Source organism: Priestia endophytica (assembly GCF_026790145.1).
Taxonomy (GTDB): Bacteria; Bacillota; Bacilli; order Bacillales; family Bacillaceae_H; genus Bacillus_I; species Bacillus_I endophytica_A.
This window is the reverse complement of sequence record NZ_JALAMS010000003.1, coordinates 57672-115342: the sequence shown is the minus strand read 5'-3', so window position 1 is coordinate 115342 and position 57671 is coordinate 57672. Positions and strand designations below refer to the sequence as shown.

The window sequence follows — 57671 nt, the reverse complement described above, 5'->3', positions numbered from 1 at the left end:
TGATAGCTATATGAAAGAACGAAACGAGGAGACCATCAAAATTCAATATAAAGAGAATGGAGAAATAAAAGGAATCTTCTCGTTTGAGACCCCTCCTTCCAACTTAAAAAAGAAATGCAATCGAAAACAAGGATACGATCGTGCACTGCAATTTTTGGAGAAAGTTCTTCCTTCTTATCAAACGGTTCTTCATTTTGGTGGAGTCAGTTATAATACTGATGAATCTTGGGTGCTTGTAACCTTTTATCTTACCTCTAATATTCCTTTTGAATATGGGGGAATGATTAATGTTAGTGTTTGTCGAAAAACTTTACAAATTGTCTATTATATGGGCCCTGAGATTGAAGTTGATAAGCTTCTTTCTCTACAAGGAGAAACACCACTTATCTCTGCTACAAAAGCCAAAGACACCCTTCTATCCCTTCTTGAAGTAGAGGCTGTTTGGAAAGAGGATGAAGAAAAAGATTGCTTTATATTGCATTATCAAACAAACCTATTAGAACCTAACTTTCATTCACGTATGAACGCAAAAACAGGAGATCTTTTGGATTAAAAAAAGGCAGCTTTTTATAAGCTGCCTTTCCTAATTATTTTACCCAACCAAGCATCATTTCACGAATGAGTTTGCTTGCTGTATTTGCTGTTTGTTCTGAATTATCATAGATTGGAGCAACTTCTACTAGATCTCCTCCAACAACATTGACGTTAGAACGTGCAATTTCATGAATTGAAGCAAGAAGCTCTTTTGAAGTAATCCCGCCTGCGTCAACCGTTCCCGTTCCAGGAGCATGTGCTGGATCTAATACATCAATATCAATCGTCACATAAACAGGACGTCCTACTAGTTTTGGCAAGATTTCTTTTAAAGGCTCTAAAACTTCAAATTTTGAAATATGCATCCCATTGTCTTTAGCCCACTGGAATTCTTCTTTCATACCTGAGCGGATTCCAAATGAATAGACATTTTCAGGTCCAATATGCTCAGCAATTTTACGAATTGGGGTTGAATGTGATAAAGGCTCTCCTTCATATTCAACACGTAAATCCGTATGTGCATCCATATGAATGATTGCAAGATTTGGATATTTCTTTGCCATTGCTTTCATAACAGGCCATGATACAAGATGTTCTCCTCCCATACCAAGTGGGAATTTTTCATCTTTAAGAAGATCATCTACATATTCTTCAATCATATCAATGCTGCGCTGTGCATTTCCGAACGGAAGTGGAATATCTCCTGCATCAAAGTACGCTACATCTTCTAATTCACGATCAAGGTATGGGCTATATTCTTCAAGTCCAATTGAAACTTCACGGATACGTGTTGGACCAAAACGAGAACCTGGGCGGTAGCTTACTGTCCAATCCATTGGCATTCCGTAAAGAACAACTTTACTTTCTTCATAACTTTTATGACTTCCGATAAACACATTACCAGAATAGGCTTCATCAAAACGCATTATACTGACTCCCTTCAAACAATAGGAAGCCATGAGAGTCCCCATGGCTTTTTCTTATTTTAGTAGATCTGCTACGAATTTAGGTAGAGCGAACGCTGCTTTATGCAGTTCCTTTGTGTAATATTTCGTTTCAATTTCATGGAAGCGTTCTTCACTCACTTCTAAAGGATCGTACTTTTTAGAACCAAGTGTGAATGTCCAAAGACCGCTTGGATATGTTGGAATGTTAGCTGTATAAAGACGCGTGATTGGGAAAATTTCCGCTACGTCACGTTGCGCATTTGCAATAAGGTCTGCTTTAAACCAAGGGTTGTCTGTTTGGGCAACAAAGATACCATCTTCTTTTAGCGCTTTATAAATCCCCGCATAGAAACCTTTCGTAAATAAGTTTACAGCAGGACCAACTGGCTCTGTTGAATCAACCATAATAACGTCATATGCATTTTCACTTTTCGCGATGTGCATGAAGCCGTCACCAACTTGAACATCTACACGTGGGTCTTCTAATTGACCTGCGATTGTTGGTAAATATTTTTTAGAGTACTCGATTACTTTTCCATCAATATCAACAAGTGTTGCTTTTTTCACGCTTGGATGTTTTAAAATTTCGCGGATAACGCCACCGTCTCCTCCACCAACAACAAGTACATGCTCTGGATTTGGGTGTGTGAAAAGTGGTACATGTGCGACCATTTCATGATATACAAACTCATCTTTCTCTGTTGTCATAACCATATCATCAAGAAGAAGCATGTTACCAAACTCTTCCGTTTCTACCATGTCTAACTTTTGAAATTCTGTTTGTTCTGTGTGAAGCGTTTTATTAATTTTTGCTGTAATACCAAAATTCTCTGTTTGTTTCTCTGTAAACCAAAGACTCATTATACTTCATCCCTTCTATATCAAATATCCTCTTGTCCACATTAACATTTAGTAGTGTATTCGCAAAATCGAAAAGTACACGTAAAATATGTACGAATTGTTCTTCAGATAAGGAGCTTGTTAACCTTATGTTAAGGCATACTCGCAAGTTTCCCACCTTAGTATAGATTAATCTCGTAAAAAAGCAAGCGTTTTTTGCATGATCTTATTCTATGAAAATTCTTCTAAAATTCAAGGCTATTTTGATGTTTAAAACTCCGCTTTTTTTTCAATACTGTTTTATGTATGAAGAAAACGGAGGTGAATACTTTGGAGCTAAATGCAAGCAAGTATCAGCAGAAGCTCAAGAAAATGGGGCGTCGAGCTATTGCCTTAAGCATTATCCTATTAATCTTATTTTGTATCTCTCTCGGCGTCATGTGGATGATAGCAAAAATTCAAGGAGCTCCTCCTCTATCTGTACCTCAAACGACTATTCTTTATAATGCTGATAAATCTCTATTAGAAGAAATGCATCATGGCCAAAAAAGATATTGGGTTCCAATTGAAAACATTTCTCCTCATGTCATTCAAGCAACTATATCTGTTGAAGATCAGAATTTTTATAATCATCATGGATTTGATCCCAAACGGATTGCAGGGGCTGCTGTTGCCGACTTAAAAGCAATGGCAAAAGTTCAGGGAGCGAGTACTATTACACAGCAATATGCGCGTAACTTGTTTCTTGAACATGATAAAACATGGATTCGGAAATTGCGGGAAGCATGGTATACAGTCCGGTTAGAAACGAACTATGACAAAGACCGTATTTTAGAAGGATATTTAAACACAATCTACTACGGCCATGGGGTATATGGTATAGAAGCAGCTTCTCGGTACTATTTTAATAAGAATGCTTCAAAACTCACGCGTAGTGAAGCTTCTATTCTTGCAGGAATCCCAAAGGGACCAAGCTACTACTCGCCTTTCAATAACCTAGAGAATGCCAAAGAAAGACAGAAAATCATCTTAGCCGCTATGCAAAAAGAAGGTTTCATTACACAAGAAGAAGAGAAGAAGGCTTTTGCTACTAAGCTTTCCTTTCATGAAATAAAAGAGGAAGAAAAGCAAGATATTGCTCCTTATTTTGTTGATGAAGTAAAAAAACAAGTAAAGGAAAAGCTTCATTTAACAAATGAACGTGAACTTCATGGGCTTCGAATTTATACTACTTTAAATCCAAAGCTTCAAAAGCTAGCTGAAAAGAAAGTGGAAAAAACAATTGACCCTGACTCTTCCATTCAAACAGGATTTATTGCTATGGATCCTAAAACAGGTGCTGTAAAAGCATTAATTGGTGGAAAAGATTACGAAGAAAGCCCTTTTAACCGTGCAACTCAAGCAGTGAGACAGCCTGGCTCAACAATGAAAGTACCGCTCTATTACGCAGCTATTGAACATGGACTCACTCCTTCTACATTATTTAAAAGTGAGCCAACCGTTTTTACATTTGGAAAAGGAACAAAAGAAACGAAATACAAACCAAGCAATTACCATGATTACTATGCAAATGATAATATTACACTTTCACAAGCCATCGCTCTTTCCGATAACATTTATGCGGTAAAAACAATGCAGTATATCGGAGCGGATCAGCTTGTTCAAACTTCAAAAGAAATGGGCATTAAAAGCAACATTAAACCTGTTCCTTCCCTCGCCCTCGGCACCTCTCCTGTTCGTCTAAGTGAGATGGTTAATGCATATGGAATGATTGAGAATGGAGGACGAGAAATTGAACCGACCTTTGTAACTAAAGTGGAATCTTATGATGGAAAAGTACTTTATGAAGCACCAAAAGAGCACAAACAAGTACTTGATGAAGATGCTGCATATGTGACCACACATCTCATGACAGGTATGTTTGATGAACGTTTAAATGATTATACAACTGTGACAGGGAATTCCATTAACGAAAAAACAACGCATATCTATGGCGGGAAATCCGGAACAACACAAACAGATAGCTGGATGATTGGATTTTCTCCAAGCCTTGTAGCAGGTGTATGGACTGGCTATGACAAAGACCAAACAATGGACAAAGTGACAGAAAGAAGCTATGCCAAAAACATTTGGGTTTCGTTTATGGAAGAAGCTCATAAAGGAAAAACAGTTCAAGCCTTCTCACCATCTAAAGGGGTTGTAGGCGTTCTGGTGAATCCAGACAACGGAAAGCTTGCTACTAAAGACTGTCCAAATACGAGGCTTACTTATTATGTTAAGGGCACAGAGCCAACGGAGTACTGTGATGAACATATGGAACATACCGAAGAGGAGAAGCAAGAAAAAAAAGAAAAGAAAGAGGAAGATGGATTTTGGAAGAAAGTCCTTCCTTGGGCATAAAAAAGACGTGGAGCTTAAGCTCCACGTCTTTTTTATGCTTCTAGTAGCGCTTTTTTCAGTTCTGGTTCTGAAGCATTCCAAAGTGCTTCATTATGCCCTTTTAAAAATTCACGCAGTAAGTGTTTTGATTTTTCGTCCATATGATCGACAATAATATGGTGTTTCATTGATTTATCCATACGATTTACATGTTCTGGAAGAGACTTATATCCACGGCGTGCTTCACGGTTAACCGTCATCTCACAAGCTGTTACTCCTGCATAATAAGGAGACTCTGGTTTTCTTCCAATCGTTACCCAAACAAGCCAATAAAACTTATCTCCTGCTGGCACTTCTTCACGGTTTGGTAAAAACTTAATTCCTTTTTCAACGACACTACGAGCATGCATTGCACCGATGTCTACAAAAACCTCTTCATCTTCAAGATCAATGAAAACAGGTGAAACATTATCTAAACTAAGAGCTCCAACACCAAATCCTCCATGACCATCTGTTGGGTCACTTTTAATGATATTAAATGCTGCTTTTTTCTTTTTCGGTTGTTGATCCATTTTAAAACTTCCTCCTATCTTGTATACGGTTGTTTTTAAAAAAAGAACGGACTTAATATACGTGTAAATGTGTGCATTACGCTTGGAATCCCTTGATTGTAAATCGGTGTAATCACGTATTGATCAAGAGGTGTAATCACAATAATTAAAAATAGCAAAATTCCATATGATTCATACTGTTTCATCTTGATTCGAATATTTGTTGGGGCTAAATCCTCTAATATTCTATATCCATCAAGAGGAGGAAAAGGCAACAAATTAAAAATGAAAAGAAGAATATTCAGCATGATAAATAAGTTAAGAAATTCATACAAATACTGATTGTTTGATGCTACTTGCGCATTAACCAGAGCATAATAACAAATTGTCCCAATAAAAGCCAAAACAAGGTTGCTTAATGGACCTGCAATGGATACAAGAACACCCGCAAGTCTTGGACGCTTAAAGTTCCGTGGATTAACAGGAACAGGCCTCGCCCATCCAAACCCTGCAATAATAAGCAGAAGTGTTCCGAATGGATCTAGATGGGAAATGGGTGATAGCGTTAACCTTCCTTCATTCTTCGCTGTTGGATCACCAAATAGATTGGCTACAAAGGCATGCGAGAATTCATGAATTGTAAAAGCTATAATAAGAGTGATTACAACAAAAGGCATTTGTTGTAATGGAAATGCTAAAAACTGTTCCACATCATTTCTCCTCTACACCATATTTAAAATTTCAACTTCTTGCCCTTAGTATACTATATTAGAGTCTCCTCTTCATGCAAATGGAAAGGTATGATTTTTCTTTCTAATTAGGAAAGAAAGAGCTACACTAAAGAATGATATCTATTTTAAGGAGGAACTAATATGCCATATGTAACAGTAAAAATGTTAGAAGGTCGCACAGATGAGCAAAAACGTGCTCTTGTTGAGAAAGTAACGGAGGCTGTTGTAGAAACAACAGGTGCTTCTAAAGAGAAAGTAGCCGTTATTATTGAAGAAATGAGTAAAAACAACTATGGTGTTGCAGGAAAGCGTATGAGTGATCAATAAAAAAAGAGGCTCTATTTAGGAGCCTCTTTTATAGTGGAGAATGAATCGTCTCACGAAGAGACGAGATATAGCTATATGCATCATTAACCTCTTCTTGTGTATAACGCTGTTTGCTTTTTAATGTGAATACTTTTTCCGCTACTTCTTCAGGTGGTAACGTTTCAAAGTAAAGAACGGTTGAAACAAGTTCAAGAAATCTTGAGCTTTGTTCATTCATGCTTTTCACACAATCATTTAAGAAAGGAAAATCTAAATCCTGGTGATGCTCTAGAAATATTTCCCCCTCTTGAGTTAGCTCATAGCGGTACTGCATATAACCGCCTTTGTTTTCTTTTACTTCTGTCAAAAATCCTAAATTACAAAGCTCTTCAACTCGAAGCGTCAATTCTTCTGAATATGGTCCAAAAAAATGAAAGTTGTATTTCTCATAAAACGGATAGTCTAGCTTCTTTGCAATAAAAATCATTTTCTGCAGCTTTTTTCGCCCAATAATTTCCCCTGCAGATAAAAACACTTTAATAATTTTTGCATGATCCTTCAACAAGGCCCCTTCAACTCCTATACTTCAAAAAATTTCACTGGAAGCTTGTCTCTCGTAGCTTTAACGCTCTCTATTTTTAGTCTATTTAATAGAGTATCACGTTCATTTTTGCTCGTCACCCTAGCAAAATCTTAGAAATGTAACGTAAAACTTAAGATTATGCCCTTTTATCTCATTTCTTCAAACAAGAGCTTACGAATTTGCTCCTTGACTTTTCGTTTTGAGGATAGTTGGTCAATTGCATCCTGAGGGAAATAGAGCTTATGATCTGTTCTCTTCTTCCCTGAAATAGCTTCAACAATTTCAGACTGACGAGAAAGCTCACGTAATTCCCCACTCGGCATTAATAAATGGATTGGTAGACGCTCTTCTTCTTCACCAGGACGGTAAAAATCATATGGAAGATCACTGGATGAATCAATTACTAAATAATAATCTGGATCTATCCCTGCTTTTTTGAAAAGCTGTGTCAGTTCCATCCACATCTTCATTTTCACCTGTGAATTTGGATTGAATTCAATGTACTTGAATAAGTTGCGGTTAAGAAAACGACGGCAAAGATCTGACAAAATAGCATCTTCTTCTTCTTGCCATGTTTGAAAATAAAACATAATAATGGATTCATCTAACTTTACATAATCCTCAACAGTGACTTTTCCTTCAAAAATAGAATAAAAGTGACGCGGAGGTTGCTTGAATTCATAGTTCTTTTCATATAAATGTTTAGCTCGGTGGAGAATTTTCGTTAAAATTACTTCAGCACTTCTTGTTACAGGGTGGAAATAGATTTGCCAATACATTTGATAACGGCTCATAATATAGTCCTCAACGGCATGCATTCCACTATGTTTAATCACAACCTGATCTTCCCTTGGACGCATAACACGAAGGATTCGTTCCATGTCAAAGTGACCATAACTAACTCCTGTAAAATAGGCATCACGCTGCAAATAATCCATCCGGTCCGCATCAATTTGGCTTGAAATTAAACTAACAACAAGTTTATTTCGATATGTCTTAGCAATTACTTCCGCTACATCTTTTGGGAATCTATTTCCCATTCGGCGTAGAACTGCGTTAACTTCTGTATCTCCTAGAATAATTGCTTGGGTAAAATCCTCATGATCGAGATGAAAAACTTTTTCAAAAGAGTGCGAGAAAGGACCATGACCTAAATCGTGCAAAAGAGCAGCACAAAGACTTACTAGGCGTTCATTATTATCCCACTCTTCCCTATCTTGAAAAACATCATCTACAATTCGGCGAATAATTTCATATACTCCTAGAGAGTGATTAAAACGGCTATGCTCGGCTCCATGAAACGTCATATAAGTAGTTCCAAGCTGGCGAATCCGCCGAAGTCGCTGAAACTCTGCCGTACCAATTAAATCCCAGATCAGTTTATCTCGAACATGAACATAACGATGAACTGGATCTTTAAATACTTTTTCTTCACTTAGTTTTCCACTTGGATATGTCGTCATCTAGTTACCTCTCTATTTTTAAGCTTCTGTTATGTTAATCCCATTCGACAAAAGGTTGTTAATTCCTATATTGACTCTAAAACTTTCAATTTTAAGATGAGAGAGGAAAAAGAATGAACCTAAACGTGAAAAATCACCCTTGTGAAACAAACAAAGGCGATTTTTATTTCTTCATCTTCTTTTCAACTTTATGAATCAGCTCATCTTCACTCAAAGCTGCAACAGGACGATTATTTACAAATGCAAAAGATTTCTTTCGACCTGGGCCACAGTAGGACTGGCACCCTATTTTAATCTCTGCATTAGGATCTACTTTTTTAAGCTTTGGTACTAACGTTTTTATATCTGTTGCTTGGCAATCATCACAAATGCGAAATTCATTTGCCATTGTTATACCTTCCCTTCTTCACCATACCATTAAACCTAAAGGGTATTTTACCGCTAAATATAGCCCATTGCAAGTCCTACTTGTGCTTAACAAGTGTCGGTAAAATTCCCTCTCTACTCCTATAAAAATCCTATTATCTTTCTGCAAGTTTGGTATAAAGTACATTCTTTCTGTCAAACATATAACTAACAACATAATTCTTACAGCAAATAAAAGAAAGAAACTAAGGGAGTTGGTTTTACAATGAAAGAGCGTCAAGATGCATGGACAGAAGAAAATGATTTATTGCTAGCAGAAACAGTGCTTCGTCATGTTCGCGAAGGAAGTACACAGTTGAATGCTTTTGAAGAAGTAGGAGATGAATTAAACCGTACATCAGCAGCGTGTGGTTTCCGCTGGAATGCCGTTGTACGTCATCGCTATGAGAAAGCTCTATCACTAGCTAAAAAGCAGCGCAAACAGCGCCAGCGTGTTCTTGGTCAAGAACAGGGTAAAAAGAGATTACTTTATAACCCGCCTGTACCAACGTTAGAAGATATTAGTGAAACAGTATCTACTGATACTTACCAAGAATACGAGTTAATGCCATATGAACAAGAAGATAATCAGCATGAAGTGGAAAGAGAAATGGAAACTAAAAGTATTCAGCAACCTATCAGTTCTCCTCGTGAAGAAGGTAGCGAGATTCATGAAGTTATCCAATTTTTGAGAAACCTAGAAGGTCGCCAAAGCAACTCACAAGCTTACCGAGCAGAAAATGAGCGCTTAAAACGTGAAAACGAGAAGCTTACACAAGAAAATCTTATGCTAAAATCAAAAGTTGCGAAGCTTGAACAAGATACAACTACTATTCAAGAAGACTACGAAACATTAATGAAAATTATGAACCGTGCTCGCCAGTTTGTTCTTTTTGAAGATGATGATCGTCAAGCTACAAAATTTAAAATGGATCGCAATGGTAATCTTGAGAAAATGGCTGAATAATGAATCCCTTTATCACATTCCCAAGGAGAGTGAACGCATCTTATTTCAAAGACGTTCATTCTCTTTTTGGTTTAAGCAAGAAGCGAATAAAACTGTGCTATAATAACGATGTTAAAGCTAGTTAAAGGAGCACATATTATGAATCAAGCCGTAGAGTTATTATCACAGCCAACATGGCGTATTATTGATCAAACAAGTTTAGGTCCTGCTTTTGATGCTCGCCAATCGTTTGCCATGGACGACATGCTTTGCACAGTTGTTGGTTCATTCTCATCCCCACCTACAATGAGATCATGGGTTCATCATCAAACAATCGTTCTTGGTATTCAAGATACACGCCTGCCATATTTGAAAGATGGGCTTTCTTATCTCCATGACCAAGGGTTCAAAACCATTGTCCGTAATTCTGGTGGCCTTGCGGTCGTGTTAGATGAAGAAGTACTAAACATCTCTCTCCTTTTCCCAGAAGCAAAAATTGATATTGATCGTGGATATGATGCAATGTGGGAACTTATTAAATATATTTTTAAAGATTATAACGTTGAGATTGAAGCAAAAGAAATTGTTGGCTCATACTGTCCTGGCAGCTATGATCTAAGCATTAACGGAAAAAAGTTTGCAGGAATTTCACAGCGTCGGATTCGAAAAGGAATTGCTGTGCAAATCTATCTTTGCGTTGATGGAAGTGGTTCAGAGCGCGCCAAACTTATTCAGCAGTTTTATGACAGAGCCCTTAAAAAAGAAGAAACTAAATTTACGTATCCAACGATTAAACCAGAAACAATGGCTTCTCTTACAGAACTATTAGGAGAAAGAATGACAGTGAACGATGTAATGTATAAAGTTCTAAGTACGTTGAAATCTCTCGGTAGCAAACTAATAACAAGGGAACTTTCTGAAGAAGAACAGGCTCTGTTCCAACAAAATCTACAGCGTATTTATGATCGAAACGAAAAAGCATTTCGATAAAAAAGAAGCTCCTTTATGAAAAGGAGCTTCTTTGCTTCTATTACAGTGCTTGAGCTGAAGTAATAATAGCTAATTTGTACACATCTTCCTCACTGCATCCGCGTGAAAGATCGTTTACTGGTTTATTTAACCCTTGAAGAATTGGTCCAACTGCTTCAAAGTTACCTAAACGTTGAGCAATTTTGTATCCAATGTTTCCTGCTTCAAGACTTGGGAATACAAATACGTTTGCATCACCTTTTAAAACAGAATCTGGAGCTTTCTTTGCCGCTACTTCTGGAACGAAAGCAGCATCAAATTGGAATTCTCCATCTAACACAAGTGTTGGGTTTTTCTCTTTCGCAATTGTCACAGCATCTGCTACTTTCTCTGTTTCAGGAGATTTTGCTGATCCTTTCGTTGAGAAGCTTAACATTGCTACTTGTGGTGTAATACCAAACATGTCTGCAGTGTTTGCACTTTCAATTGCAATCTCAGCTAAATCTTGGCTGTCTGGAGCAATGTTGATCGCGCAGTCAGCAAATACGTAGCGCTCTTCACCACGAACCATGATAAATACGCCAGATGTCTTTTTCACACCTTGTTTTGTTTTGATGATTTGAAGCGCTGGACGAACTGTATCTGCTGTTGAGTGCGCAGCACCACTTACAAGACCATCTGCTTTGTCCATATGAACAAGCATTGTCCCAAAGTAGTTTTCATCTAGAAGAATTTTACGTGCATCCTCTTCTGTTGCTTTTCCATTACGGCGCTCTACGAATGAAGCAACCATTTCTTCAAACCCTTCGTAGTTTTGAGGATCATAGACTGTTACTCCTTCTAAAGATGCGTTGATCTCGCCTGCTTTCTTTGCAACCTCTTCTTGGCTTCCAATCACAATTGGAGTTACAAGACCATCTGCAGCAAGACGGCTTACCGCTCCTAGTACACGCTCATCTAGTCCTTCTGGAAATACGATACGAATATTTTGACCTTTTACTTTGTCTTTTAATGATGAGAATAAATCACTCACACTAAAATCCTCCTTTAATAGAAATCATTTTTATTTATGTAACATTCCCTCTTTTACTAGGATAGCTCTTTTAAAGTTAAATGCAAAGGAATCTGGCAAAACAATGTCGAATTAGTAAAGTTGTTTTAATTTCGAATATTCAAAATTAATGTTTCTCTTTACTATCATAGACCAATCTGAATGCTTGTATGTTTCCCCCTGTTTCTTTTTTTAACCCTTATTTCACAAAATATTCACCGAATTTATAGGTGTTCAATTCAGAAATATCGGTTAGACTGTGCTATAGTTGGGATAGATGCTAAAAACCCATATATAGGAGTGAAAACATTATGGTAGAACCAGCTCAAACACTAGATGGTTGGTATAGTCTTCATGACTTACGCGCAATGGACTGGGCAGCTTGGAAGATGCTAACGAGCGATGAACGTCAAGCAGCTCTTCATGAATTTCAGGGGCTCATGGAAAAATGGAACAACGTACAAAAAGCAGAGCAAGGAAGCCACGTTGTATACAAAGTAATCGGGCAAAAAGCAGACATTATGTTTATGTTCCTGCGCCCTACAATGGCTGAACTAAATGATATTGAAACAGAGTTTAATAAAACGAAATTAGCTGAGTTTCTAATTCCAACATATTCGTACGTTTCAGTTGTTGAACTTGGCTCATATATGGCTAAAGAAGGAGAAGATCCTTATGAGAACCCACATATTCGTTCTCGTCTATATCCTATCCTTCCTCAAACAGATTATATTTGCTTCTATCCAATGGACAAGCGCCGTCAAGGTGATGACAACTGGTATCGTCTTGAAATGGACGAGCGTAGCAAATTAATGTATAGCCACGGTATGATTGGCCGTCAATATGCTGGAAAAGTAAAACAGATTATCACAGGTTCTGTTGGATTTGATGATTACGAGTGGGGAGTTACTCTATTCGCCGATGATGTTTTGCAATTTAAAAAGTTAATTTACGAAATGCGTTTTGATGAAGTAAGTTCTCGTTACGGAGAGTTTGGTAGCTTCTTTGTTGGGCATCGTCTAACAGAAGAAGGAGTTTCTCCATTTTTCTACGTATAAAATATATGCATAAAAAGCTGAAGAAGGGGCCTTCCTTTCTTCAGCTTTTTCTCGTTGCCATTCTTCAAAAGTCATCATATCCCCCCGCTCGCCTACATAATAATGAAATAGCGGCTAAAGAGAATGATATTTAGCTCTGTAAAACCAGCATATATTCGGGCTTATAAGCCTTCTGAAAGGCTTGAAACCTAAAAGCTTATACATTTTCTTTAAGGAGGAATTGGATAATGGCTAAATCAAAATCGTCGAATCAACCTGAGCAAGGAGGGCAAGGATATGGTGCATATCCACCATACTATGCTCCTTACTATGGATTTCCCTATGACCAGTATGGGTTTGCTCCACCTTCTATAAGGCAGGCATCTGGGCAAATGTCTAGCAATGGAGGGCAAAGTCAACAAGGACAACAAGGGCAACAAGGGCAAATGGGGCAAGGGCAAATGGGGCAAGGCATGGGGATACCGATGATGCCACAAGGACAAATGGGGCAAGACATGCAAGGTGCACCAGGTCAAAATGTTCCAGGTATGCTACCTCTTCAAGAATCTTATATTGAAAATATATTACGCCTTAACAGAGGAAAAGTAGCTACTGTTTATATGACTTTCGAAAATAATAGAGATAAAACATTTAAAGGTGTAGTTGAAGCTGCAGGGCGTGACCACATTATTCTAAGCGATCCTCGTACAGGGATGCGCTATATCCTTCTTATGGTTTATCTTGATTACATTACATTTGATGAAGAAATTGAATACCAATATCCATATTTAAATTCCACTTCACTTAGCACTTATTCTTCACGCTAAAAAAAACCCTGCTTCTTAAGCAGGGTTCTTTTTATAAAAGTTTAGCAGCTGCAATTACGATTAGAAGCCACGCAACAATGAACGCCACTCCTCCAATTGGTGTAATGGCTCCAAGGATACCGATACCGCTTAATGTTAAGATATATAAGCTTCCTGAGAAGAAAATAATCCCAACTAACATTACCCAACCTGAGGAAGAAATTAGGCTAGACTGTGGAAATAAGTTGGCTAGAAAAGCTACAACGAAAAGACCAAAAGCATGGAACATATGGTACTGTACCCCTGTTTTCCACACTTCTAGATATTTTTCTGAAACGCGGCCTTCTAACCCATGTGCTCCAAACGCACCTAATCCAACAGCAAGCATTGCATTAATAGCTCCCAATATTAAAAATATCTTCATTTTTCTCGCCCCTATGTAGTAAAAAGTATTTGATTTCTACAGTTCTTAAAAGTCAAAAAGACTGTCTCCATTAGATCCATCATTCTCTTCCACTTTGTTTGGTGGATTTGTTGGAGAACCTTGTTGGTAATTAGAAAATGTTTGGATACTTGAAACAGGAGAAGTCTCTGCTTTCTTAGAGATAGACGGAGAAGAAGACTGTTCACCAATAGCAAGTTCACAAAGCGTTTTTATCGCAATTAAATGATCTCGAACTTTGCCACTCTCTCCTGCCGAGTTTTTCTCTTTGGCTTCCGTTACTTCTGTCTGTAATTTATTTAACACATGCTGTATGGAAATATCGGCCATTGTTACACCTCATTTTTAGTTTGCTTATCCTTTTCTATTGTATCAAAACATTCTTTTCTCCTCTATACTCTTCCTTATTCTCTATTTTCAATTTGCCAATCAATCGGTTCTTGGTTTGTTTCCTTTAAGAACTCATTTGTTTGTGAGAAATGATGGCTCCCAAAGAATCCTCTGTTTGCAGAAAGTGGGCTTGGATGAGGTCCTTCTAGAATTAGATGATGATCTTTTATAAGTGCTTTTTTCTGTCTTGCATTGTTTCCCCATAATAAGAAAACCATTGGCTTCTCACGTTCAGAGAGCTTTTCGATAATCTTGTTTGTGAAGGTCTCCCATCCTTTTCCTTTATGAGAGTTTGGTTTTCCTTCTCTTACCGTTAAGACCGTGTTTAACATAAGGACTCCTTGTTCAGCCCATTTTACTAAGTAACCGTTGTTTGGAATATAGCAGCCAACATCCTGCTTTAGTTCTTTGTAAATATTCACAAGGGATGGTGGTGTTTTCACTCCAGGTTGAACAGAGAAGCTTAATCCATGGGCTTGGCCAGGACCATGGTAAGGATCTTGCCCTAATATCACAACCTTTGTATCTTTATAAGCTGTGTAGTGAAGAGCATTATAGATATCATACATATCTGGATATATCGTTTGTGTTTTGTATTCCTCAACTAGAAACTCACGAAGTTCCTTATAATAAGTTTTTTCAAATTCCTCTGCTAATATCTCTTGCCAATCATTTTTCAAAATGGTCATTTTAACACCTCTCAATAAATTTTTTAAAAATAAAGACAACTGGTAACTTCCTGTTCTTGACTTTAAGCTCTCTTCGCTACCGTATCTCTATCTTTTTACACATAAACTTTACTTTGTCTTATCAAGATTAAGTACAAAATACTTTTAAAGTAAAAGAAAACATGGAATAATAGGTACAAGCCATTAATGAAAGAATACTGTTTTTATAACTCTATTCTTTTTAAAATTATTACATATTTCATACGTAATTCAAAATAAAGTGAGGTTAGAGATGCGATGACAACGAGTTCAAATCCGAAATCAATTATTGTAATCTTTGGAGCTACTGGTGATTTAGCAAAACGCAAGCTATTCCCTTCTATTTACCGCTTATATCGCAACGGGAAAATATCTGAAGACTTTGCTGTTGTAGGCGTGGCAAGAAGACCATGGTCAAATGATACATTTCGTGACAATGTAAAAGAATCTGTTAAAGGGTTAAATGGCAAAGACATTGAGGAGTTTTCTTCTCACTTTTATTATCAACCATTTGATGTAACAGACCTAGAATCCTATCAGAAGTTAAACAGCTTATTAACAGACCTTGATGAGCAATATCATACTGAAGGCAACCGAATTTTCTATTTAGCAATGGCACCAGAGTTTTTCGGCCCAATTGCAGAAAATTTAAAATCTGAAGGTGTTACAAATACAAATGGATGGTCAAGACTTGTTATTGAGAAACCTTTTGGTCATGATTATCAGTCAGCTGAAGTATTAAACAACCAAATTCGTCACGCTTTTAGCGAAGATCAAATCTATCGTATTGATCACTACCTTGGAAAAGATATGGTTCAAAACATTGAGGTTATTCGTTTTGCTAATGCTTTATTTGAACCGATGTGGAATAACCAATATATTTCAAATATTCAAATTACATCGAGTGAGACACTTGGTGTTGAAGATCGTGGACGCTATTACGAGACGTCTGGTGCCCTTCGTGACATGGTTCAGAACCATATGCTGCAAATGGTGGCACTGCTTGCGATGGAACCACCAATTAATTTAACAACAGAAGAAATTCGTAGTGAAAAAGTCAAAGTACTACGCGGACTTCGCCAAATTTCTGCGGAGAATTTAAATGACTATGTTGTACGCGGACAATACGGAGCTGGTGTTGTTGAAGAGGATAACGTAAAAGGCTATCGAGAAGAAAACGCAGTTGACGAACAATCAAATACAGAAACATTTGTCGCAGCTAAGCTCATGATTGATAACTTCCGCTGGGCTGGAGTGCCATTCTATATTCGTACAGGTAAACGTATGAGAGAAAAATCAACAAAAATTGTTGTTCAATTTAAAGATCTACCAATGAATCTTTATAAGAATAAAGGAAAAAGCATTCATCCAAACTTACTTGTTATTCATATTCAACCAGATGAAGGTATTACACTTCATTTAAATGCACGCAAAGAAAGTGGTGCTGATCCTTCAACTTCTACACCAATTGAACTTGATTACTGCAATAACTGCGGAGACAAAATCAATACACCGGAAGCTTATGAGCGTCTTTTATATGATTGCATGAATGGAGATGCAACAAACTTCACTCATTGGGAAGAAGTGGCCCTTTCTTGGAAATTTGTTGACAATATTTCAGCAGCATGGGCGAATGAAAAAGCAACAAACTTCCCAAACTATGAATCAGGATCAATGGGACCAAAAGAAGCAGACGCTCTTTTAGCAGAGAATGGTTTCCACTGGTGGGATATTAACTCGCATAAAGGTTTTTAATTACTAGCATAGAAAGTGAGAGGAGTTTCTCAATGAAGTTTTATGATGTGACAATGTCGATTCGTGAAAGTATGATGGTTTATAAGGATAAAGCAGAAAAAAAGCCAGTTTTTAATACGAGTACGAACGGTCATGTAACAGAAACGAAAATAACAATGGATGCCCATACAGGTACCCATATAGACTCTCCTCTCCATATGATTAATGAGGGAGATACGTTTGAAACAATCCCTCTTGACCGTTTTATCACAAAATGCAAAGTCCTTGATTTAACAACTGTTGAAGATGGAATTACGGCACGTCATCTCGAGCCTTTTGAGATTAAACAAAATGACTTTCTTGTTTTAAAAACAATTAATTCTTTTCATGAGAAAGATGAATTTGATCATGAATTTATCTACTTAAAAGAAGATGGTGCGAAGTATCTGATTGATAAAGGTATTAAAGGTGTTGCTACAGATGGTCTTGGCATTGAACGTAGCCAACCAGATCATAGTACACATCGCTCTCTCTTTAAAGAGAAAATCGTTATTATGGAAGGCTTCTCTTTAAAAGATGTACCACAAGGAGAATATTTGATGATTGCTGCGCCTATTAAAGTAACCGGCATTGAAGCAGCTCCTTCTCGTGTTTTCCTTGTTGAGGGAATGGAAGATATCGATATCCAATTTGCATAAAAAAAGACGCTCAAGCTTGAGCGTCTTTTTTTATGTTTATTTTTCTAACCATTCTGTATGGAAAATACCGTCTTTATCAATACGTTGATACGTATGTGCACCGAAATAATCACGCTGCGCTTGAAGTAAGTTTGCTGGTAATGTTTCTGTGCGGTAGCTATCATAGTAAGCTAGTGCACTAGAGAATCCTGGTACAGGAATTCCGTGTTTTACAGCAAGAGAAATTACTTCACGTAACGCTGATTGGTAGCCTTCAACAATCTCTTTGAAATATGGATCAAGAAGTAAGTTTGTTAGAGCTGATTCACGATCATATGCATCTTTAATTTTTTGTAGGAATTGTGCGCGAATGATACAACCACCACGGAAGATCATAGCGATATCTCCGTAGCTTAAGTTCCAATCGTACTCTTCAGATGCTGAACGCATTTGTGCGAATCCTTGAGCATATGAACAAATCTTACTCATATAAAGAGCTTTACGGATAGCTTCTACAAATTCAGCTTTATCACCTTCAAATGCTGAAGCTTCTGGTCCGCTTAGTACTTTACTTGCTTTCACACGCTCTTCTTTCATTGCAGAAAGGAAACGTGAAAATACAGATTCTGTGATAATCGGAAGTGGTACACCTAGGTCAAGAGAGCTTTGGCTTGTCCATTTTCCTGTTCCTTTTTGACCTGCTGTATCTAAAATCACGTCAACAAGTGGTTTACCTGTTTCTTCATCAACTTTTGTGAAGATATCAGCAGTAATTTCGATAAGGTAGCTGTCAAGCTCACCTTTATTCCATTCAGAGAATACTTCATGTAACTCTTGTGCTTCTAGACCTAAAAGATTTTTCATAATGAAATATGCTTCACAAATCAGCTGCATATCGCCATACTCAATTCCATTATGAACCATTTTCACGTAGTGACCTGCTCCATTTGGTCCAATATATGTGCAGCAAGAATCGCCATCAACTTTTGCTGAAATAGCTTCTAGAATAGGCTCTACAAGCTCGTACGCTTCTTTTTGTCCACCAGGCATGATAGATGGTCCTTTAAGCGCTCCTTCTTCCCCACCTGAAACTCCTGTTCCAATAAAGTGGATACCTTCTTTTTCAAGCTCTTCATTACGACGAATTGTATCTTTAAAGAATGTATTTCCGCCGTCGATTAAAATATCTTCTTTATCTAAATAAGGTTTTAATGATTCAATTGTTGCATCTGTTGCTGGTCCTGCTTTAACCATTAACAAGATTTTACGTGGTTTTTCAAGAGAGTTAACAAACTCTTCTACGCTATATGTACCAACGAAATTTTTACCTTCTGCTTCATTTTTTAAAAACTCTTCTGTTTTCTCTGGAGAACGGTTAAAAACAGAAACTGAATACCCGCGACTTTCAATGTTAAGAGCAAGGTTTTTACCCATAACAGCCAAGCCAATAACACCAATTTGTTGTTTTGACATACTTTCTCTTCCCTTCTGTAATTAAAATATAGAGTGAATTTGCCCTAGCACATTTTGCATAGGCAAAACGTTATTTTAAAAGCGCCCATCCTGAAGCTTTTAAAACATTTTCGTTTTGTTGAACATACCACAATAAAAGTTCACTTTTCAAGCAGGATAAACTAGCTTGTAAAGATTGCCTATTATAACATGTGCCATGATACTTCTATTGTACACATTTTTCAGAAAAATTTCTTCTTTTCTTCCTCTATATGAAAGATTATTTTATTTTTTTTAGCAAAAATAGATCTTAAAAACATAGTTTTGATTTCTCTTTACACAGAACCTTTTATTTTCTTGTATACTGTTTGTAAAAGCTTCGATAAATGAGGGGAAATTTATGAGTATAAAACAACACGATCCGTTCCAATCTAATTTTGACTCACTAGATGAATTTGCTGACCATATTAGTGATGTATTAAAGTGTCCTATTACAATTGAAGATGCGAACCATCGACTTTTAGCTTACAGCACACATCAAGATGAGATTGACCCTGCTCGTATTTCTACAATCATCGGTCGACGCGTTCCTGAAAAAGTAATTAATAACCTTTGGAAGCAAGGAGCTATTCCTGCCCTATTACAATCAAGAGAGCCTATTCGAGTAGAGAATATTAACGAGATTGGTCTTGGCAACCGCGTAGCAATCTCCATTTGGAAAAATGACGAAGTTCTTGGTTTCATTTGGGCCCTTGAAGTTTACCATAAACTCCAAGACTCAGAACTCATTCTGTTAAAGAGTGCGGCAAAAGCGGCAAAAAACAAACTATTGCAACTACAAATCCGCAAAAATAAAAAAGAAGAGAGATCTCAAGAGCTTTTCTGGAAGATAATCACAGACCATGTAAAAGAAGCAGATGATGTTCACATGCAATTTCAGCAAGTGCAACTTACACCCCCAACTTTATTTTCTGTGCTTGTTTTTCGTTTTCACCAAGAAATCACAGATGATATGGAAAGGAAGCTTTCTTATCTTCTTCAAACAACACAGCAAGTTCAAGTTTCTTTATATACAACAGATTTTAATAAATTAATTTTACTTATCTCATTAAAAAATCGATCACAGCCTCTTCAGCAATGTGAAAACTTCATTGAACACTTCACAAAACAAACCGTAGAACGATTTAACCTTTCATTAGCTGATGCGAGCAGTGGGAATATATATGAATCCCTTGACTATATTTCAAAAAGTTACAAAGAGGCGCTTACTGTTCTTTCTATAAAAAAACGATTTCCAAAAGAAACTCAGTCCATTTACACTTATCAATCATTAGGGATTTATCAATTTTTGGATGTCTTATTAGAAAAAAGACAAAGAGATGGGTTCACAAACCAGACGGTAGAAAAACTTGTCTCATATGATCAAAAACACCAAAGCAACTTAGTTGAAACAATTGAGATTTTTCTTGATCGGGATCAGAACCTTCATGAGGCAGCAAAAGCATTAAACATTCATATTAATACACTTAATTATCGTCTAAAACGAATTCAAGAAATTGGAGAGCTCAATTTAAAAAATCCTAATCAAAAGATTACCTTATACCTTGATATCAAACTTGCACGTTATGCTGAAAGTCTTCATTTGTGATTTTACACAAATGAACAGAAAATCTTTCTCTAAATACAACAAAGATGATTCCAATAATTCTGCTTATACTATAGATATAGTAATTCACTTACTACATTATCAGAGGAACGCTTGTTTCTCTCATATAAATATAGAAAACGCTTACATTGAAAGGGGTATAATAATTATGATTATCGGAGTACCAACAGAAATTAAAAACAATGAAAACCGCGTAGCACTTACACCTTCTGGAGTCGTTCAACTTGTAGCACATGGACATCGTGTCTTAGTTGAAGAAAATGCTGGCGTTGGCAGTGGATTTGTAAATGAGGATTACCTACAAGCAGGTGCTGAGATTATTGCAAAAGCAAAAGATGTCTGGGCTACTTCTGATATGATTATGAAAGTAAAAGAACCTCTGCCAAGTGAATATGACTACTTTAAAAAAGGACTTATTCTATTTACTTACCTTCATCTAGCAGCTGAGCCAAGCCTTGCTGAAGCATTGAAGAATAAAGGCGTTACAGCTATTGCTTATGAGACTGTTGCAAGTAATGGAAAACTTCCTCTTTTAACACCTATGAGTGAAGTTGCAGGACGAATGGCTGCTCAAATTGGTGCTCAATTTTTAGAAAAGCCTAAAGGCGGAAAAGGAATTCTACTATCAGGCGTTCCTGGCGTAAATCGTGGAAAAGTAACAGTTATTGGCGGTGGTGTTGTTGGAACAAACGCAGCTAAAATTGCAGTTGGCCTAGGAGCAGATGTTACAATTATCGACCTTAACCCTGAACGTTTACGCGAGCTTGATGATCTTTTTGGAAGTAACATTCAAACATTAATTTCAAATCCTGTTAATATTGCTAGCGCTGTTGCACAGGCTGATCTACTCATTTGTGCTGTTCTAATCCCAGGTGCTAAAGCTCCGACTCTTGTGACAGAAGACATGGTAAAATCAATGTCAAAAGGATCTGTAATTGTAGATGTTGCCATTGACCAAGGCGGGATTGTAGAAACAGTTGACCATATTACAACACACGATAATCCAACATATGAAAAACACGGCGTTGTTCATTATGCTGTAGCAAACATGCCTGGTGCTGTTGCACGAACTTCAACAATTGCCTTAACAAACGTAACCGTGCCATATGCTTTGCAAATTGCTGACAAAGGAGTTCAAAAAGCAGTTGCGGAAAATGAAGCATTAAAACTTGGTGTCAATGTAGCAAACGGTGAAATTACATTCAAAGCTGTTGCTCATGATCTTGGTTACACATATGTACCTGTTGAAACAGCTCTTTTAAACGGATTTGCTTCTGTATAATTTCAGCATGAGAGAAACTTCTCTCATGCTTTTTTGTTTCTCGGAAGATTAATCCTGTTCTATGAAAAATCGCCTATTTATTGATATAATAGAATACAGAAGCACACTATAAAGATAACTTTTGCTTGGATGCAAGGAGGCTTTTTATCATTATGAAAAAAGTATTAACAATTGCTGGTTCTGACACGAGTGGAGGCGCAGGTATACAAGCTGATTTAAAAACCTTCCAAGAGCGTGAAGTATACGGCATGACAGCTCTAACAACTATCGTGACGATGGATCCAAAAAACAAATGGTCTCATAACGTATTTCCTATAGATATTAATACGCTAAAAGCCCAGCTTTCTACAACTGTTGAAGGCATTGGAATTGATGCAATGAAAACAGGCATGCTTGGTTCTGTTGAAATTATCAACCTTGTGGCAGAAACAATCGATAAATATAATTTAAAAAACATTGTTATCGATCCTGTAATGGTTTGTAAAGGAGAAGATGAAGTCCTGCACCCTGAAACAGCAGAAAGTCTTCGGGACACGCTTACTCCACGCGCAACAGTCGTGACGCCAAATTTATTTGAAGCAGGTCAAATTAGCGGCCTTGGAACTCCTACAACAGTAGAAGAAATGAAAGCTGCAGCTGAGAAAATTCATGCTCTTGGACCACAGTATGTGTTAATTAAAGGTGGCGGAAAGCTACAGCATGATAAAGCAGTTGACGTTTTATATGATGGCAAAACGTTCGAGGTGCTTGAAGGTGAGCGTATTGACACACCGTATACACATGGAGCAGGATGTACGTACTCAGCTGCTATCACGGCCGAACTTGCTAAAGGTAAAGACGTGAAAGAAGCTATTTTAACAGCAAAAGAGTTTATTACAGAAGCAATTCGTGAGTCTTTCCAATTGAATGAATATATTGGACCTACAAAACACAGTGCATATCGTAATAAAGAAAAGCAGAACGTTTAAAAAGGATGAGGGGAATTTCCCTCATCCTTTTCTTATATAAAGAAAAACCTCAGCTCAAATGAGCTGAGGTTTTTTTGTATTAATGATTGTGCATTCCGAATGACATAACCCAAACAGAACCTGCAACAATTACAATTGCGATAAAGAATGCATACACCATATTCCCAACCTGTATAGCACCTTCTCCTTCTCTTAAGTGCATGAACAGCACGAGCTGCATACCAGCCTGTAAGAAAGCAAGAATAAGCATAACAGTAAGAATAGCAGTGTTTGAGAAACCTGAACTAAAGGCTACCCATACGGTGATCAGTGTAATAACGATCGACAGGATAAAGCCGATAACAAGCTTCCAAGGAAAACCATCATGATGCTCTTGTGCATATCCTTTTCCAGCCATGATTATAACACCATCCCTGATAAATAGACTAACGTAAAGATAAACAACCAAACGATATCTAAGAAGTGCCAGTAAAGACCGATAATGAATACTTTACGAGCAGTTTTTGGTGTAAATCCACGCTGTTTTAATTGAATCAAGATACACGTTAACCAGCCGACACCGACCGTTACGTGAAGTCCGTGAGTTCCAACAAGAACAAAGAATGCTGATAAGAAAGCACTTGTTTTAATTGAAACACCTTCGTGTCCAATATACTCATAGAACTCAAAAATCTCACAGCCTAGGAATCCAAGACCAAGAGCCATTGTAATTAAAAGCCATGTTACCATTGCTTTCATCTTTTGAGCTCTTAAATAATGGATAGCCATACTTCCTGTAAAACTACTTGTTAAAAGTAAGAACGTCATTAAAAGAACGATTTCCGGTTTAAACAAGTCAGCTGAAGTTGGTCCATTTGCTGGACGAGAATGTAAAACCATATATGTTGCGAATAGTGTTGAGAACAGGGCGATCTCGGCTCCAAGGAAGATCCAGAAACCAAGAATGGTCATTCTGTCCTCGCCTTTGGAATATTCAAGCGGCGTATTAGCATCATGTGCGTGTGTAGATTCTGCTGCCATGCGTTACGCCCCCTTTCCGATTCGTTGTGTTCGTTTAATTTCTTCAACGCTGACATAGTAGCCATCGTCATAATCGAAGGAACGAATAACCATACAGATTAACATACCTGCTAGACCTGGAATAGCCATCCAATACCATTCAAATACAAGGCCGAAACCTGCGATGAATAAGAACACTGACATAATAACACCTAAGCCAGAGTTGCTTGGCATATGAATTGGTTTTAAATCTTCCTCTTTTACTTCACGAGCAGCTTCAAAACCTTTTTCTTTCTTCTGATACCAATACTCGTCTAAACGAGTCATTTTTGGTGTTGTAGCAAAGTTGTAGAATGGTGGTGGTGAAGAAACCATCCACTCAAGCGTACGACCATCCCATGGATCACCAGTAAGATCGCGTTCACCATGACGAGCACTGTAGTAAATGCTATATACAAGTACAAGGAATCCTAGACCCATTCCAACAGCACCGATAGATGCAATAACGTTTAATGGTGTCCAGCCAAGACCTGCTGAGTAAGTGTACATACGACGTGCCATTCCCATTAGACCTAAGAAATACATTGGGAAGAAACATACGTTAAATCCGATCATAAATAACCAGAAACTAATTTTTCCTAAACGTTCGTTAAGCATATGACCGAACATTTTTGGATACCAATAATATAGACCTGCGAAACAAGCAAAAACTGTACCAGCGATTAATACGTAGTGGAAGTGGGCAATAAGGAAATACGTATTGTGATACTGATAGTCAGCTGCAGCCATTGCAAGCATAACCCCTGTTACCCCACCGATAACAAAGTTCGGGATAAATGCTAGTGACCACATCATCGCAACGGTCATCTTAATGCGCCCTTTGTAGAGCGTAAATAACCAGTTGAATATCTTAACCCCTGTTGGGATTGCAATCGCCATCGTTGAAACAGAGAAGAACGAGTTAACTGCTCCGCCTGCTCCCATCGTAAAGAAGTGATGGACCCATACAAGGAAACTTAAACCTGCAATAGCAATCATTGAGAATACCATTGCTTTGTAACCAAATAGTGTTTTACGTGCAAACGTACAAACGATTTCCGAGAAAATACCGAATGCAGGTAAAATAACAATATATACTTCAGGATGTCCCCAAACCCAGAACAAGTTAGCCCAAAGCATAGGCATACCGCCATCTCCCAAGTTGAAGAAGTTGGCATCAAACAATCTATCAAATGTCATAAGTGCTAAAGCTACTGTTAAAACAGGGAAAGCAAAGATGATAATGATAGTCGTAATAAGCGTTGACCAAGTGAACATTGGCATTTTCATTAATGTCATACCTGGTGCGCGCATTTTTAAGATTGTAACTAAGAAGTTAATACCTGTAGCAAGTGTACCGATACCGGCAATCTGTAATCCTAACAGGTAGTAGTTTTGACCAGGTCCTGGGCTTAGTTCATTACCTGCTAAAGGCATGTAAGCTGTCCACCCTGCATCTGGTGATCCCCCGATAACGAAGGAAATATTGAAAAGCATTGCTCCCATAAAGAATGACCAAAAACTAAAAGAGTTCAGGAATGGGAATGCTACGTCACGTGCACCAATTTGTAGTGGTACAGCAACGTTAATTAAACCAATTAAAAATGGCATAGCCATAAACAGGATCATAATTGTCCCGTGTGTTGTAAAAATTTCATTGTAATGTGAAGAGCTTAAGAACTCTGTCTCTGGAAGTGTGAGTTGAGCACGCATTAAAAGGGCATCCACTCCACCGCGGAAAAGCATTAGCACCGCAGCAATGATATACATGATACCAATTTTCTTATGATCTACGGATGTAAGCCATTCTGTCCAAAGCCATTTCCACTTCTTGAAGTAAGTTAAAACAAAGATGATACCTAAAGTGGCTAATACGATGGAAACGTCCGCGCCATAAATTAGCGGATCACCTGTGACGAAAAATTCATCGAGCTTCATCTCTTAGCTTCCTCCTTCCGCTGTATTAGCAAAAATTATATGTTGCGTTATGAAACTGTTCATGATGAAAAGCTTAAAGATTAATGACTGCTATGGTCCATACCTTCCATGTCCATGCCTTCTTCATGACCTTCATGGTCTTCTGCAGCCTTGTTATAAGTGTCTTGTTTCGCATGGTCAACAAAGTCTAAATGCGTGTTTGAGAAAGACTTACGACCCATAACGCTCTGTTTTAAGATCTCTTTGTTGTACTCTTTTTCTGTAAGCTTAGGAGCCGTATCTTTTACTTCATCAGCCCACTCTTGGAATTCTTCTGGTTTTTGAGATTGTACTTCGAATTCCATTTGTGCGAAACCTTCACCATTGAAGTTAGCGTTACGTCCCATGTAAGTGCCTTCGTGATCTGCTTGTAAATAAAGCGTTGTTTCCATACCTGCCATTGCATATTTTTGTCCACCAAGCTCTGGAATCCATAGAGCCGTCATTGAATCAGCAGATGTTAGCTTAAATTCAACTGGTCTATCTTCTGGAATGTTTACATAGTTAACCGTCTCAATTCCTTGTTCAGGATAACTAAAAATCCATTTCCAGTCAGCTGATGTTGCATAGATAACAAGCGGTTCTTGTTGTTCTTCTGCATTTGCAGCTTGTGGTGGTTTCTCTAAGTCAAAGATAGCTTTGACTGTTGGGATAGATAGTGCAATAACGATGATAATAGGAATACCAGTCCAGACGATTTCAAGGAATGTATTTCCGTGTACCTCTGGTGGCTCGTAATTCATATTATCTGGTCTTTCACGATACTTAATAAGAACTACAGCAAATAAAACGAAAACAACCACAATGATAATAAGCATAAAACCAATTGACCACATAATTAAGTCATATTGAGTTTGAGCCACTGGTCCTTGTGGGTTTAATACACCCATCTTTAGATCACAGCCACTCAATAAAAAGAGAATAGCTAGAGCAGACAATGAGATCCACTTGCGACTCACTTTTTGAAGCTTTTTCATGGATGTTCCTCCTTTCCTTTGTTTTAAAAAAGGATATTATAAAATTTTAAACCTCAACTACCCCACTTACTATTTATGGAAGTTGAGTAGAGTAATATAGTAGAAGACAAAAAAAACACAACGTTTTATTTACCTATCCACAATACCACATATTTTACGACATTAACTTTCTTTTGACTAGTCGTCAAAAAATGATAATTAATTTGTCACAAATAAGTCACAAAATGTTCATCATTTATCCTTTTTTGTCCAAATAATGTAATATCATGTCTGTTATTGTCGCCTTTTTTTCTTGTTTTGGCAAGAAAAAACTGCTCATTTTTAGAGCAGTTTTTCAACTATTTTGCTTGAAAGAACGCATCGTAGCTCTTTGCTAACTTTTCAAAAGTTAAATCTTCTGTTTTTTCGACATAAAGGTCGGCATTTTTCATCATTTCGTCCTCCCCTACCCCAACCGAAAACATATTTGCTTTTTGAATACCTTCAAGTCCTGCTCGTCCATCTTCTATTGCTATACAATCTTTTGGATGAATTTGTAATTGACGTGCAGCAGTCAAAAAAATCTCGGGATTTGGCTTTCCTTTCTTAATTTTTGTCACATCTACAATATGATCAAAATATGATGAAAGCCCAATCTTCTCTATTAAATATAGGGCATTGGAGCTTGAGGACGCAACAGCTGTTGGAACTCCCCTCTTTTTCAACTCTCCTAGGAATAATTGAATTCCAGGAAGCACAACTTTTTCATCAAGGTTTTGAATGAGCTTTTTATATTCTTCATTTTTCTGTTCCCCTAGCTCATAGACTTCTTGCTCACTATAGGTTTTAATACTGTCTTTTAGGAGCGTCATAATGGTTTGCTTCCGATTTACTCCTTGAAGCTGCTGATTCATTTCGGACGTAAAAGTAACACCTAACTTATCCGCGATTACTTTTGTTGCTTTATAATAAAGTGGTACAGTATCCACAATAACGCCATCAAAGTCAAAAATAACAGCCTGTATTTTCTTCATCTCTCTCCCCTCCCCTCTTCTTCATTTTTAAATATATTATTTTTCTTCTTTTGGAATAAACTCATAAATTTTCCCGCTCCTGATGCTCTCCACAAGCTTATGCAGCCAAGCATAATAAGGCTTTGAATCCTCAAGTTGATGATATAAATCCCTTGCTTCTGCCTGAAGATCTTCTCCAAGCTCCTTCATAATTAAGACATTTTTAATTTCCTCTTGAGCTTGTTCAATGGCTTCTAAATTTAGTTTTACTTCCCTCTCCCATTTATGAGTAAAGAAGTTAGCAAAAAAGTGAAAGAAATCTTTTTCAGCAACATACGTATGCTTTCTACTTCCCTTTATAAATGTTTTCTTCACAATATCAAGCTCTTGTAGCCTTCTTACTCCTGTACTCATACTCGGCTTGCTCATCCCGAGCTTTTCTCTCATCTCATCAAGCGTCATATCATTCTCAAAATACATTGTTCCAAACAAATTTCCAACACTTCCAGTTACCCCATACAAGTCCATTGTTTCAGCAATTGACTCTGTTACAAGATCCTTCGCATGTTCAATAGAAGCTCTTGCTTTTTCAGTCATCTTCCCTGCATCACCTTGTTCCATTGTGTCTCCTCCTCTATATGATCGATTTAGAATTTATATTTAGAATTTTCAAATCAGCCCTATAGTAGCCGCTGCACTTCTATGGTTATAGATATTTATCAATTAGTTTACTTCCCTCTGTAAAAAAAGAAAACTCTTTATCATTATAAGTTCATTTCTAAAAAGTGAAAATAACATCAGTTTCGTTAAATTTTTTCTTAACAAAGTTATACTGTTATTCTCTCCAAAACAGACTTATACCTTAATTTTAGTCTTAATTTATAAAGGTTTATAAGTTAAACAGTTCTTTTTTGACAAGAAATGATTGCCATGTTAAGTTGTTAAATATAAACATTATTAAAAATATTCTTAACAAACTTTACGATTCATCAGGAGGAGTGAAGAGATTGGAAACAAAGAAAATGTTTATCAATGGTCAATGGGTTGAGGCCAAAAATGGAGAAACAAGAGAAATTATTAATCCGTTCAATCAAAAAGTGATTGCTAAAGTTTCAGAAGGCAATGAAGAAGATACAAAAGAGGCGATAAAAGCAGCAAGAACTGCTTTTGACGAAAGTGAATGGGCTTTTACACCTGCCAATGAGCGCGGTTTGATTGTTCAGAATATTGCATCTCTTGTTCGTCGTGATCATGAAGAACTAGCAAAACTTGAAACATTAGATACAGGAAAAACGCTCGAGGAAAGTCGAGCAGATATGGAAGATATCGCAAATGTATTTTCTTACTATGGAGGTCTTGCAGACAAAAATGGGGGTGAAGTCATCTCCTCCCCTCTTCCACATTCACAAAGTAGAGTAGTTCGTGAACCTGTTGGGGTTTGTGGCCAAATTACACCGTGGAACTATCCTTTACTCCAAGCATCTTGGAAACTTGCTCCTGCTCTCGCTGCAGGGAACACACTTATTATGAAACCTAGTGAAATCACTCCCCTCACAACAATTAAAGTATTTGAACTTATGGAAGAAGCAGGAGTACCTAAAGGTGTAGTAAATCTCGTGCTCGGAAAAGGAAATACAGTTGGTGCTGAACTTTCTTCAAGTACAGAAGTAGATCTTCTTTCTTTTACAGGTGGAATTGAAACTGGCAAAGAAATTATGCGGGCAGCAAGCTCTAACGTAAAGAACATTGCTTTAGAGCTTGGGGGAAAAAATCCAAATATCGTTTTTGCTGATGCGGATTTTGATACAGCCGTTGATCAAGCTTTAAACGCAGTCTTCTTTCATGGAGGGCAAGTATGTTCAGCAGGTGCTCGCCTGCTTGTTGAAGAAAGCCTCCATAACAAATTTGTTGAAGCACTAGTTGAAAAAGCTAAACGCATTAAGCTCGGAAATGGATTTGATGAAGGAACACAAAGCGGTCCTCTTATCTCAGCTGAGCATCGTGAAAAAGTTGAAAGCTATGTAAAGATTGGTAAAGAAGAAGGAGCTACACTAGCGCTAGGAGGAGAACGTCCAAAAGCTGAAGAGCTACAAAATGGTTTCTTCTACTCTCCTACTATTTTCATAAACTGCACATCGAACATGCGCATTGTACAAGAGGAAGTCTTTGGACCTGTTCTTACTGTAGAGAAATTCAGTTCAAAAGAAGAGGCCGTGAAATTAGCAAATGATACAATCTACGGCCTTGCAGGTGCTGTTTGGTCTAATGACATTACAAAAGCTGAGTATGTAGCAAACCGCCTTCGTATGGGTACTGTTTGGATTAATGACTTTCACCCATACTTTGCTCAAGCCCCTTGGGGTGGTTACAAACAATCCGGAATCGGTCGTGAGCTCGGTCATACTGGATTAGAAGAATATACAGAACTTAAGCATATTTATCGAAATACAAAACCAGAGCCTGTTGGCTGGTTCAAATAATTTTTTACTATTCTAAGGAGGTTTTTTAGTATGACACTAAATATGAAAATTGAACATATGACAAAATTTCATCAGTTTGAGATCCCTACAGCAATCAAACATGGTATCGGAGCGATTAGCCACCTAGGTGAAGAAGTAAAAAAATTAGGCGTATCAAAGGCTCTTTTAGTAACAGACCCTGGTATCTACAATGCAGGTGTTGTTGATCCTGTAATCAAGAACTTAAAAGAAGAAGGAATTGAAGTAGTTTTATTTAACAAAGTAGAACCAAATCCACCCGTTCGACTTGTTGCAGAAGGTTCTTCTCTTTATCAAAAAGAAGAATGTGACGGCCTTGTAGCAGTTGGTGGTGGAAGCTCTATGGATACAGCAAAAGCAATTGGAGTAGAGGCAACACATCAAGGCTCTGTATTAGATTACGAAGCTGCTGAAGGTAAAAAACCGCTTGAAAATCGCATCCCACCATTAACAACAATTCCAACAACAGCTGGAACAGGTTCTGAAGTAACACAGTGGGCTGTTATTACAGATGAAGAGCGTGAATTTAAATTTAATACTGGTGGGCCACTTATTGCTGCGCACCTTACAATTATTGACCCAAAACTTCATGTATCAATGCCTCCACGTGTTACAGCAATGACAGGCGTTGATGCACTAGCGCACGCTATTGAATGTTATACAATGAAATTTGCTCAACCAATTACAGATGCTGTTGCATTGATGGCAATGGAGTATGCTGCACATTATATCCGTCGTGCTTATGCAGATGGGGAAGACCTTGAAGCAAGATACGGAATGGCCCAAGCGGCTATGCTTGCTGGTCTTTCGTACGGCAGTGAATCAGCAGGAGCAGCGCATGCAATGAGCCAAACATTAGGTGGAATTATTCCAGTTGCTCATGGAGAATGCGTAGCAGCTATGATGGGCCCTGTGATGGAGTTCAACTGGAAAGGAAACCCTGCTAAATTTGCGCGTATTGCTAAAGCATTTGGAATTGATACGAGTAACATGACAACAGAAGAGGCAGCAAAAGCTTCTGTAAACTGGATGTATGAACTTGTTGAAGATCTAGGTATTCCTTCTCTTGAAGATCAAGGGGTTCCAAAAGATATGATTGAACGTCTTTCAAAAGAAGCAATGAAAGACCCTCAAACAGTAGGAAATCCTCATGATCTTAATCAAGAGAAATATGAATGGATCTACAACCGCTGCTTTAACCTAACACCAAAAACAGTTTAAAAAACATAAAAAAAACCGGTCTCATTTACGGTGAGACCGGTCCTTTTTTATGAATAAAGATGTGAACCTTCCTTTTTAAATGTTTCAGATTTCTCTTTCATGCCTTCTTCTCTAATTTCTTCTATACTTTTGTCTTTTAATTCCGCCATTGAGCGGATATCGTGAGAAATTCTCATGGAGCAAAACTTCGGGCCACACATGGAACAAAAGTGTGCTGTTTTTGCACCTTCTGCTGGTAGAGTTTCATCATGAAATTCCCTTGCACGTTCAGGATCAAGTGAAAGGTTAAATTGATCATCCCACCGAAATTCAAAGCGAGCTTTAGAAAGAGCATCATCCCTGTCTTGAGCTCCTTTATGGCCTTTAGCAAGATCTGCCGCATGCGCTGCAATTTTGTAAGAGATAACTCCTTCCCTTACATCATCTTTGTTTGGCAATCCAAGGTGTTCCTTTGGGGTAACATAACAAAGCATCGCAGTGCCAAACCAACCAATCATTGCTGCTCCAATAGCAGATGTAATATGGTCATAGCCTGGTGCAATATCAGTTGTTAATGGTCCTAATGTATAAAAAGGAGCTTCATGACAAATATCCATTTGTTTATCAACATTCTCTTTTATTTTATGCATTGGTACATGTCCAGGCCCTTCAATCATTACTTGAACATCGTGCTTCCATGCAATCTTTGTAAGCTCCCCTAGCGTCTCTAACTCAGCAAACTGTGCCTCATCATTCGCATCCTTAATGGAGCCTGGACGAAGGCCATCACCAAGTGAAACAGCAATATCATAACGTTTTAAAATTTCACAAATCTCTTCGAAATGCGTATAGAGAAAATTCTCTTCATGATAAGCAAGACACCACTGAGCTAAAATAGATCCTCCTCTTGACACAATCCCTGTTGTTCGGTTAACCGTAAGTGGGATGTAACGTAGTAGAACACCAGCATGAATTGTAAAGTAGTCAACACCCTGTTCTGCTTGTTCGATAAGTGTATCGCGATAGATTTCCCACGTTAAATTTTCTGCAATTCCTTGTACTTTTTCAAGTGCTTGATAAATTGGAACAGTGCCAACTGGAACTGGTGAATTTCTTATAATCCACTCCCGCGTTGTATGAATGTCTTTCCCTGTAGAAAGATCCATGATCGTGTCTGCGCCCCATTTTGTTGCCCATGTCATCTTCTCTACCTCTTCTTCTATAGAAGAACTAACAGCAGAGTTGCCGATGTTGGCGTTAATCTTCGTATAAAAGTTACGCCCAATAATCATTGGTTCACTTTCAGGATGATTAATATTCGATGGGATAATTGCTCGTCCTTCTGCAACTTCTTTCCGTACAAAATCTGCTTCTACTCCCTCTCGAATTGCAATAAACTCCATTTCCCGGGTAATAATTCCTTTTTTGGCATAGTGCATTTGTGTAACATTCTTTCCTTTACATGCTCTGAACGGGTGCTTGATTACATTTGGATAACAGGCAATATTTTGTTTTTGGTTTTCACTTCGGTATCCGTTATCTTCTGGTTTGATTTCTCGTTTTTCATATTTTTCTACATCTCCTCTGTCCATAATCCATGCCTCTCGAACACGAGGTAACCCTTTCGTAATATCCACTTCAACAGCTTCATCGCTATAAATTCCGCTTGTATCATAAACACGAATTGGTTCATTTTTTTCATGTTTGCTATCTGTTTTTGTATCACTTTGTTTAATCTCTCTCATTGGTACTTGAATACTATGATGTTCACCTTCTACATAAACTTTCTTACTGTTTGGAAATGTTGATTGCAATGGAATGTTTACTTTTTTCGACATACAAATCTTCCTCCTTAGTATTGTTGTTGGGCTACACCTTTGGAGGAGATGAAATAGCAGAAATTTTTTCTTAAAATAAAAATTGGGTTCTCTAATATAGAGAACCCAATTGGATATGTAGAAAAAAACGCAATTCACTTTCTTACGTTATCTCTCCTACTTCCCTCCGCTGGTATAACCCAGATCAGGTTCGAAGAGTCAGAAAGATTTTGTCTTTCCTCTCAGCCCACAAAATTAGGGCTCCCCTAGTAGTAAAATATTGAATATTCAGTTTACATTTCGAACTATAGCATATCTAGTAAATGATGTAAACTACTATTTTTTCTTTTTCACTCTACATAATAGCGCCAAACTCGGTCTACAGACCTTCCGTAAGCTTCTCCAAAAAGATTTAAATGAACAAGTAAATAAAAAAGTTGATAGAGTGGTTTTCTTTCCTCATACTCTGGAGAAAGTGGCCGAACTTCTTGATAAGCTTGGTAAAATTCTGAAGAAAATCCACCAAAAAGTTCAGTAAAAGAAAGTTCAAATTCAGAATGACCATAAAATACTGAGGGATCAATCAAATAAGGATCTCCTGTTTTACCAACAATCCAATTTCCTCCCCAAAGGTCTCCGTGAAGTAAAGAAGCCTCACAAGAGTGAGGAAGCCATTTCTCCATTCTCTTAAGAAGTTCATAAAGCCCTGCTTCTCGTTCCTGATAAAGGTACCCCTTTTTCTTTGCAAGTTCTACTTGAGGAAGAAGACGACTTTTCGTGTAATATTCTGACCATTTATCATAGTATTGATTTGGCTGTTCCATCATCCCAATATACGAAGAATGAGGAAAACCAAACTTATCTTTACTTACACTATGCATAAATGCGAGCTGTCTGCCAAGAAGCTCTTCTGTTTTTTCATTTTTCTCTCCTTGAATCCATTCTAAAATAAGCCATCCTTCTCCGCTTTCTGTTGATTCGTAAAAGTCATACACGTTTGGGACCTGAATAACACCTGTTTCTTTGATTTTCTTTAGGCCTTGAGCTTCTTGTTGAAAAAAACCAGGAGGTGTAGAATTATTATACTTAATAAAATATTCTTCTTTCTCTGTCTTCACATAAGATGCCTGATTGATATCACCACCAGAAACAGGCCGGATTAATTGAACGTTTGAAGTGTCACCTCTATTATAAATAGCTTGCTTAATGAGCTTTTCCAATCCTTCTAACTCCCCTTTCCTCTTAAAACCTTAAAAGAAAATGGTTCACCTTTCAGTATCCAGTAGAATACTCCTTTTCTCTATATAATTCATGAAGCAGTGGAGAAATTCCTTCAATAATGTCTGTAGCTAGTACATCTAATGTGGAATGTGTAAATGCTACTAGTTGATCTGCTATGGCACCATGAATAAATACAGCATTACTCAGCGCTTTTTGTACATTTTCATACTGAAGAACAGATCCTAAAATCATTCCTGTTAACACATCCCCACTACCGCCTTTTGCAAGAGCAGGATTTCCCGAGGAATTTACAAATTGCTCTCCAGAAGGAGTCGTCACGATAGTAAAAGGCCCTTTTAAAACAAGATATACGCCATACGTTTGAGCAAACTCGCGCGACTTTCCGAACCGGTCACTCTCCACTTCTTTAATAGACAAATCCAGAAGTGAGGCCATTTCACCTGGATGAGGAGTTAAAATTGTTGGAAAATTTCTCTTCTGCACTTTCTGTAAATGAAGTTTCACATGGAACAATGCATCTGCATCAAGCACAAGGGTAACCTGCTGTTTCAATATTTCCTCAACGATCTTTTCCGTCTTCTTGTTTCTTCCAATTCCTGGACCAATGCCAATAGCATCCAGTTGCAAAGAGCTGTAATCTTTCACTTCAGAAAGCATACCTTGGTGGCTTTGGTTAAGATTGTACATTGCTTCAGGAAGATGAGAGGCAATAATAGATTTAATGTTTTCGATAATGCCAATTGTGAGAAGTCCTACTCCACTTCAGGAAGCAGCCTTTGAAGAAAGAACAGCAGCCGCATATTTTCGGATCCTGCTATCATAAGAGCTCGCCCATATGTCCCTTTATGTGAAGAGATGTCCCGATGTGGAAGAGATGAAAGCACTTCATTTTTACTCCACCTTCTTTTCACACGCGAATTCTGTTATATAACAGAAGAAGGAATGCCAATATCAACAGTTTTAATCTCCCCATAAAAGTTTGCACTAGGAAATAAAAATGCCCCTTGCTTGGCACCTTGAATAACAAATGTAGTATGAGCTTTAATCGCTACATCTACTTCCCCTTCATCCGCATTGAGTCCACTTGGAATATCCACGGCATATATGATTTTGTTTGCATCATTGATTTCTTCAATGATGCTTCGATACGGATCTCTCACCTTTCCTTTTGTGCCAATCCCTAAAAGAGCATCTACAATAATCGTACTTTTCCTTAAAGAAGTTTGAAATGCTTCTTCATTTTCTTCATAGATTTTATACGAATGCCCGCAATTCTCATAAATCTTTAACGCTCGTTGGGCATCTTCTGCAACACTTCCTCCTTTATGACTCATCCAAAGCTCAATAGAAAAGCCTCTCTCCTTTAAAATACGTGCAATAACAACTCCATCTCCCCCATTATTCCCCTTTCCAGCAATGACAATAACCTTATCATTTTTTTGATTCGACTTTCAATTTCTCGAGCTACTGCCTGCCCTGCATTCTCCATTAACATACCGTTATTTAATCCAATCTTCTCAATTGTTTCTTGATCAATGTTATACATTTCATCTTTTGAAAAAATCCTCATCCTATATTCCTCCTTACCTTCTTCTTTCTTTTTATTTTCCCGTTCTAAAAAAATCAATACCTAAAAAATAAGAATGGCTTTATTTCAAATGTTCCACGGATTTTAATAGGTATTATAACCTATATTTATTAAATTTAAATTTTTAACGATACGGGAAATAATTCGACATTTCGACAAATAAGCTATTTTTTATATTATTTTAGAAAAACAATAGTGTTTTTTGGTATTTTTTTATAATAATTTCTATATAAATACAGAACGACAGCTAAATTGGTACAGGGATAACAGCAGTTCAGATCTATATTTTCTGAAAATAATTTTTTCTACCAAGAAAGAGGATCAAGAAAAGGTGGATAAGAGCGATGAAGAAGCTAGCAGATTAAGAAAATGGTGGATAAGAAGTTGAAGATATTGATTATAGGGATAGGCTTCTCAAAAAGTAAGGGAGTATCCTAAGATGAGGTACCACTATAAATACTGTTTTCTATCTGTTTTAGCCAGCAGGGAAATAAAAGATACGTAGGTAGGGGGTTCATAGTATTGATAGGCAGCACTAAACTAAGAATGGAGAGTAAAAAAGAGGATGAAGTCATGTCGTTAGGAAGAAAAAAGGCGGATATTGTAGAAGAACAGCTTTTTTTGCTGTAAAAAGAAGTTGAAAAAGGTCGTATATAGGAGAATGGGAGGAAGCGATTTATTCTAGGAAAGAAGAATATAGAAAAAAGAAGTCTTTAAGTATTAAAAACTGTGGATAACTTAGAGAGGAAAGGTTATCCACAGTTTTTAGAAACAGAAAAAAAAGCCTAAAACAGAGGATTTTAGGCTTTTTGAATGAAGACAACTTTTAAATAGTTTCCTTCTTTAAAATGAGGATTCGTTTTAAAATCTTTTGGTAACTTATATTCTTCGAGAATTTTATAGCGTTCTCCTTTAGCTTTGAAAGCTCCATCGATAAAGGTTTTAAACTTTTTCATATCAAAGCCACTATAGTTTGTAGAAGCAACAATTACTCCATTGTCGTTTGTTAGATCAATCGTGTCTTCTAAGAGCTTTTGATAGTCTTTTGCGACACTAAATCTAAACTTTTTAGAGCGGGCAAAGCTTGGAGGATCTAATATAACTAAGTCATACGTGAACTCTTTTCGTTTTGCGTATTTAAAGTAGTGAAAAACGTCTTCTACGATAATATCATGGCCTTCATGATCAAGTTGATTGACGCTAAACTGCTCAATCGTTTTACTTAAACTTCGATTAGCAACATCCACGCTTGTTGTTTTAGAAGCACCACCAACTGCGGCACTAACAGAAAAGGCACCTGTATAGGAAAACAAGTTAAGGACCGTTTTATTTTTAGCATAATAATCTTTAATACGTTCTCGAACATTGCGCTGATCTAAGAAAATCCCAACCATAGCTCCGTCGTTGAGGTATGTTGCAAAATTTACATCATTCTCTTTGATAATTAACGGGAATTGAGCACGCTCTCCATCTACAAAGTCATCATCTTCAATATATTGACCTTGCTGATCAAAACGCTTCTTCTCATATAAGCCTTTATATTGAACAACCTTTTTTAAAGCACTTAGGATTAAATCCTTGAAAGCATAAATTCCTTCACTGTACCAATTAATAACATAGTATCCTTCAAAATATTCAATCGTTAAACCACCAATACCGTCTCCTTCACCATTGAACACTCGAAAAGCAGTTGTGGATAAGTTTTGAAAGAATGAAGAACGATAAGCAAGGGCTTGAGAAAGCTTGTTGATAAAAAAAGATTCATCAATCTTCTCGCGCTCGTTTGTTGTAAGAACCCAACCATACCCTTTATTTTGTTTTCCATAGTATCCTGTTCCTAAGAATTCGCCACTTTCTGTTACTAACCGAAGTAGTTGACCTTCTTTTTTAAGCACATGTGGATTCACAATAGCCTCTTTTTTTAATAGAGGAACACCACTTTTAATTTTTCCTGCGTCTTTACGTTTAATTTGCAGGGAAATCATTTCACTCATTTTTTCATCTCATTTCTTCTATCATTAAAATTACACTTGTTCATTATCGTAGCACTTTTTCTTTTAAAGTGAAACAACACATACGTTTCATGTGAAACAGCTAAAAAAGCCGATACTTTGAAAGTATCGGCTTTTTTTCTCTTTTTTAAGACTGTTTTTCTTGAAAAGCAGCGATGTTTGCATACTCTTCTTTAAAAAGGCGCGCAAGGCGAATGTAAATAGAGGAAAGCTCTTGGTATGTTTGAGCGTTCTCTTCATTTGGTGCATGTTGGTGAGTTTCTCCAACCATTGAAGATACAGCATTTAAGGAGTCAATCTCTCCAATACTATAAAGGCCAAGCAGAGCTGCCCCTAAGCATGAGCTTTCAAAGCTTTCCGGAATGGTTACTTCCTGTCCAAAGATATCGGCCATCATTTGACGCCAAACCTCTGATCGAGCGAATCCACCTGTAGCTTTAATCTTCTTTGGTTCCCCAATTAACTCACTTAAAGCAAGAAGTACAGTATAAAGGTTGAATAAAATGCCTTCTAAAACAGCTCGCACCATGTGTTCGCGCTTATGATGAAGTCCTAATCCAAAGAATGAACCTCGTGCATTAGCATCCCATAATGGAGCACGTTCTCCTGCCAGATATGGGTGAAAAATTAACCCTTCAGCTCCTGCTTTAACGTTAGAAGCCATTTCAGTTAATAGATCATATGAATTCTTACCAAGCTCTTTTGCTTTTTGAATTTCTTGCTCTCCAAGCTGGTCGCGAACCCATCTGAAAATCATGCCTCCGTTATTCACAGGTCCCCCGATTACCCAGTGATCATCTGTTAGCGCATAGCAAAAAATGCGGCCTTTCGGATCTGTTACAGGCTTATTTGTTACAGCACGAATGGCTCCGCTTGTCCCAATTGTAACAGCTACAACACCTGGGTCGATTGCATCTACACCTAAGTTTGATAAAACACCGTCACTTGCACCAACAACAAATGGAGTTGAAGCAAGAAGACCTGTTTCCTGTGCAAACTTTTCATCCAAGCCTGTTAAAGAATGCGTTGTTGAAACCGGTTTGGAAAGATGATCTTTTGTCACTCCTGCAACTTCAAGAGCTTCCTCATCCCAATCAAGATTTTGCAAGTTAAACATTCCTGTTGCAGAAGCAATAGAATAGTCTACAACATACTCATGGAAAAGCTTGTAGAAAACATATTCTTTAATTGATACAAACTTATGCACAGCAGAAAATAGCTCGTTATGCTCTTCTTTTAGCCACAGCAATTTTGACAGCGGAGCCATTGGATGAACAGGTGTACCTGTGCGCAAATAAATTTCATGGCCATTATATTCATCCATGATTTTTTGAGCCCAATGTGCACTTCTGTTATCTGCCCATGTGATACATTTAGTAAGGGGTTCTCCCTTTTTATCCACAGCTACAATACTGTGCATAGCGGAACTAAATGACACGCATACAATATCTTCAGCATTAACGTTGCTTTTCGCTACTGTTTCTTTAATGCTTTCAATAACAGCTGCAAAAATCACTTCTGGATCTTGCTCTGCTGTTGCTGGAGTTGGAGAAAACAGTGGATACTCAACCCCATGCTTTTCAATGACTTTGCCTGCAGGTGAAAACAAAACAGCTTTCGTACTTGTTGTACCAATATCGACCCCTAGTACATATTTTTCTCCCATGTTTCTTCCTCCTTTATGTTTCTCCTCTATGCTTGTTTATTTATTAACAACACTATGCCCACCAAATTCATTGCGAAGTGCAGCTACGACTTTACCAGAGAATGTGTCGTCTTCTAATGAACGGTAACGCATCATAAGAGAAAGAGCAATAACAGGTGTCGCTACTTGATAATCAAGAGCTGTTTCTACCGTCCATTTTCCTTCTCCTGAAGAGTGCATAATTCCTTTTAAGCCTTCTAACTTTGGATCTTTCGAAAATGCGTTTTCGATAAGTTCCATAAGCCATGAGCGAATAACAGAGCCGTTATTCCAAACACGAGCAACCTCTTTATAATCATAGTCATATGGACTTTTTTCTAATACATCGAACCCTTCTGCCATTGCTTGCATCATACCATATTCAATTCCGTTATGAACCATTTTCAAGAAGTGACCACTTCCACTTTCACCTGTGTATAAGTATCCTTTTTCAACACAAATATCTTTGAAAATCTCTTCTACATAACTAAATGCATCTTTATTTCCACCAACCATTGTACAAGCACCGTTACGAGCTCCATCTGTTCCTCCACTTGTACCAACATCTAACAAATGGATGCCTTTCTCAGCGAGACGATTTGAACGTGCTAATGATTCTTTATAGTTTGCATTCCCACCGTCAATAATAATGTCATCTTTCCCTAGAAGGCTCTCAAGCTCGGTAATTACACCTTCCGTAATTTCTCCTGCTGGAACCATTACCCATACAACTTTGCGTTCAGGAAGTTTTGAAACAAGTTCTTCTATTGAGTAAGCTCCTTTAGCTCCTTCTTTCTCAATGTTTTGAACAGACTCTTTTGCAACATCAAAAGCTACCACTTTATGATTATGATCTAATAAATTTAGAGCTAAATTAAAGCCCATTTTCCCTAGTCCAACGATGCCGATTTCCATTGTAAAACCTCTCTTTTGAAAAAAAATTTTATGTCCTTATCTATTATACGAAAAAAAATTTCTTGTTGCAATCGTTTACAACTTTTGTTTTCTCGTTGTAAAATAAATATTAAATGCTAGTGAACGTAGAGGAAGTGATTTATGATATGGTACAAAACTGTTTAGGTAAAATACGCTCCCATTTTGCTCGATTTAGTGAAAAAGAAAAGAAAATCGCTAATTATATCTTAAATCATCCCGAGAAAATTATTCATGGGACGATTAATGAGGTTGCAGAAGATTTGCGTGTAGCAGATGCAACAGTATTTCGCTTTTGCAAACGAATTGGTTTCAAAGGCTATCAAGCAATGAAAATTTCACTTGCTTCTGAAACAATGAGTCCTGTTCAACAAATTAATGAAAAAATTTTAGAGGAGGATGATGAAAAAACAGTCTCTCAAAAAATTTTTCATTCAAACATCCGAACGCTTGAAAATACGCTTGAAATATTAGAGCAATCATCTATTCAAAAAGCGGTGCAATTTCTGCTTCAAGCACGCCGCATTCATTTCTTTGGAATAGGAGGATCCAGCGTCATTGCAATGGATGCTTATCACAAATTCATCCGATCAGGTATCGATTCCTTTGCTTTTATTGATTCACATTTTCAACGAATGTCTGCTTCACAGCTCACTGAAAAAGATGCGGCTGTCTTCATCTCCCACTCAGGCTCTAATAAAGAGATCATGGAAATTTTAGATGTTGCTAAAAAGAATGGAGTCAAAACCATTGGTATTACAAGCTTTCCAAAATCTCCTTTAAGTCAAGGTGTAAATGTAGCACTTTATACAAGCTCTGAAGAAACAGAATATCGTTCTGAAGCACTTGCTTCTAGGATTGGTCAATTGAGCCTTATTGATGCTCTTTATGCGAATATTATGATGCTAAATAAACAGAAAGCAGAGGTGTCCTTAGAGAAAGTAAGGGATGCTATTTCAAATACAAGAATGTAAAGCTCGATAAGAAAATAAGGATAAAGAAACAATATCGGAGGGATAAAGGTTATGAAAGAACAGTTAGCCCGTTTAGAAGATATTTACCCTGAAATAGTAGAACTGCGCCGCTATTTTCATCAATATCCTGAACTCTCATTTCATGAAGTACAAACTCCTGCTAAAATCGCGGATTATTTAAAATCATTAGGGTTAGATGTGAAAACAGGTGTTGGAGGAAACGGAGTTGTTGGCTTTCTAAAAGGTGGTACTCAAGGAAAAACAGTTGCTTTACGTGCTGATTTTGATGCTCTTCCGATCCAAGATGAAAAAGATGTTCCATATAAATCTAAAAATCCAGGGGTTATGCACGCATGTGGACATGATGCTCATACTGCAACACTCCTTGGCGTTGCTAAGGTTCTCTCTGAAATGAGGGATAGGCTTTGTGGAAACGTCGTATTTATCCATCAATTTGCGGAAGAAATAACGCCTGGCGGAGCAAAACCAATGATTGAAGATGGATGTCTTGATGGTGTGGATATTATTTTTGGCACACACCTTTGGACGCCTATCCCAATTGGGGAGATTGGATACCGTAGCGGAGAATTTATGGCAGCTGCGGACCGATTTGATATTACAATTAATGGGAAGGGGGGCCACGGGGCTTCCCCTCATGATACAGTTGATCCAATTGCAATCGGAACTTCACTCGTTCAAGCTCTCCAGCACATTGTAAGCAGACGCGTTGATCCTTTAAAGCCCGCTGTCTTAACTGTATCCTCTTTCCAAGCCGGTGATGCTTTTAATGTTATTCCGCAAAAAGCTACCATCAGAGGTACGGTTCGCACATTTGATGAAGAAGTACAACATTTTATTCAACAAGAGATGGAAAAAATCACGGAAGGTATTTGCCAACAAGGTGGCGCTTCCTATGATTTTACATATCAAAAAGGGTATCCTGCTGTAATCAATCATTCTCATGAAGCAAATTTGGTTGCAGAACATGCCTCACTTATTGTTGGGCCTTCCAATACAAAAGAGGTTTTACCAAATATGGGTGGAGAAGATTTCGCTTATTATCTTCAAAAAGTACCAGGTGCATACTTTTTTACTGGTGCAGGCAATGAAAAGAAACAAGCAAATTATCCTCACCATCATCCTAAATTTGATATTGATGAGAAATCAATGCTTATTGCAGCAAAAATGCTGACTTCCCTTACTCTTTCTTATTTACAATCTTAATCAAAGGAGCCATATCAAGAGATTGATATGGCTCTAAGCTATTGATCTTGGACGGACAAGTCAATAATGTTATAGGCAATAAAGTACGTAACAAGAGAGTAAAAGGCTTCTCTCATTCCAAATACAAAAATAGAACTTCCAAAGATAATAAAGTTAAAGATCATCACATATTGACCGATAGAGAATCTTGTTCTCTTACTTAATAAAATAGCTAAAATCTCCGTCCCATCTAAAGCTCCTCCATAGCGAATAATCAATCCTATTCCAAGTCCTAAAATTGTTCCTCCTACGCCAATTACAACAAAAGGGTTTGTTGTAAGAACCGGGTATGGTTTCAACAAAAACATTCCGCTCCATAACGCAAAAATGGCAAGCATACTTAGAAATACAAATCGCCTTCCCATATATTGATATCCTACAAGAAGAAAAGGACTGTTTAATAAAAGAAGAAGAGGGCCTGCTTCAAAAGATGAAAGATGAGAGAGAATGAGACTTACCCCAACAATTCCCCCATCAATGACGCTGTTTCTCACGAGGAAAAGCTCTAAAGAAACGGCAACAAGCATTGCTCCACAAAGAACAAAAAAAATTCTCCTGTATAAAGATGTTTTTCTAACACTGCTTTGAATTACATATTTCAATCGTTCAACGTACATATACGCCCCCTATCTAAACCTCTTCCGTACTTGTCCATAGTTCAATATATTCTTCAACCAAAAGAACATGACGGTTTTCTCGAGAAGGCGCATAAAACTATTTATCCCGCTTATAAAAAAGACTTAATAATATACCAAATATTAAATGGCCCAGAAGCCAAAATCCTAAAGAAGGTAAAGAAGAAAAGGAGGGGGTTCTCTCTGACATAATTGTAGAAGGATATAAAAGAAGACCAATACACATTGCCATCATAATTGTTGCTATTCTGCTCTTTTTCTTCGTTAGATTGATTTTTCGGAGCACAACAAACCAAACAACAGAAACAATAACAGCTACTATAAGGTGAAGAATAAGCTCCAATGGTTCATTTGATGTTACCCGTTTTAACAATGGAATATAATCTACATTTAGTAACAATGTATAAACACGAAGATGAGTTAATTCTTCGATTCCTTTTAAAAAAACACTCATTATGATACCTGAAATAATTCCACCTATAAAAGCTCTCCATTTCATATTTTGTCCTCCTTTTTTCTATGTTCTTGTCTATAGTGGAGCACTTGCAAAGATGCTACGAGATGTAATTACAAAAGGAACTCCCTCCGCTGATGAATCTCTACAGCCAAAAGCGGATCAACCTATAAAAAAAGCGTTTCTAAGCTAGCTTAGAAACGCTTTTTTTAGGCTCTAAATGTATGAGCAAGCTCTTTAATATGCTGTGGAGAAGTACGACAGCATCCTCCAATTAAACGGGCTCCTGCTTCATACCAGTCTTTCGATTCTTCATGAAATCCTTTTCCTGTTGAAGATCCATGCCACGTTTTTGTTTCAGCATCATACGTCTCTCCCGAGTTTGGATAAACAATAACAGGCTTACCACTGTAGTGATGAAGAGTACGAATAGCCTCTGTAACAACACTCATAGCTGAGCAGTTCACGCCAACTGCAACAATCTGAGGATGTTCCTTAAAAACTTCTGCACATACCTTAAGCGCACTTCCATCACTAATCTCCTTCTCATTTTTCAGGGAGAAAGAAAGCCAAGCATAAGCAGATTGAAATTTTCCCAAAAGACCAGACAAGACTTTTGCTTCCTGCAAAGAAGGAATGGTTTCAAATGCAAGAACATCCGCTCCTGCTTCAATCAGCGCTTTAATTCTTGGCTCATGAAAAGCTCGAAGGGTTTCATCATCAATCCCATAGTTTCCAACGTATTCAGAACCATCTGCAAGGTATGCTCCATATGGTCCAACAGATGCTGCAACAATAGGTTTGGGTCTCCCATTGCTCTTGTGTTCATCCCAGAAATCATCACGTGCCTGTTTGGCAAGCTCTACCGTTTTTTTAATAAGCTTAATTCCCTCTTCTTCTTGAATTCCTCGCTGTTTAAAGCCATCAATTGTTGCTTGATAGCTTGCTGTAATGGCACAATCTGCTCCAGCAAGAAAGTATTCCTTATGAACTTTATATATAAGTTCTGGATTTTCAATAAGAACACGTGCAGACCAGAGAGGATCATTAAGGTCACAGCCATATCCCTCTAGTTCTGTTGCAAGTGCTCCGTCTACAATTAAAGTTTGATATTGTTCTAGAATATTTTTAACTGGATCTTTTCTCTCCATTAGCATATTCAATAGGCTCCTTTTTCTTTTTAAAATGTTGAGTTGTGTAATATACGATATAGCATAAAATAATAAATGGAAGGCCGCAATACAAGGCTATACGCTGTGTTGGATCAAAAGCAATCCCAATACATGATGCTAAACAAAGTAAAAATGATGCAATAGGGACAAATGGATAAAGCGGTGTTTTGTATGCTAAATCTTCAACAGAGTTTCCTTCTCGAATATAACGACGACGGAAGAAAAGCTGTGAAAGACTAATGCTCATCCAAACAATAACAACGGCAAGTCCTGAAATAGAGACAAGAACAATATATACTGTATCAGGAGCAATAATGCTTGAAAATAAAGCAAGTACCCCTCCAACCATACTTAAAATTACAGCATAGATTGGAACACCTCTCTTTGTTAACTTTGCAAAGATGGGTGAAATTGTTTTTTGATCAGCAAGTGACCAGAGCATTCTAGATGAAGCATAGAGCCCTGAGTTTGCTGCTGATAGAATAGCTGTTAAAATGACAAAGTTCATAATATCTGCTGCGTATGGGACACCTATTTTTTCAAGAACAGCAACAAATGGACTTTCTACAACTCCTGCTTCTGAACTTGGTAAGAGTGCTGCCAAAATAACAATCGTTCCAACAAAGAAAATAATAAGTCGGAATAATGTTGTACGAATAGCTTTTGGGATATTCTTCTCTGGATCAACTGTTTCCCCAGCCGCAACCCCAATAAGCTCTGTTCCTGAAAAAGCAAAGTTAACTGCAAGCATCGTCATTACAAGAGCTAATGCTCCATTTGGAAAAAGACCTTCACTCGTTATATTAGAGAAAAAGGGAGCAGCTTCTGAATGCTCTAGCGGAATGATACCAAACATTGCTCCGGCTCCTAGGATAATAAAAAATACAATGGCTAAAACTTTGATAGATGAAAACCAAAACTCTGATTCTGCAAAAAATTTGACTGTTAAAGCATTAAGAACAAAAATCAAAACAGCAAATAATGCACTCCATATCCACACATTAATAGAGGGAAACCAACGCTGCATAAGCAGCCCTGCTGCTGTAAACTCTGATCCAAGAGCAACCGTCCACGTTAACCAATAAAGCCATGCAACAGCATACCCTGTTCCTGGACCGATATATTTGGCTGCATAGGCATGGAATGCTCCTGTTTCAGGCATGTGAACAGAAAGTTCTCCTAAACATAGCATTACAAGATAGACAACAACGGCACCAACGAGATAAGAAAGAATAGTACCAAAGGGGCCTGCCTGTTGAATTGTATAACCAGAGCTTAGGAAAAGACCTGTTCCAATAACTCCTCCAAGTGAAAGCATTACAAGGTGTCTTTCCTTCATTTTTCTTTGAAATTCCTGTTTTGGTTGAGCTCCCATGCTGATTCTCCTTCATATTTCAATTAAAAATCCAATAAAAAAACGCATCCAATCCATGGATGCGTTACTGACAAATAAAAACGTACGGTCCTATCTATCAGGCTAAATCACCCGCTGGAATTAGCACAGTGTCTATAATCGACCTGTTGCTGAGGCTTCAAAGGGCCAGTCCCTCCACCTCTCTGGATAAGAATTCAATTTTCATAACTATATCGTTCTCTTTATTAATTGTCAATACCATTCTAATAGTTCAGAATAGTCAAACATAACAAACTAAAAAAAGGGCAGAGAAACCTGCTCTTTTCGATCAACTCTCCTTATTTTCTTCATTACTAGCGCTAAAACATTCTGCTCATTAATTTTCCTACTCTTGTTTCCAACTCTAATAAGTTGAACGGCTTTGTCATATAATCATCTGCCCCAAGTTGAAGTGCTCTCGCCACATCCTTCTTACTGTTTCGTAAAATAAGCATAATTACTTTATAAAGCCCTTGCTGTTCTTGACTATGCAGCCTTTTTAGCACTTCTAATCCATCTACGTTTGGCATAATCCCATCTAAAATCACAAGACAAGGATCCTCCTCTGTTATATGCCATTTAGAATTCATAAAGTCTTTCCCATCCTTAAATGTTTTAACTTCAAGAACCATCTGCTGGTGAGGAAACTTTGTTAAGATGCCTTTGATAATCGTTCTAATAATTGGATCGTCATCAACTACTGCTACTTTCAATGTTTTTTGAGGCCAAAAACTATATAAGGACTCTGCCTTCTGTACTCGATTGCGGCCTTTTTTCTTTACCTCATAAAGAGCACTATCTGCTAGTTGTAACCAGTATTCGAGTGTATTTACATTGTTTACCTCTACAATCCCTGAGGAAAATGTGCAGAAAAATGTCCTTTTTCCTTCAAAGGACAACTCTTTAAATTTCCCCCGTAACCGATCAATCACCTCATACCCTTCCTGAATATTTGTTTTCGGAAAAAGAATGATGAATTCTTCTCCCCCAAAACGAACCACAATGTCATTCATACGTGTTTCCTCTTTTAAAAAGCGAGCAAATGCTTTTAAGATTTCATCTCCAACAAGAGAGGACCATGTGTATCATTAATTTTCTTGAAATGATCAATATCTAAAACAGCTAAACAGTATGGTTCTCTAGAACGATTCCTTTCATTTTGCAACTGTTCATAAGCTTGATTTAAATATTTACGATTATACACATGTGTCAACTCATCAAGAAGTAACAGATCATGAATTTGCTTTTTTCTGTCTAATTGCCTTTGATACGAACAATAAACTCCGTTATATCAAACGGTTTCTGAATAAAATCATCTGCACCTTTTCGGTAGCTATTAATGCGTGTCTCTCCCCCCATATCCACTTACTACCACAGTTGGAACAAATTGTTGTTCAAGCTTTCCATTTAAAAACTCAAGTCCACTTTTCTCCTTCATATGAATATCAATAATCACACAATCTGGTTTCATATCGTAAAGAGTAGAGGCAGCCTTTTGAGGGTTTGCTACTACAATGATATACCAATTAGCTTTCTCTTCTAATTTTTCTTTCATATACATTAAAAAAGATGTGTCATCATCAATTAATAAGATGACAGCACTCTCTTTTTGTTGTTCATTAATCTTTTTGGAAAAGTCGGTTATTTCTTGATAATCATATGCGTAACAAAGATGGATGACATCGAATATATAGTGCTCTACATTCTCCATTCCCCACTCTTCTTTATCCATATCTTCTAGCCCATTCATTAGCTCTCTTGCCTTCATTCTAATTTTATCCAAACCTATTGTTGCAGCTGTCCCTGCTATAGAATGAAGAAATCTGTAAAGCTCTTCATGAGAAATGAAAGAAACAACTTCCCAATCTTTTAGCTGTTTCCGTATATTTTTCAAGAAGTGCTGCTTATATTTTTCCATTTCTGATCTCCTTGTTGAAAGAAATTGATATAGAAAGAAGAAACTCTCTATCTTCCCATAAAGAGATTTCTTGTTTTTATTATAAAATATTTTCCGTTAATATAGTATTTCCCCAAATAAGCTCCCTTTTACTGAAATAAAAAAAGTGAAAGTAGCTGCACATTTTCTCTGCTAAACATATGAATTCACTTTTTATTTCTCCTGTTTTATTGTTAATTAAAAAATAGTCAAAGCATATGATGTAAACGATTTAAATATAGATTGACAACTACATAAATCGACATTATATTAAAAATATAGTTAGTAATGATAATCATTATCGTTTAATTATTTTTATATACATAGGTGGATAATTACGATAATCGTTCATAAACTAACCACTATATTCTTTTAAAGGAGAAATTAATATGAAAAAATGGTTAGTTCCCCTTTCTCTTGTTTTCGTGTTACTAATAAGTGCATGCAGCAACGGAAACACTGATAAAGATAAGAATTCAGCTTCAAGTGATAATAAAGAAGAAATGGTTACATACCAGTCAGAAAGCGGGTCTGTAAAAGTACCGAAAAACCCGAAACGCGTTGTTGTTCTTTCTAGCTTTGCAGGTAACCTAGCTAGCCTTGATATTAATATTGTTGGAGTGGATAGCTGGGCTAAAGATAATCCTCGCTATAATAAGTATTTAAAAGATGCAGAGGTCGTTTCTGAAGATGATTTAGAAAAAATTATTGAACTTAACCCTGATCTTATTGTTGGTTTATCTACTACAAAAAATATCGATAAACTAAAGGATATTGCTCCTACTGTTACATATACATGGGGTAAACTTGATTACTTGGAACAACAGATTGAGATTGGAAAGCTTGTTGGAAAAGAAGACGAAGCACAAAAATGGGTGGATGACTTCAAGAAAAGAGCACAGCAAGCAGGTAAAGATGTAAAAGCAAAAATTGGTGAAGATGCAACCGTTTCTGTAATTGAATCAGCAAATAAAGAGCTTTATGTTTTTGGCGATAATTGGGCACGAGGTACAGAGGTCCTTTATCAAGGAATGGGGCTAAAGATGCCTGAAAAAGTGAAACAAGATGCATTAAAGGAAGGATATCGTTCAATTTCAGCTGAAGTTCTTCCACAATATGCGGGCGACTATATTATCTTTAGTAAGAGTTCAGAAGCTGATAATTCATTCCAACAAACAGAAATATACAAAAATATTCCAGCAGTAAAGAATGGCCATTTATTTGAAATGGATGCAAAAGAAGCATACTTTAGTGATCCAATTACGTTGGATTATCAGCTAGATTTCTTCAAAAAATCTTTCTTAGAAAAATAAACATAAAACTACTCCCCCGTCTCTTTCTAAATAAAGAGACGGGGGATTTTTATTTATGGTAAATGACTTTTAGTTAATAACTAGCAGAGAGGAATGGATACCATTAATTCTTCCTTTTCGTATCCTAATTTCTTTTTTATTTGCAACGTAATTATGAGTTATGCTGAAATGTTTAGCAAGAATAAAGGTATTACATCTTTTCCCTTAAATTAGAGCATTATATATAGGCTTTTACATGCTCAAAAGATAATATATATAACATCAAAGGAGGTACTGCCATTGATATTAGCGTCTTTAACCGCTATCAGCTTTCTTTTATTCTTAGTTAGTTACTTAACGGATAAGAGACGAATCTTAAATGGATTTTTACTCACGATAAGCATGCTACTTCTTATGATGAGTATTACAGTGGTTGTTCTAAAAGTGGAGTACCTTGAACCACTTAAATGGATTTTAGTTTTATTTGCTATTTTGTTTATCTTTCTTATCCCCTTTATCATTGTGTTTATTGCTATTTATCTAATCCGTAACGGTCGTGAACTTATTAGAAAAGAAGGAAAAAAGCCTACAAACCTGCTTTCTCTTACATTAGGAGTGGCTATTATTTTATTTATTGTCTCTTATGCGATTTTCTCACAATACCTTTTTCCTTCTATTATTTCTATAATTTTAGTTATCGCTATATTTTATGGGTTTTGGTTTTTCTGCTATTTAGTCTCTACCTACCTTTATTTCCTACATCAACCATTTCGGAATAAAGACTTTATTATCGTACTAGGAAGTGGGATTATCGGAGAAAAAGTCCCCCCGTTACTTGCAAGTCGACTTGATAAAGGAATTTCTTTTTACTATAAACAGATGAAAAGAAAAGGAAAACGCGCTAAATTTGTTGTAACAGGTGGACAGGGACCAAATGAATCGATTCCGGAAGGTGAGGCAATGGCTCGTTATCTACGAAATGCAGGAATACCTTCTGACGACATTCTAGTTGAAGACAAAGCAGTTGATACAGATCAAAATATGAGATTTTCAAAAGAGATAATGGAGAGAGAAAAGCGGGATTATAAAGCCATCTTTGTTACAAATCGCTTTCATCTATTTCGAGCTGGGCTCTATGCTAAGAGGGCTGGACTTTCTATAGATGGAATTGGTTCTAAAACCGCTTCTTACTTTGTTCCAAACGCTTTTATTCGGGAGTTTATTGCGATTTTATTTATGTATAAGAGTGTACATCTCCTTTTGTTTATTCCCCTAGCACTATTAGCAGCAGCTTTCTTACTCTATCAATAAGTAAGAAAAGGAAAATAGTTTCAAAGGCAATCGATAGATGATTGATTCCCATTTAAAATACGAACATCAACTAATCAAGAAAATAGACGTAATGCCGACTAAATATAGAAAAAAGCTAGACGAAAGGATGTTCATCTAGCTTTTTTTATTACTAATCTTCTATTCATCAACGTGGCTTCTTAAAACTGTAGGTTGAAGCTACATTGTTACTTATTAAAAAGTTCCTTTGCATTATCTAAAGCAAGCTTATTACCTAGTGCAGAATAGTCAAGCCAAGGCTGTTCTGGTACAACATAAACATGTTCATTTTTCACAGCTTTTAACCCTTTCCAAATTGGTGACTTTTCAAGTTCTTTGAACGCTGTTTGTGATTGATCATCTTCGTTTACAACAACAAAAATAGCATCAGCGTCAAAGTCTGGTAGTACTTCTTGGGAGATGACTTCATATGGTTGCGTTTGGTCAAGCTCTTTCACTTTTGAAGCAGGAGTTAATCCTAGATCTTCAAATAAGATAGGGCCCATTGGACGTTTCGTTGTGAAAACGCGAAGTTCTTTTGCTGTCACTCTTATAGCCATTGTGCTGTTATGTTCACCAAGCTCTTTCTGGATTAAACTCTTAACTTCTTTCTCTTCTTCTTCATAATCCTTAATGAACTGGTTTGCTTCTTTTTCACGATCCACGATCTTGGCAATTTCTTTTAAGTGATCTCTCCACGTTCCTTTATCCAAATCAAATACATGAGTTTCTGCAATTTTTTCGAACTGATTTAAATCACTTCCTGAGTATTCTTTATCAAGATAAATAGCATCTGGTTTTAGAGAGAGTAAAGCTTCCATATTTGGATCTTTGACAGAACCTAGCTTTTCTGTATTTTTCAAGTCTTCTTTAACATGAGGCAGAAAATCTTTTAATGCTCCACCAACAACTGATCCAGCTGGTGTTAGGCCTAGAGCAAGAAGGTCATTTGTTAAATGAATAGAAAGTGAGGCAATTTTCTCTTCCTTACCACTCTTTGTATCTTCTGATGTTTTACGATTTTCGCTTGAATTACTTTGGCCACATCCAGCGAGAATACTTACCACCATGACAATACTTAGTATTGTAATTAAATATTTTTTCATCTTGTACTCCTTTTTTTTATCTATTTATTTAGTTTTTATTAATAAGTAAAGAAAATAAGGGGCGCCAACAGCAGCAACAACAACTCCTGCTGGAATAGAATTAGGCTCAAATATATTTCTCCCAATCGTATCAGCTACAACTAAAATCAGCAGACCAATAAGAGCTGAAAGAGGTAAAAAATGTCGATATAATGGGCCTACAAGTCTCCTAGCAAGATGAGGTGCTACTAGACCAATGAAACCAATTCCACCTGCCATAGCTACGCTAGCACTTGATAAACCAACAGCTAGAGCTAATAGCAATAAACGCTTTTTTTGAACGGATGCTCCTAGACTTGAAGCAACTTGATCCCCTAAAGAAAGAGCATCTAAAGTTCTTGACTGAAACCATGAGAGCGGACCTAATACAAGAATCCAGGGCAAAAGAGTAATTACATGAATCCAATCTCTAGCCCATACATTTCCAACTAACCATCTAGAAGCAAACATATATGTTTCTTCATCTAGACGTAAGGATAAGAAAAGAGTAGCAGCGCTAAACCCTGCTGAAACAGCTATTCCAACTAGAATCAATCTAATTGGGATGATGCCTTGCTGCTCATTGTATGTTAATAAAATAATGACAAAGGCTGCTAATACCCCTCCTATAAAAGTGAAAAGAGGGATATAAAGAGAGGCATGTTCATTTAAGGAGTGAAAATATGTAATAAAAATCATCAATCCAAAAGCTGAACCTGTATTAAGTCCAATAATTCCGGGATCTGCTAGAGGATTACGAGATAATCCTTGTAGAATAGCTCCTGAGATGCCTAATCCAATCCCAGCTAAAACTGTGATTAGTATACGAGGTAAGCGATAATCAAAAAGCACCGTCTCACTGTAAAAATCACCTTTCCCTAAAAATGTATTAATCACTTCTAAAGGAGATAGTGGAATTGTACCTGTATCTAGACTAATAAGGATTGAGACTAAACTTAAAATGATGAAAAGAATTGTTACAGCATACGTTCTTCTTATTCCTACGTTGTTCCATAAAGCTCTCACCTATAATTCCCTCCCTATTTTACGGGCAATATAAAGGAAAAATGGAACACCAACAAAGGCTACCATAATACCAATAGCAAGTTCTCGTGGAGGGTCAACAGTGCGGGCCCCCAAATCAGCGATAACTAATAAGATAGCTCCTAATAAAGCTGACATTGGAATAATAGCATAATAATTTGTTCCGACAATTTTCCTTGCAATGTGGGGAATTACGAGGCCAATAAACCCAATTGAACCAGCAACTGATACTGAAACTCCTGCTAAGATAACCGCGAGAACGATTCCTATAACCTTAACTCTTAATGTTTTAACCCCAAGGTTAGCAGCCATATCATCTCCCATTGCAATAAGAGAAAGAGATTTACCTAAGCAAGTACTAATTCCAATAACAACGAGGATAATAGGAACTAATATGGATAAATGAGACCATTTTACTCCTGATACTCCACCTGCATACCAAAATGCTAGATCTTGACTCAAATCATAATAGATAGCAACTCCAGTTGTTAAAGAATGTAGCAGAGCTGCTATAACTGCACCTGCTACTGTAAGCTTCATTGGCGTAAACCCACCCCGAGAAGCTACACTAATAGCAAAGATTAAAAGTGTACTCAAGATAGCTCCGATAAAAGAGAACACCATGAGAGTGGGGTAAGAGAGATTTGGTAAAAAAGCAAAACATAGAGCAACAATAAGCATAGATCCTCCATTAATCCCCAATACTCCCGTATCTCCTAAAGGGTTTCGTGTAATACCTTGAATAAGTGCTCCAGCTACAGCAAAAGCAGCTCCAATAACAGTCGCTCCAATGACCCTTGGAAGGCGTAGCTCATGAATAATTTGCTGAGCAGTAATTTGATTATTATAATGAAAAGTTGCTTTCCATACAGTTTGAAAATCTAGATTCTTCGCTCCAAAAGTAATCCCTATAAATACACAAATGCAGAGAATGATAAGAGCTAGTAAAAAAGAGAGAAAGATGACAGAACTTGTTCTCTTCCTAATAAATTTATTTGAAAGACTATTTCCCATATGCTCACTCCTCTAGTAGAAGCCTTCCTTATAAGAATCCCTTTTCTCAATTGATAATCATTTTCACAATATCCCTATTATAGCGAGTGAAAAGACGAATGACAATCCTTTCTTAATAGCAAACAAAAAGCCTAATCAATATTGATTAGGCTTAGAGTAAACAAAACAGAACATGAACACTGATGTTAATCAACAATCTCCACATCCTACTATACATCTGATGTTTATTTTCTATTCTTTTTATGATAACCCCCTCAATCAATGCCTTAATGAAAGTAATCAGAAAAAAGACGAAAACAGATAAGGGCACCTTTTCTTGATAGCCCTTTGTGAAAAGGGGAGAAAAGAAAATTAAAAGGAGAAATTATTGAAACGTTCCACGTGTAAATAAACTTGTTTTCCAAATGAATACCCTCTTTTTAAAATATGTTCTAACTCCTTCAGGATTGATTTGTTTCATGCTTCTCTCTGTTTTCTAATACCTTTTCCATATTCTCTAATCCCCAATTTCTCATAAATAAAATGAGCGGTTCTAGAGATCTTCCAAACTCAGTTAAGGAATATTCCACTTTAGGAGGAATTTGACGATAAATCTCTCTATGAACAATTCCTGAAGCTTCTAGTTCCCGAAGTTGAAGTGTAAGCATTCGCTGTGTAATTCCTTTGTTGAGTCTTTTTAATTCATTAAATCGTTTTGTTCCATTAAGTAAGTGATAAACAATAACACTCTTCCATTTCCCGCCAATAACATCAACTGTTGCTTCAACAGGACATGAATATCTCCCAAGAAAGGCTAAGTTTGATTCCTTTTCATTCATACGGACACCTTCTTTCTACAGTACCTTTTTTGATACTATACCACAAAAATGTGCGTACTTATATTTATTGTTTATGTGTACTATACTCTACCTATAAAACGAAAAAGGGAGAGGATAATGATGGCTACAAAACCAACCTTTAATAAAGAAGAAATCTTAAATGCTTATCAATATAGACATGCTAGTAAAGAGTTTGATAAAACAAAGAAAATTTCAGAAGATGACTTTAATTTCATTCTAGAAACAGGGCGACTTTCCCCTTCTTCATTTGGATTTGAACCATGGAAATTTATTGTAGTTCAAAATGAAGAAATACGCGAGAAATTAAGAGCTGTTTCATGGGGAGCTCAAAAGCAGCTACCAACAGCAAGTCACTTTGTTGTGTTTCTTGCTCGCACAAAAGACAGTTTAGCTCCTGATTCAGATTACATTCAAGGAATGATGAAAGATGTGCACGCTCTTCCTAATGAAGCTGTGGAAGGTAGAGGAAAGGCATACCGCAATTTTATTGAAAATGATTTTGAATTAACTAAATACGATGAGCAAATGTTTGAATGGGCAGCTCGTCAAACTTATATTGCTATGGGAAATATGATGACGTCTGCTGCAATGATTGGAATCGACTCTTGTCCTATTGAAGGTTTCGATAAAGAGAAGGCAGAAAAAATACTTATCGAAGAAGGTGTGATGCCAGAGAAAGGTTTTAGTCTCGCTTGCACAGTTGCTTTTGGATATCGTCTAAATGATCCTCGCCCTAAATCGAGACAAATGTTAGAAAGTATCGTAGAGTGGATTTAATCTAAAAGCTCGTTGCTTATAGCAACGAGCTTTTTTGTAAGCATTCCTCCCCCTCCCCAATTTTCATGCATACCATGTTACAATAAAAACATTAAAGCTTACACATATTTCAAATGATGGTGAGGATCTATGCTATATTTTATTTTACTAATCATTCTTTCTGCTCTTATAACTTCTTTTATAATAATGAAAGAAGTTTATATTAAAACATCAACAATGGCAATTGTGATGGCTTTAGGAATTATTACAGAAGGAGCCTTATCAAACTACTTTGGTTCTAAATTTTTTACATTAGGCTATGGAAAAGTTATGAGTATCATTATCTTCTCTCTTTGGATTTCTTTTTTCATTTCTATTTCAACTTCACTTTTTCATCATAAATTTATTGAAAAACACTATAATGACCCTTTAAATCGATTTGGAATGGGAACGTGGATTGCTGGCACTTCAATTTCCGGTATTTTGCTTGCGAAACATTTTACTGACTTGCTTTTCGTTGCAAAGATACTTTCCCTTTTCAATGGTGGTTTGTGGACTATGTATATTTTCATTTGCATAAAAACACTCCTAATCTCCCAAAGAGCTCAACTCCTGAAAAAAGCTCACGGAATTTTGCTTCTTACAACAGTGAGTACCCAATCAATTGTACTATTGTTAAATACCGTCTGGATTGATTTACCGCAAATACTCAATGTTTGCTTAGTCACAACGGGAATTCTTCTTTACTGTATTAGCCTCTTTTTTATAGCTAAACGCTATGTCAGTCGATCTTCTACTGGGAGAGTTGCTACACATTGGAATAATACTAATTGTATTCTTCATGGAGCTTTATCGATTACAGGGCTCGCCTGTATAACGTCTCAAGCCATCAATCCAGAAATGATTTTATTCATTTGGGTACTTGCTTGTCTTATGTTTTTTCTTGTTGAAGGAATTGAAATTTATCGCATGTATGAGCGCATTAAATTATATGGAATTCGAGAAGGTATTCTAACGTACGATGTATCGCAATGGAGCCGATTGTTTACGTTTGCTATGTTTTATACTTTCACTTCTTATGTTGAACCTTCATCAAAACTTCAAGCAATTGTTCAGCATACTACATTATTAACGGGCATTTGGGTTATTCTGTCCTTATGTCTTGCTGAACTTTTAATGCTCTTTTTTAGCTCTATTGCACACCCTAAAACAAACCAAATACAGCGTAGTGAACAATCTTTATAAAAAATAAAACTCCTGCGGTCCGCAAAAAGCCACAGGAGTTTTGTTTATATAACAAGCTTAAATATAGATAAAACAAGACCAATCAAGAACCCACAGAGAGCTCCATTGACGCGAATCCACTGTAGATCTTTACCAACATTTGTTTCTACCATATGGATAAGCGTATCATTGTCTAATCTTTCAAGGTTTTCTTTCACAAGGCTACCAATTTTAGAATGATTATTTTCAATAAAAGAAGAAGCTTGTCTGTGAATCCATGTTTCAATTGCGTTGACTTTTTCTTCATCACTCTTCGTTTTCTCAATAAGTTCTTTTACAGCTGAGAACACATGTTTTTCAATAAACGCTTGATCCTCTAGCATTTTATGAAGTTTATC

58 protein-coding genes and 2 riboswitches (2 of these 60 cut by a window edge) are annotated in these 57671 nt (G+C 37.0%); of the genes, 20 read left to right on the top strand and 38 right to left on the bottom strand.

Features of this window, described 5'->3' with window-relative positions:
- Positions 1 to 553, top strand: the final stretch of a protein-coding gene (locus MOC86_RS04795; RefSeq protein ID WP_268583032.1) for a sigma-70 family RNA polymerase sigma factor. It extends 1316 nt beyond the left edge of the window; 553 of the gene's 1869 nt are visible here — the last part of the coding sequence; the start codon falls outside the window, past its left edge; the stop codon is at positions 551 to 553.
- A 34-nt stretch (positions 554 to 587) separates the two neighbouring features.
- Here MOC86_RS04795 and speB read toward each other — a convergent pair whose 3' ends face one another.
- Together speB and speE are read right to left on the bottom strand one after the other, a co-directional pair.
- Positions 588 to 1460 (bottom strand): agmatinase, encoded by an 873-nt coding sequence (speB, locus tag MOC86_RS04790; protein WP_268583030.1) that lies wholly within the window; start codon positions 1458 to 1460, stop codon positions 588 to 590.
- Positions 1461 to 1514: 54 nt separating this feature from the next.
- Positions 1515 to 2342 (bottom strand): spermidine synthase, encoded by an 828-nt coding sequence (gene speE / locus MOC86_RS04785; protein ID WP_019394756.1) that lies wholly within the window; start codon positions 2340 to 2342, stop codon positions 1515 to 1517.
- A gap of 351 nt (positions 2343 to 2693) precedes the next feature.
- Here speE and mtgA point away from each other — a divergent pair, with 351 nt between their 5' ends.
- Entirely contained in the window at positions 2694 to 4721 is a 2028-nt protein-coding gene (gene mtgA, locus MOC86_RS04780; protein ID WP_268583332.1) for a monofunctional biosynthetic peptidoglycan transglycosylase, read from the top strand.
- A gap of 32 nt (positions 4722 to 4753) precedes the next feature.
- Here the strand turns inward: mtgA and MOC86_RS04775 are convergent, their stop codons facing one another.
- Positions 4754 to 5272, bottom strand: a complete 519-nt coding sequence (locus tag MOC86_RS04775) for a YwhD family protein (protein WP_040060371.1) — start codon at positions 5270 to 5272, stop codon at positions 4754 to 4756.
- Between the two features lie 35 nt (positions 5273 to 5307).
- Positions 5308 to 5961 carry a site-2 protease family protein gene (locus MOC86_RS04770; RefSeq protein WP_268583029.1) on the bottom strand — a complete coding sequence of 218 codons (654 nt, stop codon included), beginning with the start codon at positions 5959 to 5961 and terminating at the stop codon, positions 5308 to 5310.
- A gap of 162 nt (positions 5962 to 6123) precedes the next feature.
- Between MOC86_RS04770 and MOC86_RS04765 the strand changes: the two genes are divergently transcribed.
- Entirely contained in the window at positions 6124 to 6309 is a 186-nt protein-coding gene (locus MOC86_RS04765; protein WP_268583028.1) for a 2-hydroxymuconate tautomerase, read from the top strand.
- Between the two features lie 28 nt (positions 6310 to 6337).
- Here MOC86_RS04765 and MOC86_RS04760 read toward each other — a convergent pair whose 3' ends face one another.
- The 3 genes from MOC86_RS04760 to MOC86_RS04750 all read right to left on the bottom strand — a co-directional run bounded on the left by MOC86_RS04760 (position 6338) and on the right by MOC86_RS04750 (position 8722).
- A complete protein-coding gene (locus MOC86_RS04760) occupies positions 6338 to 6853 on the bottom strand; it encodes a YwgA family protein (protein ID WP_061804837.1) in 516 nt (171 codons plus the stop codon).
- 164 nt (positions 6854 to 7017) lie between these two features.
- A complete protein-coding gene (locus tag MOC86_RS04755) occupies positions 7018 to 8334 on the bottom strand; it encodes an HD domain-containing protein (RefSeq protein ID WP_243516246.1) in 1317 nt (438 codons plus the stop codon).
- Between the two features lie 163 nt (positions 8335 to 8497).
- The gene (locus tag MOC86_RS04750; RefSeq protein WP_019394749.1) at positions 8498 to 8722 is read right to left on the bottom strand and encodes a DUF1450 domain-containing protein; all 225 of its coding nucleotides are present in this window, start codon (positions 8720 to 8722) and stop codon (positions 8498 to 8500) included.
- 243 nt (positions 8723 to 8965) lie between these two features.
- On the opposite strand from MOC86_RS04750, the gene MOC86_RS04745 reads away from it, so the two are divergent.
- Entirely contained in the window at positions 8966 to 9706 is a 741-nt protein-coding gene (locus MOC86_RS04745) for an RsfA family transcriptional regulator (RefSeq protein ID WP_268583025.1), read from the top strand.
- Positions 9707 to 9844: 138 nt separating this feature from the next.
- Positions 9845 to 10675, top strand: coding sequence for a lipoate--protein ligase family protein (locus tag MOC86_RS04740; RefSeq protein ID WP_268583024.1), 831 nt, complete (start codon positions 9845 to 9847; stop codon positions 10673 to 10675).
- 40 nt (positions 10676 to 10715) lie between these two features.
- Here the strand turns inward: MOC86_RS04740 and pta are convergent, their stop codons facing one another.
- Positions 10716 to 11687, bottom strand: coding sequence for a phosphate acetyltransferase (pta, locus tag MOC86_RS04735; protein WP_019394746.1), 972 nt, complete (start codon positions 11685 to 11687; stop codon positions 10716 to 10718).
- 329 nt (positions 11688 to 12016) lie between these two features.
- Here pta and hemQ point away from each other — a divergent pair, with 329 nt between their 5' ends.
- Together hemQ and gerQ are read left to right on the top strand one after the other, a co-directional pair.
- The gene (gene hemQ / locus MOC86_RS04730) at positions 12017 to 12763 is read left to right on the top strand and encodes a hydrogen peroxide-dependent heme synthase (protein WP_268583023.1); all 747 of its coding nucleotides are present in this window, start codon (positions 12017 to 12019) and stop codon (positions 12761 to 12763) included.
- Positions 12764 to 12990: 227 nt separating this feature from the next.
- Positions 12991 to 13569 carry a spore coat protein GerQ gene (gerQ, locus tag MOC86_RS04725; protein WP_268583022.1) on the top strand — a complete coding sequence of 193 codons (579 nt, stop codon included), beginning with the start codon at positions 12991 to 12993 and terminating at the stop codon, positions 13567 to 13569.
- Positions 13570 to 13600: 31 nt separating this feature from the next.
- Here gerQ and MOC86_RS04720 read toward each other — a convergent pair whose 3' ends face one another.
- The 3 genes from MOC86_RS04720 to MOC86_RS04710 all read right to left on the bottom strand — a co-directional run bounded on the left by MOC86_RS04720 (position 13601) and on the right by MOC86_RS04710 (position 15069).
- Positions 13601 to 13972: a DUF423 domain-containing protein gene (locus MOC86_RS04720; RefSeq protein WP_019394743.1), complete on the bottom strand. Its 372-nt coding sequence runs from the start codon at positions 13970 to 13972 to the stop codon at positions 13601 to 13603.
- A gap of 45 nt (positions 13973 to 14017) precedes the next feature.
- A complete protein-coding gene (locus tag MOC86_RS04715) occupies positions 14018 to 14320 on the bottom strand; it encodes a YwdI family protein (protein ID WP_268583021.1) in 303 nt (100 codons plus the stop codon).
- Between the two features lie 74 nt (positions 14321 to 14394).
- Positions 14395 to 15069: a uracil-DNA glycosylase gene (locus tag MOC86_RS04710; RefSeq protein WP_268583020.1), complete on the bottom strand. Its 675-nt coding sequence runs from the start codon at positions 15067 to 15069 to the stop codon at positions 14395 to 14397.
- Between the two features lie 276 nt (positions 15070 to 15345).
- Between MOC86_RS04710 and zwf the strand changes: the two genes are divergently transcribed.
- A complete protein-coding gene (gene zwf / locus MOC86_RS04705) occupies positions 15346 to 16842 on the top strand; it encodes a glucose-6-phosphate dehydrogenase (protein WP_019394740.1) in 1497 nt (498 codons plus the stop codon).
- 32 nt (positions 16843 to 16874) lie between these two features.
- Positions 16875 to 17519 carry a cyclase family protein gene (locus MOC86_RS04700; protein ID WP_268583019.1) on the top strand — a complete coding sequence of 215 codons (645 nt, stop codon included), beginning with the start codon at positions 16875 to 16877 and terminating at the stop codon, positions 17517 to 17519.
- A gap of 36 nt (positions 17520 to 17555) precedes the next feature.
- Here MOC86_RS04700 and gndA read toward each other — a convergent pair whose 3' ends face one another.
- Complete coding sequence (gndA, locus tag MOC86_RS04695) at positions 17556 to 18971, bottom strand: NADP-dependent phosphogluconate dehydrogenase (protein ID WP_019394738.1); 1416 nt, start codon at positions 18969 to 18971, stop codon at positions 17556 to 17558.
- Between the two features lie 379 nt (positions 18972 to 19350).
- On the opposite strand from gndA, the gene MOC86_RS04690 reads away from it, so the two are divergent.
- From MOC86_RS04690 to pdxK, 3 genes are all read left to right on the top strand, one after another.
- On the top strand, positions 19351 to 20598 hold the full coding sequence (locus MOC86_RS04690) for a PucR family transcriptional regulator (RefSeq protein ID WP_268583015.1): 1248 nt from the start codon (positions 19351 to 19353) through the stop codon (positions 20596 to 20598).
- 166 nt (positions 20599 to 20764) lie between these two features.
- Positions 20765 to 21898 (top strand): alanine dehydrogenase, encoded by a 1134-nt coding sequence (ald, locus tag MOC86_RS04685; RefSeq protein ID WP_019394736.1) that lies wholly within the window; start codon positions 20765 to 20767, stop codon positions 21896 to 21898.
- A gap of 152 nt (positions 21899 to 22050) precedes the next feature.
- Positions 22051 to 22866 carry a pyridoxine/pyridoxal/pyridoxamine kinase gene (pdxK, locus tag MOC86_RS04680; RefSeq protein ID WP_419146599.1) on the top strand — a complete coding sequence of 272 codons (816 nt, stop codon included), beginning with the start codon at positions 22051 to 22053 and terminating at the stop codon, positions 22864 to 22866.
- Positions 22867 to 22945: 79 nt separating this feature from the next.
- Here pdxK and qoxD read toward each other — a convergent pair whose 3' ends face one another.
- The 6 genes from qoxD to cudC all read right to left on the bottom strand — a co-directional run bounded on the left by qoxD (position 22946) and on the right by cudC (position 28471).
- Entirely contained in the window at positions 22946 to 23263 is a 318-nt protein-coding gene (gene qoxD / locus MOC86_RS04675; RefSeq protein ID WP_268583014.1) for a cytochrome aa3 quinol oxidase subunit IV, read from the bottom strand.
- 2 nt (positions 23264 to 23265) lie between these two features.
- A complete protein-coding gene (gene qoxC, locus MOC86_RS04670; RefSeq protein WP_268583012.1) occupies positions 23266 to 23886 on the bottom strand; it encodes a cytochrome aa3 quinol oxidase subunit III in 621 nt (206 codons plus the stop codon).
- A gap of 3 nt (positions 23887 to 23889) precedes the next feature.
- A complete protein-coding gene (gene qoxB, locus MOC86_RS04665; RefSeq protein ID WP_268583010.1) occupies positions 23890 to 25842 on the bottom strand; it encodes a cytochrome aa3 quinol oxidase subunit I in 1953 nt (650 codons plus the stop codon).
- 80 nt (positions 25843 to 25922) lie between these two features.
- Positions 25923 to 26858, bottom strand: coding sequence for a cytochrome aa3 quinol oxidase subunit II (gene qoxA, locus MOC86_RS04660; RefSeq protein WP_268583009.1), 936 nt, complete (start codon positions 26856 to 26858; stop codon positions 25923 to 25925).
- A 338-nt stretch (positions 26859 to 27196) separates the two neighbouring features.
- Positions 27197 to 27871: a beta-phosphoglucomutase gene (gene pgmB / locus MOC86_RS04655; protein WP_268583008.1), complete on the bottom strand. Its 675-nt coding sequence runs from the start codon at positions 27869 to 27871 to the stop codon at positions 27197 to 27199.
- 36 nt (positions 27872 to 27907) lie between these two features.
- A complete protein-coding gene (gene cudC, locus MOC86_RS04650; protein WP_268583007.1) occupies positions 27908 to 28471 on the bottom strand; it encodes a choline uptake/conversion transcriptional regulator CudC in 564 nt (187 codons plus the stop codon).
- 401 nt (positions 28472 to 28872) lie between these two features.
- Between cudC and betB the strand changes: the two genes are divergently transcribed.
- Positions 28873 to 30330 (top strand): betaine-aldehyde dehydrogenase, encoded by a 1458-nt coding sequence (betB, locus tag MOC86_RS04645; protein WP_268583329.1) that lies wholly within the window; start codon positions 28873 to 28875, stop codon positions 30328 to 30330.
- Between the two features lie 30 nt (positions 30331 to 30360).
- Positions 30361 to 31569: an iron-containing alcohol dehydrogenase gene (locus MOC86_RS04640; RefSeq protein ID WP_268583005.1), complete on the top strand. Its 1209-nt coding sequence runs from the start codon at positions 30361 to 30363 to the stop codon at positions 31567 to 31569.
- Between the two features lie 47 nt (positions 31570 to 31616).
- Here the strand turns inward: MOC86_RS04640 and thiC are convergent, their stop codons facing one another.
- The 8 genes from thiC to gnd all read right to left on the bottom strand — a co-directional run bounded on the left by thiC (position 31617) and on the right by gnd (position 40806).
- On the bottom strand, positions 31617 to 33386 hold the full coding sequence (thiC, locus tag MOC86_RS04635; RefSeq protein ID WP_243516224.1) for a phosphomethylpyrimidine synthase ThiC: 1770 nt from the start codon (positions 33384 to 33386) through the stop codon (positions 31617 to 31619).
- 144 nt (positions 33387 to 33530) lie between these two features.
- Positions 33531 to 33643: riboswitch (TPP riboswitch) on the bottom strand.
- A 72-nt stretch (positions 33644 to 33715) separates the two neighbouring features.
- On the bottom strand, positions 33716 to 34585 hold the full coding sequence (locus MOC86_RS04630; protein ID WP_268583004.1) for a fructosamine kinase family protein: 870 nt from the start codon (positions 34583 to 34585) through the stop codon (positions 33716 to 33718).
- 52 nt (positions 34586 to 34637) lie between these two features.
- On the bottom strand, positions 34638 to 35318 hold the full coding sequence (locus MOC86_RS04625; RefSeq protein ID WP_268583328.1) for an NAD(P)H-hydrate dehydratase: 681 nt from the start codon (positions 35316 to 35318) through the stop codon (positions 34638 to 34640).
- 212 nt (positions 35319 to 35530) lie between these two features.
- Entirely contained in the window at positions 35531 to 36025 is a 495-nt protein-coding gene (locus MOC86_RS04620; protein WP_268583327.1) for an NAD(P)H-hydrate epimerase, read from the bottom strand.
- A complete protein-coding gene (locus tag MOC86_RS04615; protein WP_268583002.1) occupies positions 35971 to 36177 on the bottom strand; it encodes a hypothetical protein in 207 nt (68 codons plus the stop codon). The genes MOC86_RS04620 and MOC86_RS04615 overlap by 55 nt, the downstream gene beginning before the upstream one ends.
- Before the next feature lie 818 nt (positions 36178 to 36995).
- A complete protein-coding gene (locus MOC86_RS04610; protein WP_268583001.1) occupies positions 36996 to 38189 on the bottom strand; it encodes a class I SAM-dependent rRNA methyltransferase in 1194 nt (397 codons plus the stop codon).
- Positions 38190 to 38334: 145 nt separating this feature from the next.
- Positions 38335 to 39873, bottom strand: coding sequence for a gluconokinase (gene gntK / locus MOC86_RS04605; RefSeq protein WP_268582999.1), 1539 nt, complete (start codon positions 39871 to 39873; stop codon positions 38335 to 38337).
- A gap of 36 nt (positions 39874 to 39909) precedes the next feature.
- On the bottom strand, positions 39910 to 40806 hold the full coding sequence (gnd, locus tag MOC86_RS04600; protein WP_268582997.1) for a phosphogluconate dehydrogenase (NAD(+)-dependent, decarboxylating): 897 nt from the start codon (positions 40804 to 40806) through the stop codon (positions 39910 to 39912).
- A 146-nt stretch (positions 40807 to 40952) separates the two neighbouring features.
- Here gnd and MOC86_RS04595 point away from each other — a divergent pair, with 146 nt between their 5' ends.
- Together MOC86_RS04595 and MOC86_RS04590 are read left to right on the top strand one after the other, a co-directional pair.
- Positions 40953 to 41798, top strand: coding sequence for a MurR/RpiR family transcriptional regulator (locus MOC86_RS04595; protein ID WP_268582996.1), 846 nt, complete (start codon positions 40953 to 40955; stop codon positions 41796 to 41798).
- 51 nt (positions 41799 to 41849) lie between these two features.
- Positions 41850 to 43022 (top strand): M20 family metallopeptidase, encoded by a 1173-nt coding sequence (locus MOC86_RS04590; RefSeq protein ID WP_268582995.1) that lies wholly within the window; start codon positions 41850 to 41852, stop codon positions 43020 to 43022.
- A gap of 38 nt (positions 43023 to 43060) precedes the next feature.
- Here the strand turns inward: MOC86_RS04590 and MOC86_RS04585 are convergent, their stop codons facing one another.
- The 7 genes from MOC86_RS04585 to MOC86_RS04555 all read right to left on the bottom strand — a co-directional run bounded on the left by MOC86_RS04585 (position 43061) and on the right by MOC86_RS04555 (position 48633).
- Positions 43061 to 43678, bottom strand: a complete 618-nt coding sequence (locus MOC86_RS04585) for a YitT family protein (RefSeq protein ID WP_040060414.1) — start codon at positions 43676 to 43678, stop codon at positions 43061 to 43063.
- A gap of 97 nt (positions 43679 to 43775) precedes the next feature.
- On the bottom strand, positions 43776 to 44195 hold the full coding sequence (locus tag MOC86_RS04580; RefSeq protein WP_268582994.1) for a hypothetical protein: 420 nt from the start codon (positions 44193 to 44195) through the stop codon (positions 43776 to 43778).
- Positions 44196 to 44359: 164 nt separating this feature from the next.
- Positions 44360 to 45307 (bottom strand): homocysteine S-methyltransferase, encoded by a 948-nt coding sequence (mmuM, locus tag MOC86_RS04575; protein WP_268582993.1) that lies wholly within the window; start codon positions 45305 to 45307, stop codon positions 44360 to 44362.
- Positions 45279 to 46697 carry an S-methylmethionine permease gene (gene mmuP / locus MOC86_RS04570; protein WP_268582991.1) on the bottom strand — a complete coding sequence of 473 codons (1419 nt, stop codon included), beginning with the start codon at positions 46695 to 46697 and terminating at the stop codon, positions 45279 to 45281. The genes mmuM and mmuP overlap by 29 nt, the downstream gene beginning before the upstream one ends.
- 87 nt (positions 46698 to 46784) lie before the next feature.
- A riboswitch (SAM riboswitch) is annotated at positions 46785 to 46890 on the bottom strand.
- Between the two features lie 145 nt (positions 46891 to 47035).
- Positions 47036 to 47728, bottom strand: coding sequence for a response regulator (locus MOC86_RS04565; RefSeq protein WP_268582990.1), 693 nt, complete (start codon positions 47726 to 47728; stop codon positions 47036 to 47038).
- A 35-nt stretch (positions 47729 to 47763) separates the two neighbouring features.
- Positions 47764 to 47919 (bottom strand): GGDEF domain-containing protein, encoded by a 156-nt coding sequence (locus tag MOC86_RS04560; RefSeq protein ID WP_268582989.1) that lies wholly within the window; start codon positions 47917 to 47919, stop codon positions 47764 to 47766.
- A gap of 132 nt (positions 47920 to 48051) precedes the next feature.
- Entirely contained in the window at positions 48052 to 48633 is a 582-nt protein-coding gene (locus tag MOC86_RS04555; RefSeq protein ID WP_268582987.1) for a response regulator, read from the bottom strand.
- 407 nt (positions 48634 to 49040) lie between these two features.
- On the opposite strand from MOC86_RS04555, the gene MOC86_RS04550 reads away from it, so the two are divergent.
- Positions 49041 to 49964, top strand: coding sequence for an iron-hydroxamate ABC transporter substrate-binding protein (locus MOC86_RS04550; protein ID WP_268582986.1), 924 nt, complete (start codon positions 49041 to 49043; stop codon positions 49962 to 49964).
- A gap of 279 nt (positions 49965 to 50243) precedes the next feature.
- Positions 50244 to 51254, top strand: a complete 1011-nt coding sequence (locus MOC86_RS04545; RefSeq protein ID WP_268582985.1) for a YdcF family protein — start codon at positions 50244 to 50246, stop codon at positions 51252 to 51254.
- A 206-nt stretch (positions 51255 to 51460) separates the two neighbouring features.
- Here MOC86_RS04545 and MOC86_RS04540 read toward each other — a convergent pair whose 3' ends face one another.
- The 4 genes from MOC86_RS04540 to MOC86_RS04525 form a co-directional block, all read right to left on the bottom strand.
- Positions 51461 to 52378 (bottom strand): ABC transporter substrate-binding protein, encoded by a 918-nt coding sequence (locus MOC86_RS04540; RefSeq protein WP_268582983.1) that lies wholly within the window; start codon positions 52376 to 52378, stop codon positions 51461 to 51463.
- A 24-nt stretch (positions 52379 to 52402) separates the two neighbouring features.
- Entirely contained in the window at positions 52403 to 53395 is a 993-nt protein-coding gene (locus MOC86_RS04535) for a FecCD family ABC transporter permease (protein WP_419146605.1), read from the bottom strand.
- Positions 53396 to 53422: 27 nt separating this feature from the next.
- Entirely contained in the window at positions 53423 to 54454 is a 1032-nt protein-coding gene (locus MOC86_RS04530; RefSeq protein ID WP_268582980.1) for a FecCD family ABC transporter permease, read from the bottom strand.
- Between the two features lie 440 nt (positions 54455 to 54894).
- Positions 54895 to 55272, bottom strand: a complete 378-nt coding sequence (locus tag MOC86_RS04525; RefSeq protein ID WP_040060427.1) for a winged helix-turn-helix transcriptional regulator — start codon at positions 55270 to 55272, stop codon at positions 54895 to 54897.
- Between the two features lie 120 nt (positions 55273 to 55392).
- On the opposite strand from MOC86_RS04525, the gene MOC86_RS04520 reads away from it, so the two are divergent.
- Positions 55393 to 56070 carry an NAD(P)H-dependent oxidoreductase gene (locus MOC86_RS04520; RefSeq protein ID WP_268582979.1) on the top strand — a complete coding sequence of 226 codons (678 nt, stop codon included), beginning with the start codon at positions 55393 to 55395 and terminating at the stop codon, positions 56068 to 56070.
- Positions 56071 to 56199: 129 nt separating this feature from the next.
- On the top strand, positions 56200 to 57294 hold the full coding sequence (locus MOC86_RS04515; protein ID WP_268582978.1) for a hypothetical protein: 1095 nt from the start codon (positions 56200 to 56202) through the stop codon (positions 57292 to 57294).
- Positions 57295 to 57338: 44 nt separating this feature from the next.
- Here the strand turns inward: MOC86_RS04515 and MOC86_RS04510 are convergent, their stop codons facing one another.
- On the bottom strand, positions 57339 to 57671 hold the end of the coding sequence (locus MOC86_RS04510; protein ID WP_268582977.1) for a DUF445 domain-containing protein. The gene runs 924 nt beyond the window's last position; 333 of the gene's 1257 nt are visible here — the last part of the coding sequence; the start codon falls outside the window, past its right edge — the gene reads right to left on this strand; it ends in the stop codon at positions 57339 to 57341.

What these genes read in the sequence shown, in the direction of transcription:
- speB (WP_268583030.1), bottom strand. Translation starts at nt 1,460, where the DNA reads ATGCGTTTTGATGAAGCCTATTCTGGTAATGTGTTTATCGGAAGTCAT.
- speE (WP_019394756.1), bottom strand. Translation starts at nt 2,342, where the DNA reads ATGAGTCTTTGGTTTACAGAGAAACAAACAGAGAATTTTGGTATTACA.
- mtgA (WP_268583332.1), top strand. Translation starts at nt 2,694, where the DNA reads ATGGGGCGTCGAGCTATTGCCTTAAGCATTATCCTATTAATCTTATTT.
- MOC86_RS04775 (WP_040060371.1), bottom strand. Translation starts at nt 5,272, where the DNA reads ATGGATCAACAACCGAAAAAGAAAAAAGCAGCATTTAATATCATTAAA.
- MOC86_RS04765 (WP_268583028.1), top strand. Translation starts at nt 6,124, where the DNA reads ATGCCATATGTAACAGTAAAAATGTTAGAAGGTCGCACAGATGAGCAA.
- MOC86_RS04755 (WP_243516246.1), bottom strand. Translation starts at nt 8,334, where the DNA reads ATGACGACATATCCAAGTGGAAAACTAAGTGAAGAAAAAGTATTTAAA.
- MOC86_RS04750 (WP_019394749.1), bottom strand. Translation starts at nt 8,722, where the DNA reads ATGGCAAATGAATTTCGCATTTGTGATGATTGCCAAGCAACAGATATA.
- MOC86_RS04745 (WP_268583025.1), top strand. Translation starts at nt 8,966, where the DNA reads ATGAAAGAGCGTCAAGATGCATGGACAGAAGAAAATGATTTATTGCTA.
- MOC86_RS04740 (WP_268583024.1), top strand. Translation starts at nt 9,845, where the DNA reads ATGAATCAAGCCGTAGAGTTATTATCACAGCCAACATGGCGTATTATT.
- hemQ (WP_268583023.1), top strand. Translation starts at nt 12,017, where the DNA reads ATGGTAGAACCAGCTCAAACACTAGATGGTTGGTATAGTCTTCATGAC.
- gerQ (WP_268583022.1), top strand. Translation starts at nt 12,991, where the DNA reads ATGGCTAAATCAAAATCGTCGAATCAACCTGAGCAAGGAGGGCAAGGA.
- MOC86_RS04720 (WP_019394743.1), bottom strand. Translation starts at nt 13,972, where the DNA reads ATGAAGATATTTTTAATATTGGGAGCTATTAATGCAATGCTTGCTGTT.
- MOC86_RS04715 (WP_268583021.1), bottom strand. Translation starts at nt 14,320, where the DNA reads ATGGCCGATATTTCCATACAGCATGTGTTAAATAAATTACAGACAGAA.
- MOC86_RS04710 (WP_268583020.1), bottom strand. Translation starts at nt 15,069, where the DNA reads ATGACCATTTTGAAAAATGATTGGCAAGAGATATTAGCAGAGGAATTT.
- zwf (WP_019394740.1), top strand. Translation starts at nt 15,346, where the DNA reads ATGACAACGAGTTCAAATCCGAAATCAATTATTGTAATCTTTGGAGCT.
- MOC86_RS04700 (WP_268583019.1), top strand. Translation starts at nt 16,875, where the DNA reads ATGAAGTTTTATGATGTGACAATGTCGATTCGTGAAAGTATGATGGTT.
- gndA (WP_019394738.1), bottom strand. Translation starts at nt 18,971, where the DNA reads ATGTCAAAACAACAAATTGGTGTTATTGGCTTGGCTGTTATGGGTAAA.
- MOC86_RS04690 (WP_268583015.1), top strand. Translation starts at nt 19,351, where the DNA reads ATGAGTATAAAACAACACGATCCGTTCCAATCTAATTTTGACTCACTA.
- ald (WP_019394736.1), top strand. Translation starts at nt 20,765, where the DNA reads ATGATTATCGGAGTACCAACAGAAATTAAAAACAATGAAAACCGCGTA.
- pdxK (WP_419146599.1), top strand. Translation starts at nt 22,051, where the DNA reads ATGAAAAAAGTATTAACAATTGCTGGTTCTGACACGAGTGGAGGCGCA.
- qoxD (WP_268583014.1), bottom strand. Translation starts at nt 23,263, where the DNA reads ATGGCTGGAAAAGGATATGCACAAGAGCATCATGATGGTTTTCCTTGG.
- qoxC (WP_268583012.1), bottom strand. Translation starts at nt 23,886, where the DNA reads ATGGCAGCAGAATCTACACACGCACATGATGCTAATACGCCGCTTGAA.
- qoxB (WP_268583010.1), bottom strand. Translation starts at nt 25,842, where the DNA reads ATGAAGCTCGATGAATTTTTCGTCACAGGTGATCCGCTAATTTATGGC.
- qoxA (WP_268583009.1), bottom strand. Translation starts at nt 26,858, where the DNA reads ATGAAAAAGCTTCAAAAAGTGAGTCGCAAGTGGATCTCATTGTCTGCT.
- pgmB (WP_268583008.1), bottom strand. Translation starts at nt 27,871, where the DNA reads ATGAAGAAAATACAGGCTGTTATTTTTGACTTTGATGGCGTTATTGTG.
- cudC (WP_268583007.1), bottom strand. Translation starts at nt 28,471, where the DNA reads ATGGAACAAGGTGATGCAGGGAAGATGACTGAAAAAGCAAGAGCTTCT.
- betB (WP_268583329.1), top strand. Translation starts at nt 28,873, where the DNA reads ATGTTTATCAATGGTCAATGGGTTGAGGCCAAAAATGGAGAAACAAGA.
- MOC86_RS04640 (WP_268583005.1), top strand. Translation starts at nt 30,361, where the DNA reads ATGACACTAAATATGAAAATTGAACATATGACAAAATTTCATCAGTTT.
- thiC (WP_243516224.1), bottom strand. Translation starts at nt 33,386, where the DNA reads ATGTCGAAAAAAGTAAACATTCCATTGCAATCAACATTTCCAAACAGT.
- MOC86_RS04615 (WP_268583002.1), bottom strand. Translation starts at nt 36,177, where the DNA reads ATGAGGATTTTTTCAAAAGATGAAATGTATAACATTGATCAAGAAACA.
- MOC86_RS04610 (WP_268583001.1), bottom strand. Translation starts at nt 38,189, where the DNA reads ATGAGTGAAATGATTTCCCTGCAAATTAAACGTAAAGACGCAGGAAAA.
- gntK (WP_268582999.1), bottom strand. Translation starts at nt 39,873, where the DNA reads ATGGGAGAAAAATATGTACTAGGGGTCGATATTGGTACAACAAGTACG.
- gnd (WP_268582997.1), bottom strand. Translation starts at nt 40,806, where the DNA reads ATGGAAATCGGCATCGTTGGACTAGGGAAAATGGGCTTTAATTTAGCT.
- MOC86_RS04595 (WP_268582996.1), top strand. Translation starts at nt 40,953, where the DNA reads ATGGTACAAAACTGTTTAGGTAAAATACGCTCCCATTTTGCTCGATTT.
- MOC86_RS04590 (WP_268582995.1), top strand. Translation starts at nt 41,850, where the DNA reads ATGAAAGAACAGTTAGCCCGTTTAGAAGATATTTACCCTGAAATAGTA.
- MOC86_RS04585 (WP_040060414.1), bottom strand. Translation starts at nt 43,678, where the DNA reads ATGTACGTTGAACGATTGAAATATGTAATTCAAAGCAGTGTTAGAAAA.
- MOC86_RS04580 (WP_268582994.1), bottom strand. Translation starts at nt 44,195, where the DNA reads ATGAAATGGAGAGCTTTTATAGGTGGAATTATTTCAGGTATCATAATG.
- mmuM (WP_268582993.1), bottom strand. Translation starts at nt 45,307, where the DNA reads ATGCTAATGGAGAGAAAAGATCCAGTTAAAAATATTCTAGAACAATAT.
- mmuP (WP_268582991.1), bottom strand. Translation starts at nt 46,697, where the DNA reads ATGGGAGCTCAACCAAAACAGGAATTTCAAAGAAAAATGAAGGAAAGA.
- MOC86_RS04565 (WP_268582990.1), bottom strand. Translation starts at nt 47,728, where the DNA reads ATGAATGACATTGTGGTTCGTTTTGGGGGAGAAGAATTCATCATTCTT.
- MOC86_RS04555 (WP_268582987.1), bottom strand. Translation starts at nt 48,633, where the DNA reads ATGGAAAAATATAAGCAGCACTTCTTGAAAAATATACGGAAACAGCTA.
- MOC86_RS04550 (WP_268582986.1), top strand. Translation starts at nt 49,041, where the DNA reads ATGAAAAAATGGTTAGTTCCCCTTTCTCTTGTTTTCGTGTTACTAATA.
- MOC86_RS04540 (WP_268582983.1), bottom strand. Translation starts at nt 52,378, where the DNA reads ATGAAAAAATATTTAATTACAATACTAAGTATTGTCATGGTGGTAAGT.
- MOC86_RS04530 (WP_268582980.1), bottom strand. Translation starts at nt 54,454, where the DNA reads ATGGGAAATAGTCTTTCAAATAAATTTATTAGGAAGAGAACAAGTTCT.
- MOC86_RS04525 (WP_040060427.1), bottom strand. Translation starts at nt 55,272, where the DNA reads ATGAATGAAAAGGAATCAAACTTAGCCTTTCTTGGGAGATATTCATGT.
- MOC86_RS04520 (WP_268582979.1), top strand. Translation starts at nt 55,393, where the DNA reads ATGGCTACAAAACCAACCTTTAATAAAGAAGAAATCTTAAATGCTTAT.
- MOC86_RS04515 (WP_268582978.1), top strand. Translation starts at nt 56,200, where the DNA reads ATGCTATATTTTATTTTACTAATCATTCTTTCTGCTCTTATAACTTCT.